The organism is Marinomonas sp. TW1 (genome assembly GCF_001625355.1).
Classification (GTDB): domain Bacteria; phylum Pseudomonadota; class Gammaproteobacteria; order Pseudomonadales; family Marinomonadaceae; genus Marinomonas.
Window position 1 is genome coordinate 1 of the sequence record NZ_JSEE01000015.1, and the last position, 57671, is coordinate 57671.

Consider the following 57671-nt stretch of genomic DNA (forward strand, 5'->3'; position numbering starts at 1 on the left):
GTAGCTGAGAACTTTTTCGGCATCCTAAAAACAGAAATGTACCATAACAAAAAGTTTAACAATGCTGATGAGCTGATTGAAGCAATCAAGGAATACATCGAGTATTACAACAACGATCGAATTAAGCTGAAACTAAAAGGCCTGAGTCCGATAGCGTATCGGAATCAGGCCTTGAAAGCCGCTTAGAACAGAGTCCAACTTTATGGGGTCAGTTCAGATTGCCGCTTTGACTCAGACTCAATTCTTAGTCATTGAACGGGATGGTAGTTTTTTGCTAGGTGGCCCGAAAAAAGCCAACCCAAAGGCTCAAAAGCAGGTATATCGTATCGATTTAAGTTCAGCAACCCCGTTATCCAGCGTGGCTTTGTCAAATTCGGTTACGCGAGATGAGAGCCATGGTCTGTTGATCGATGGCTTGACCTTAGAGCAATATGCACAGCAACGAGGTTGGGCGGCGCTAGCGGCAAAAGGCATCAAGCCTGTGAGTAAAATGCTGGTAGTAGATATGGTGAAAGAAGTGGCGTATCCACATGATAAAATGGAAGGCTTATGGGTCATTGATCATCATCATTTAGGTGTGCTTAATGACGATGATTTTGCCACCTGGTCAACGAAAGGTAAGCTCGAACAAAAATACTTGAATGGCAAAACGGTTGATTCGAATCAACTGTATATTATCAACGCTGAGTTACTGCCTGAGTAAAACAGGTTTAAATCAGGCTATCAGTTAAAAGAGCGCGTTTGCGCTCTTTTTTTATGCCCTGTGCCATGGCTTAAGAATCGTTGTCTAGTGCTTAGATGCGTACTGTTTTGATCCTAATCATAAGTATAAGCACTTAATGTTAACAATGAGAGAGAAGCTGTAGAGGATTGTTTTATATTGTTTAGATTATGTACTCTGGTCTTTTTTCGATGTTATGGTTATAACATTAACTCAAACTGCTTCAAGAACAGCATTTACCCTCAAAATATTTGAGAAAGGCCTTAATGAATTCACGCTACACCCTTGGTGATAAACAAGTTAGTGAGATTAGTCTAAAGGATTTAGCGCGACGCTCCCGATATGGTGGTTTATTTTATTTGTTGGCATTTTGGGCCGCGGTCTTTAGTTCCTCAACAGCTCGTGAGCATTTGGTCGTAATAAGCGTTTTTTCAATCTGTTTTGTGCTGTTGCAGTGCACTCGTTTTTATCTTTATCACAAAGTATTTTCCAGTGAGGCACTGCCTGTTTCGCAATACTTTACACGTTATTCATTCGTTTATAATGCTTCTGCGATTGTTTGGACCAGTGGTTCCGCTTGGTTGTTTTACGTTAACCCATTGATTGATATATCGATCACTGTGAATGTGATGTCAGCAGCTGGTATCAGTATTGGTGGTGTGACCATATTGGCCATATCTCATAAGATGCTGCGTAATTACTGCTTACTGATATGCTTGCCTTTTGCGTTTGCGGCGGCGGCATTTTTGCAAGGGCCTGGTAATTGGATTGTCATGGGGATAATTACTGGTTACGGTTTCTTTATTTACCTGACAGGGAAACAGCTTAATGTCACTTACTGGCAAGCCTTGAACGATAATTTAAAGTTATCGGAACAGGCCGAAGAGTTGGCGGCTGCGAAAGAAGCCGCAGAAGTAGCCGGCCAAGCCAAAGCTGATTTCTTAGCCGCTATGACTCATGAAATACGTACTCCTTTGAACGGCGTATTAGGGATGGCGCAACTGCTTTCTATGGGAGATTTGAGTGACCAGCAACGTCAGCAAGTGACTGTTATAAACAATGCTGGAAGCACCTTAATGCATATCATCAACAATATTTTGGACTATTCCAAAATCCACGCTCAACAGCTGACCTTGGAAAAAACACCTTTTAGTCCACAGGATGTGGTGAATGACGTGGTTCAACTGCTTTCGACACAGTCTGAAAAGAAAGGAATTAAGCTGTATTGCGATGTGCATAATGTTCCTGAATCTGTTTTAGGAGACCCTCATCGTCTTCACCAAATTCTTTATAATTTGGTCGGTAATGCCTTTAAATTTACCCATGAAGGAGAGGTGGCCATTCAAGTGTCTGGCGACAAATCAAGTGAGGACGCTAATGAGTACATGGTGTCTTTTGCGGTTAAAGACACTGGTATTGGTATTGCTCCAGAGGATCAACAACAAATTTTTGAACAGTTTTATCAGGTGAATCAATTTAATCCAGACATCCGAGGAACGGGCCTCGGTTTGAGTATCACTCAGCGCATAGTGGCACTATTGGGTGGCAAAATATCTTTGCAGAGTGAGCTTGGCGTTGGCACTGTGTTTACGGTTACTTTGCCTTTCGAAAAAGTAGAAAAAACCTCTATCGAGGAAGTGGAAGTTGCTCCTCAAAGCTCGGCAAGCGTAGCGGATCTTACTCAATCATTACGTGTTTTATTGGTTGAAGACAATAAAGTGAATCAAATTGTCTGTGAGCAATTTTTACTAAAGTTAGGATGTCGTGTTGATGTGGCGGAAAATGGTTTGATTGCCAAAGAGCGGTTTCAGCAAACGCAGGTTTATGATGTGATTTTCATGGATTGCAATATGCCCGAAATGGACGGTTTTTCGGCCACCCGAGCAATACGTCAGATTGAAATGGATCAGCAGTTATCAGAAACGCCGATCGTCGCCTTGACGGCGCACATTGAAGAAGACATAAAACGTAAATGTTTTCAGTCAGGAATGAACGCTTTTTTAAGTAAGCCGTTTTTATTCGAAGACCTTGAGCAGGTGATTAATAGTGTGCGGGTGGAACGAACAGATTGATCCAATTTGAGGTATTTTAACTGCCTCTGTAATGTTCTCTTGAGGGACTGGTTAGGCTTCTAATTCAACACAGTTACGTCCCTTTTCTTTACCTCGATACAGTGCTTTATCCGCCCGTTTAACGATCTTTAAGGCATTGTCCCTTTCCCCATGAAGTGTTGCTATGCCTAACGTAATGGTTAACGGTAATTGATAATGACTAAAGCGACCTATTGCGATTGTCTCTTTTAATTGTTCGGCGATTTTCTCTGCTTCGGATAAGTCGGTGTTAGGTAAGACGATGATGAATTCTTCGCCACCAAAACGGGCTAAATAATGATGTGCTTGAATGCCTTGATTGAGTCGATTTGCAATCTCAATAAGACAAGTGTCACCAACATCGTGTCCATATTGGTCATTGATTTTTTTGAAGTAATCAATGTCAATGAGCATTAGGCAAAATGGAGAATTCGTTACCTTTGCTTGCTTTAATTCCTTGGCGAAATGTAAGTTCAAACCTCGGCGATTGAGCAGTTCTGTGAGAGGGTCCTGTAAATTTTCAGTTTTGAGTTTCTTAGTTAATTCGTTGTATCGGTTGAGAAAAAATTGTCCAAAAACCGCGCTGAACATAATGGCGAGGATTAACCAAAACCCTCTTAGATAAGAGGTATTGTCGGCGTAATACTCTCCTGAAACATTGATAATGGAATGGCTGAAAATCGTCGCGAAAAGTACGGTGACAATTAAAAAAAGACTCGTTACAAGTGATTCAACTCGCCCCCCTATTAATGCGCCCATTACGGGATATAAAGGTAGGAATACCGCCACTTGACTGTTAACGCCACCGGAAATTGCTAGCATGGGCAAGATGATAATCAGTGCCACAATCAGGGACAGTGAAATATGCCATTCGGGTCGTGTATTAGACCGTACTAATAGATATAAACCGCTTGCGAGGAGAATATCAAAAATGCCAAGCCAAAAAAAATACGGGTGTAGCACTGCGATGATAGGGCGGGCGATTAGAGAAAATATCAAGGTGACCAAGGCCATTTCGATGATTCTCAAGGTAAGTTTGTGGTTAAACTGCGTTTGGCTTACGTCTGGCATAGGGGTCTTTAATTGTTAGTCGTTTCTATTTTTCCGCCATCATACCTGACTGAGCGGAAGTGTCTTTAGAAGTTTTGCTCGCACATTATCATTCGGTCATGGGATGACAGGTCTAATTAAAACAATAAGATGCATTATGTTGCATGAAATTAGGCTAAAAATCGAATTTTTACAGGCTTTATTGAAACAAACTGAGTCTGGTTACTAGATTGTGGTAGCGTTGTGAAAAATTAAGCGCTAAGGAATGAAAATGTGGAAGAATAAATGGTTAACTTACCTAAGTCTTACCTTGTCGACTTTTACGACGTTGTCGGCGTACGGCGAAACCTTAGAAGTGCCAAGGTGGTTTGAAATCATGTATGTGGATCAACAAGAGGCCAAACAGTTTGGTAACGATTTTGATGTGTCGTTAACACCAGGACAACATCAAATTGTGCTGCGTTTTAATAAAATTTTACGTACTGGTGGTGATTCGGAAGTGTTTCAATCAGAGCCTATTGTAATGGATGTCGAGGTCACTCAGGGGGCTTATTTACAGCTTAAAGCACCTTACATATCAACTTCTCGTCAGGCCGAAGAATATGCTGCGGCCCCAACATTTACATTGCATGATGAAGCCAGCGGTCGAGAGGTGAGTTTTCAAAAGAGAGTATTGAAAGAAAAATCGGGTTTGCAAAATTTGCGCGATTATCTGGTTGAAGTAAAGCAACTCAATGGTACTAGCGATGAATCCAATGGGCCTAGTGCGGCTCCTGTTCGTATGGAAACAAATCCAGCCTTAGGCATGCTGAAATTTTGGTATAACAGATCCGATTCAGCAACGCGTAAAGCCATGCGTATTTGGATTGCGGATTCCCAATATCAGGCTGATGTGTCAAATATACAGTTGGAAATGATGTTGCTTTGGTACAAAAAAGCGGATGATGGTGCTAGGAAAGCGTTTCAGGTTTGGTTGGTGAACGAATAGCAAAAGAAGCATTGAATAGTGCCAATACAAATGACGTTGTCATGTCGTATTGGCACTATTGTATTATCTAATTGACCTCGTTAACGAGATTGGCGCGAGTCGCAATTTTTTGATTAAACTTATCATTTACCCACAATGCCAATAGTATGATGCCACCACCGATGGTCAGTCGTATAATATCGGCATCACGATTCCAGAACACCACATTGACCAAGATGCCAGCTGGAATCAATAGGTTGTTGGCGACAGCCAGTGTTCCTATGTTGACTAACGTTGCTCCTTTATTCCAAGCAAAATACCCAAGCCCAGAAGCGACAACACCGAGATAGGTCAAAATGGCCCATTGTAGAGTGGTGGTTGGCAGCTTTTCTGGATTGCCCATCGCCAAATAACAAGGAATCACAACGGCCAGTGCACCGATGAAAAACCAGCCGAAAACGGTTCTTTGAGGTAAATCAGGGCGTTGCTTTTCAATCACACGTTTGTAACCGACTTGTCCCGCGGCAAAGCAAAGGTTAGCGCCTTGTACAATCATCAAACCTTTGATGAAGCCATCGTCGATTCCTTGATAACGAATAGCAACCGCTCCCAATATCGCTAATAAAGCACTCACCGCAAACCCCACATTAAGTCGACGATCGAGAATGTCATTTAACAGTGTGACATACAGAGGCGTCATAACCGTAAAGAGTAGAACTTCAGGCACAGACAAATAGAGGAACGATTGGTAGTAAAAACCGTACATGATGCCAAGTTGCAATGCCCCACATACCATAAGTAATAAGGCTATTTTGGCTTCAATCTGACGTAATTTCAAAAACGGCAAAAATACCAATGTGGCTAATGACACACGCATTAACACCGAAAACCAAGCGTCGACTTGTCCGGCAAGATAAACGCCAATCAAGCTAAAAGAAAAGGCCCATAAGAGGGTTACGGCGAGAAGTATAGGCATGACTGAGATTCCGTTAATGAATTTGTCGCTTAGTTTACTGGCTTCTACTTAGGAGGGAAAGCTGTTTACTTTTTCAATTATAAAAGTTTACTAATGTTTTTTTTGAACAATATCCATGCTGCCAATCAGTGTTTGTTTGGTTTATTGGAAATTACCTTACTGTGAATTCTTTGTGGTAACTGTGTTTTTTTTGACGTAAGGACTGATTGGTTACTATGGCGTCCCTTTGCTGGCTGGAACCTTGATCTAGATTAATTTTTTCTTTTGTTGGACGAGTAGTTTAGTAGCTAACACTTTGTTCTACCAAACACTATGTTCAATAAAAAGGAGTTGATTATGAAAGCGATCTATCCATTGGTTTTAGCCTCTGCTTTGTGTTCCTCGTTTGCTTTAGCACATGATGCTGGCGACTGGTTTGTACGTGGCGGTCTGGCGACTGTGATGCCAAATGAAAGCAGTGACGACGTGGCGGGTAAGGGTGAACTGGAATTGAATAATGATACCCAAGTGGGGGTGACGCTGACTTACATGTTGTCGGATACGTTCGGCTTGGAGGTGCTCGCCGCAACGCCATTTACTCATGATGTGTCGACCCGAGACCTTGGTAAAGTGGCAGAAGTCTCTCATTTGCCGCCTTCTTTCATGGCGCAATATTACTTTGGTGCAGCAAACAGTCAGGTTCGTCCATATGTTGGCGCTGGTTTGAACTACACCATCTTCTTTGATGAAGAAGGCAAAGGAGATTTAGCGGGGACGGATGTGAGCCTAGATAACTCTTTCGGCTTGGCGGCTCAAGTTGGTGTTGATGTGACGTTCGCTGAAAACTGGTTTGCTAATGCTTCACTCTGGTATATGGACATTAATACCGATGTGGAGACGACGGTTGGCACAATCGATGCTGACATTGATCCGATCACTTTTATGGCCAGTGTTGGTTATACTTTCTAGCGCTTAAAGGCTAGTTTCAACTTAAATGTTTAGATTGATTCTGACATTTTTGACTAAAAAAGCTCTTAGTGATGCCGTTAAGAGCTTTTATTTTTGCTTTGGACTAATCCATAATGTGCGCCAGTTTATGGTGTGAGTGATCAGTATGTTAGTGGAAACCTTGGTGTCGTTTGAGCAAAAAGTTAGGGCTTTTTTACTGATTCAGGAGAGCGCGGATGTTGCTCATGACCTTAACCACATTTGCCGAGTGGTAAAAGTCGCTAAGCAATTAGCCATTGAAGAGCGTGCAGAGTTTGATGTTGTGGTGCCAGCCGCTTGGTTGCACGATTGTGTGTCATTGCCTAAAAATCACCCCCAGCGTGCTTTCGCTTCAAGTATGGCGGCGGATAAAGCCGTGGCTTTTTTGCGTTCAATTGACTATCCAGAACGCTATTTGGAAGCGATTCATCACTGTATCTGTGCTCACAGTTTTAGTGCGCAAATCACCCCGAAGACCACCGAAGCTAAAATCGTTCAAGACGCAGACCGTTTAGATGCTCTGGGCGCGATAGGAGTGGCTCGTTGTATGCAGGTCAGTGGTGCACTTAACCGCGCGTTGTATGATACCGATGACCCTTTTGGTGAGTCTCGGCCTCTAGACGATGAACAAAATTCCATTGATCATTTCTATGTGAAACTCTTCAATATTGCCGATTCACTAAATACGGCCGCAGCCCGTCGTGAAGGGAAACGACGTGAGAACTTTATGCGGCAATTTTTGATTCAGCTAAAAGAGGAAATTTAGCCCTCTTTTTCGGCATTAAATTCATTAATATTATGAATCATTTTTTGACCTATGGTTAAAAACTGGTTCAACTCCTCATCCGTTAAACCCGTTTTTAAGGCATTTAACGCAGCATAATCTGCTTGCTGAAGTGTTTTGAAGACGGATTCACCTTGTTCTGTAAGAGTCAGTATTTGGCTGCGTTTATCTTTCGGGTTGGGGTGCTTTTCTACCAAATTTTGGTCAATAGGTTCTTTAAGTAACCGAGTAATCTGCCCTTTATCTTTGTAGGTAATCTCTGCAATTGAGTGAGCTGTGCATTCCGCTGTGTCATGGATTGTTTTCAGCATCAGGAAAGATAAGGGGGTTAGTGATAGTTGTTGACGTTTCATGGTTTGTTTCATGGACCTTTGTAGGCCGCTTATGGTTTGCATAAACATCTGTTGTAACTGAGATTCGAGATAGGACATGAAGGTTAAGGCTCTCAAAATGGTTGACATAGTCAACTCTTTAGATAATAATTGACATTATCAACTACTTTTTTAGAGTAAACAACTAAAATTCCCCCGAGAGAATACTCATGTCAAAAATGCTTAAAAAAATTGCCCTAATTGCCAGTTTAGTAACGGTTATAGGTGGCACACTGACTTTCGTCATGACCTGGCGTAGTCTAGGGTTTGGCGATGACTTTATGATGTCCTGGTTATCAACCTTTGCTTTGTGTGTGTTGTGTATTGCGCCAATTGGTGGTGTGTTTTCCTATTTAGTACATCATTTAGTGGATGGCGTTCTGCCTAACTTATCTGAGCTGAAACAAGATCTTGTCTTTGGTTTAATTATGGCGCTGATTATGGAATCCATCATGGCGGTTGTCACTACGATCAATTTACATGGGTGGTTGGCGCTAGAGGTCTTTATAAAGCAATGGGGAGCAACCTTCCTAGCGGCATTGCCTATGGGCATCGCTTTCTCTATTTTGATGTCCTTGGTGATTAAACGTCGCTTGACGGTGTTGTTAGCCAAAGCTTAGGTGGATTTAGCGACAGAGTGCGACGGATTTGATTTGAGCAATGACCGACATGCCGATAGACAGTCCTAATTGTTGGGCAGAAAAGCTGGTAATTCTAGACACAATAGGGGTGTCGTCAATTAACAGTCTCACTTGGGTCATGCTGGGATTGTTGGCTTCTTGTTTGAGGTCATCAATGACGGCAGACAGGCGGTTTAGAATACTGGATTGATCCGAATGGGTTAAGCTCAAACTGACGTCTCGTGCTTGAATCCTCAATCTAACCGTTTCTCCTAGCACCTCATTTCCTTGTGCAAACACAATCGACTGGTGGCCAAGACGAATCGTCGACAGCTGCCAGTCGGCATTTTGCTCGATGACCTTGCCAGCAATCAACACACTGGCATCTTGGTGATTGGCAAAAGAGGAGTCTAATTGGCTGAGTAGATCTGACGCTTTGCCTGCTTCCACCAATTTCCCTTGCTCTATCACTAAAATATGATTCGCCAATCGACTGACTTCATCTAGAGCATGGCTAACGTATAAAATTGGGATATCTGTCGCTAGGCAGACTTTTTCAAGGTAAGGCAAGATGTCTTGCTTTAGACGGTTGTCTAGCGCCGATAAGGGTTCATCCATCAATAACATACTGGGTTGTGACAACATGGCTCGAGCAATGGCGACGCGTTGCGCTTCCCCGCCGGATATTTGATGAGGATAACGCTGTAATAAAGGTTTGAGGTTCATTAGAGACAACACATCTTGATAGTCAAAGCGTTGTCTTTTTTGTTTCGCTCGCTTGATGGCAAAATTGAGATTTTGCTGTACCGTTAAATGAGGAAATAGGCTGGTATTTTGAAATACAAAACCAATCGGTCTTTGGTGCGTCGGTAGAAAGGTTTGCTCATCTTGCCAAGTTTGCCCAGCAAACTGCAAATGGCCCTGGATATTAGGTTGGAGGCCTGCAATACAACGTAATAATGTTGTTTTACCTGAGCCAGAAGGCCCAAACAACGCAGTCACACCTGAAGGTTCGAGCTGAACATTTAACTCTAATGCAAAGTCAGAAGGCGAGTGTTTTGTTTGATTGAAGTGTACCTTCAAGCCCGACTGAGTCATGACCAAATCCCCTTTTTATGTTGCTCATGTGTGCTTCTTTGAGCAAAGTAGAGCAAGCATAAGACGATAAACGCAAACGTCATCATTAATAAGGACAAGGTGTGTGCCTGCGGGTACTCTAGTGCTTCGACATGATCATAAATTTGCACGGAAATAACCTTAGTTTCCCCCGGAATATTACCGCCAATCATCAAGACAACCCCGAACTCTCCAACAGTGTGGGCAAACCCCAATACTGCGGCACTGATAAAACCGGATTTCGACAGTGGCATGACAATGGAGAAAAATCGATCCATGGGCGAAGCGCCAAGGGTCGCCGCGGCGTCTAAATGTTTCTCAGTAAGGCTGGCGAATGAATTTTGCAGGGGTTGCATAACAAAAGGTAGGGAATACAACATAGATGCAACCACAAGACCTGCAAAACTAAATGGCAGGGAAGCAACGCCCAAATCCGACAAGATTTTGCCCAGTGTACTGTTTGGGCTGAGTAAAACGAGTAAATAAAACCCCAATACGGTGGGGGGTAGTACTAATGGCATGGTGATCAAAGCGTTGATAGGGGCTTTGAAAATAGAGTGCGTTCGAGCCAACCACCAAGCGATAGGGGTGCAGAATATCAATAAGAGTAAGGTGACGACACTGGCCAACTTTAAGGTGAGCCAGATGGCTGTTAGGTCGGCTGGACTAAGGTTCATCATAACGCGTTAGTCAGCACTGTCATAGCCGAATGACTGCAGTTTTGCTTGTGTGTCTGGTCTCAGTAAAAATGCCATGAAATCCCGCGCTAAAGTAGGTTTGTCCGAATGGGATAGAATGACGCCAGCTTGAAGAATCGGTTCATGGAAGGTGGCCGGAATGGCTATTATGTGGCCTTCTGTACTGTCTTTCAAGGTTTGTGATAAGGCGACAAAACCGTATGCTACATTCCCCGAGCGGACAAATTGGTAAGTTTGTCCAATGTTCTCTCCGGTGATGAGTTTGTGTTTGACCAATGGCCAGATGCCTAAGTGCTGCAGACTTTGTTGCGCCGCTCTACCGTATGGCGCTAATTTAGGATTCGCAATGGCAATGTTTTTCGCCATTTTTAAGACCTCAGCCATGTCCTCTGTGATGAAAGAAGTGGGTGCCCATAACGCCAGTTTGCCTTTGGCATAAACGGCAAAACTGTCAGCTTGTGCTAATCCTTTATTGACTAGAGTGTGTGGCTTTTGCACATCGGCAGAAAGAAACACATCATAGGGGGCATGGTGTTGTATTTGTGCGAACAACTTCCCTGAAGACCCAAAAGATACACTCAAGTTGTGTCCTGTTTCTTGGTTGAAATCCTCAGCGATGCTCATAATTGGATTAATAAAATTTGAGGCCACGGCGAGTTTAAGAGTCTGAGCTTTAACCGTTGAAGGTAGATAGACAAGAGCGAACAAAGAAAACAGGATACAAATTTTGAACACATAGGGGCTAAGCTTGATGGTCACAATGGCGCGAGTTTTCATCTTGCTTAGGTATCCCTGTGGTGTGATTGGCTTAAGGAAATCCTTAAGCCAACAGTAAATAGCAATTTCCTTGTTCAATGCCAACTGTGGCTTTTTTCAAATGGCTTCCTTGACAAGGGCCGGTTATACAAGTGCCATCAAGGGGTGAAAAAAGAGCACCGTGATGATGACATTTTAAATAATCTTCATCGGCGACAACCTCTTGATCAGACCAGTGTAATGGCTTGTTTTGGTGTGGACAGCGATTTTCATAAGCCACAATTTCGCCTTTTTGGCGAGTGACTAAGAAATCGTAATCTTCAATTTTTAGTGTTAGCGCCTTTCCTTCAGGTAGGTCTTGCGCATTAGGTATTAGATGCTTCTGAAACACGTGATGACCGTACTATTTTTATAATGATTAGAATGACTAAAATAAACGGAAGCCAAGCTTCTATTTACCACCAACTGAAACAAAAATACGCAGTGAAATGCCAACTCGATCTATTTTCTGCGTAGGAAGACTCTAATTCGGTAAGTTAATTGAGTCAATATGCAAGAATTGAGTTAGTTTATTTTTCAGCGTTGCTTGACCAAGCTTTGCTCCCTATACTTGCGACCCATGGCCAAGAAAACTTCCAAAAAATCGACGCGTAAGTCCTCGACGAAACGTAAAAAAAACACTCAACCCTCAGTATTGAAGCGTGCTCTTCGCGCGATGTTTAAATGGGGATGTCTCATTGCCTTGATTGCCAGTGTGCCTTTTTCTATCTGGGTTTGGTGGCTTAATGGGCAAGTTGTTAGTCGCTTTGAAGGGCAGAAATGGCAAGTCCCATCAGAAGTCTATAGTGCACCCATTATCCTCAAAAGCGGTGCACCTTGGAAAAAAGCAGACCTAGAAAACCTTTTGCAAGAAACCGGCTATCGCTTTGGACGTAACAGTCAAAAGGTGGGCTGGGCGGCTCGAAGCCGTACCAAAGTCAGTGCGCACTTACGTTCCTATGTTGATCATCAAGGTTTTCATGATAGCCAACGACGAATTTTTTCCTTTGACCGTGGCTTATTGCAAATTAATGCGTTGAATGGTGATGCCATAGACGAAGCTCGTATTGAACCGCAACGAATTGGCTTTTTGTATGGTGGTAATACGGAGAGTCGCCAGATTTTAACGTATGAACAAATTCCTCAAACGCTATTGGATATTCTGGTGGCAGTCGAAGACCAAGATTTCTACCAGCATTGGGGGATATCGTTAACCGGTATTGCTCGAGCTTTGGTGGTCAATCTAACCCATGGTTCACGACGACAGGGTGGCTCCACGCTCACTCAGCAGCTCGTCAAAAACATGTACTTAAGCTCAGAGCGAACCTATACCCGTAAGCTCACAGAAGTCATAATGAGTTTATTGTTAGAGTTCCATTACTCTAAACAAGACATCATTACCGCTTACATGAACGAGGTGTACCTCGCACAAATTGGTAATCGCGCTTTACATGGTTTTGCTGCGGCCAGTCAGCACTTTTTTGGTCGACCACTCAACGAATTAAACATTGATGAATTTGCCTTGCTGGTAGGCATGGTGAAAGGGCCTTCTTTGTACAACCCTCAACGCTCGCCCGAGCGCGCCAAAACGCGACGTAATGTGGTGTTGGCGGTATTGAACCGCCAAGGAAGACTGTCGCAAGCGGATTATCAGAGTCTAATTAAGCAGCCAATTCGGTTGGCCGATAAAAAGCGTGAACGTTCTGTATACGGTGATTATTTAGATCTGGTCGCCATGCAATTGTCTCGAGATTTTGATGAAAATACCTTGGCGACGGAAAACTTAAAAATTTACACAGGGGTAGACATTCGAGCACAACGCGCGGCTAGCCAAGCGATGCAGCGACAAGTTGCCCATCTTGAACAAGGTGATCGTCGGTTGTTAGGGTTACAAGGAGCGATGGTTGTCACCGATCGCATTTCTGGACAGGTGCGAGCGATTGTCGGTTCAAGTGATCAATATTACACCGGCTTTAATCGTGCGCTTGGTGCTGTTCGACCCATTGGTTCTCTAGTGAAACCGCCGTTGTATTTATCCGCTTTGGCCACTGGGCGTTATACCTGGTGGACAAAAATTGAAGATGAGCGTTTACGCTTCAAGGTTGGTGGCGATATATGGGCGCCCGAAAACTATGACCGACGAGTTCATGGAGAGGTGCATTTGTATGAAGCCATGGCCAAGTCTTATAACTTGGCAACGATCTCTTTAGCGAACCAAATTGGCTTTGACCGAGTGGGCGACACTTTACGACAGTTAGGGGTGAAACGTCCCTTTACGATGCATCCCGCTATGGCGTTAGGCGCACTTGAGTTGTCGCCGTTTGAAGTGTCTCGCCTATACCAACCGATTGCGTCGCAAGGGCAAAGCAGTGAGCTGGGGGTTGTTTTAGCGGTGATGGATCAAAATAACCGCTTAATTAAGCGGTTTAATCGACAAACCGACGTGCCCTTTACTGACGCCATATTGGCTGTCACCTTAGATGGGATGACCAAAACGCCCGAAATTGGCACCGCTCGAGCGGCGAAAGCGGCGTTGCCGAATTTAACGTTTGCTGCGAAAACCGGTACCACAAACCAACAAAAGGACAGTTGGTACATCGGTATTACAGGAGATTACTCAACCACCGTTTGGCTGGGCGATGATGATAATGTCCCTCTTAGTATTACCGGCAGTAGTGGTGCACAAAAAGTCTGGATTGATTTTACGCGCCACGTAAATTCAATCTCACTCCCTAGTCGTTTGCCTTCTGGCGCTGGGCGTTTTCAGGTATTGAATGACTCGTTTGAAAAAGCCGCAGACCGCTGTGACAAGAAAGTGTCATTGGCGTTTGTGCTTGGTACCGAACCGAAGAAATCGACTTCCTGTTTTTGGCCTTTTTGATAAATGCATCTATACCTATCCCATTACCCTTGTTTTTTATTCGGCATAATCATAGAGTAAGCTATTGTTGTGTATGTGTTTTTATTATTTTTAGGGAGTGAACTTGCTAAAAGATCCCGATAAGGCTGGTCTCAAATGACGCTACGCGCCGTTTCATCTTATTTATTTAGCTTTGTGCTGATGGCGTTGTCGCAATTGAGTTTGGCGGCAGGGGCAGGCTTGGCTTCCTGTCATGAACTCAGCGCAACAGGTAATTCAGAATACCCCCCTTTTTTGTGGCGCGACAAACAGAATTCAATGGCATTACAGGGCGTCAATCGGATTATCATGGATGAACTGAGCCGTCGTATTGAGGTGCCGATTCGATTGCAGCATGTGGGGCCTTGGTCTAGAGCACAAAGTGAGGTCAAAGCTGGCCATATCGATCTGATGGCTGGCGCATTTTATACCAGTAATCGAGCCGACTATATGGATTATTTTACGCCGGTTTTCTTGTATACCCAGAGCGTGGTTTGGCAGCGTAAGGCGTCGCAGTTTCCTTTTCAGAGCAAAGAAGATTTACAAGGTCATTGGGGCGTCACCGTAATTAATAATAGCTTGGGTGAGCAATTTGATCGTTACGCAAAAGATAATTTGAATATATTGACGGTAGCCAGTTTAGCGCAAGCGTTAAAAATGTTGGCTGCGAATCGCGTTGATTATGTACTTTATGAAAAAAGCCCTGCTCAAGCTTACGCAGGATTACTGGGATTATCGGAAGAACTAGAGGCTGTTGAACCCCATATCAGCAGTGAAGGGCTTTATCTCACCTTATCAAAAGCGTCTGCTTGTAACACTCCCGGCCTTCGTCACCGTATAGCGGTTGCCTTAAGAGACATGAGTCAAGAAGGCTTCATGGAGCAAGCTCTACTTGATGGGGTGGCGCTTTGGTCGCTTACCAATCGTCAGGCGTTATTGAATTAAAGACGAATACAGTTCAATCCATTGGTCAGTCACCTTGTCCCAACTGTAGTCATACTGCATGGCGTTAATTTGTTTTTGATGCCAAATAGCAGGTTGATGATACGTTTCTAAACAGCGTTGTAAGCAGGCTTTTAAGGCATCGCAGGTTGTGTCTTGAAAATGGAAGCCGTTCGCTTTTTCTCCCTCTTCAAAAACGGTGTCAGCCAGCCCGCCTGTTTGTCGGACCAAAGGTAATGTACCGTATTTGAGGGCATATAGCTGGGTAAGACCACAAGGCTCAAATCGAGAGGGAATTAAAAGTACGTCCAATCCAGCTTGTAGGCGGTGAGAATACGCTTCGTCATAACCAATGCGAATGGCCACTTGTTCAGGGAATTGCTGTTGTAGCGCGATGAAACCCTGCTCTAAGGTTTTATCTCCGGATCCTAATAAAACAAAACGAGCGCCTTGTGAGAGTATCTCAGGTAGCGTTTCGAGTATCAGATCAAGCCCTTTCTGCTCTGTCAGTCGGCTCACGACACCGAATAGCGGCTTCGATAGATCGGTTGATAAATTATTTTCGGTCAATAGCGCCTGTTTGTTAATGGTTTTCTGTTCCAGTGATGTCACGCCGTAGTTCTGGCTAATCAATGGATCAATTTCTGGGTTCCAAGCATGGTAATCAACACCATTCAGAATGCCTGTAAGTTTATCCGATAGAACATTGAGGATGCCGTCTAGACCGTCACCGTATTCTGGCGTGAGAATTTCTTGAGCGTAAGAAGGGCTAACGGTGGTAATGGCATCGGCATAGACTAAGCCTGCTTTAAGGCCTGAAAATCGACCGTAGAATTCCATACCTTGCATGGTGAGTAATTCTGCTGAGAGTTGCGTGCTGGCAAATTTATGCAGGTCGAAACTGCCGTTGTAGCGTAAGTTGTGAACGGTTGTTACCACCGCAACAGATTTGTTTTGCCAGCTTTTTAAATAGGCTGCCGCAAACCCTGTTTGCCAGTCATTAAGGTGCAAAATGTCGGCTGGCCAACCAGTTAGTTCACTATGACTGACTAGATAGGCAGCGGCCCAAGAAAAGGCGCAAAAGCGTAGGTGGTTATCGTCAAAGTCTTGGCCGTTGTTATCCACATAGGGGCCGTCCTCTCTTTCATAAAGCGCCTGACATTGAACCAACCAGATCGGCGTATCATTTTCTGGTATGTGAGTTTCAAGAATACGTAAATCCCCGACACCAAATGGGTTACCTAAGTTGATAGTCTTCTGAATAGGCGCTACCTTTTCTAATATGCCTTGATAAGCTGGCATGATGAGCTTGACGTCATGACCCTTTGCTCGCAGAGCAAGAGGTAACGATCCTGCTACATCCGCCAATCCTCCAGTTTTGATCAATGGGTAAATTTCCGAGGCTGCGAAAAGTATTTTCATGGTTAGGTGTCTTTATTTTGTGTAGTAGGTTGTTGAAGTATACCTAACTGACGTTTGGATGAGAGTAATTTATCACTTTAAAGGGCTTCACATGGATTTAAATACAGCGTGCATGAAAACCATCTCCATCATCTTAGCAGGTGGACGCGGTTCTAGATTAAAACAGTTAACGGATCAACGCTCTAAGCCAGCCGTGCCAATTGCTGGTAAGTATAAAATCATCGATTTCCCTCTGTCCAATTGCATCAATTCTGGTATGCGACGAATCGCGGTGTTGACTCAGTATCGATCGCACACATTGAATCAGCATGTTCAACGAGGCTGGAATTTCCTACGCTCGGACTTCAATGAATTTATTGAGTTGTGGCCCGCTCAACAACAAACGGGAGGTGATTGGTATCGTGGTACGGCTGATGCGGTCTATCAAAATTTGGCCATGATTCGAGATTTAAAAAGTGAATACATATTGGTGTTGGCGGGAGATCATGTTTACAAGCAGGATTACAGCTTGATGTTAAAAGAACACCTTGAAAGTGGTGCCGACGTGACGGTTTCTTGCATCGAAGTTCCGGTTGAGGAAGCGCATCAGTTTGGCATTATGCACGTTGATGAAAACGATAATATCATCGCGTTTGAAGAAAAACCCTCTCATCCTCCGACCATGGCAGGTAAGCCAGAAGTGTCCTTGGCGAGCATGGGGATTTATATTTTTAACACCAAGTTCCTGTCCGAAATTTTATGCTCTGATGCGCAAGATAAGGAATCTAGCCACGATTTTGGCAAAGATTTAATTCCCTATTTTGTTGGCCGAAGTCATATCAAAGCGCACCATTTTTCCAACAGTGTGGTGATGAACGAAAATTATCCACAAGATGCTTATTGGCGTGATGTGGGGACGTTAACGGCCTATTGGGAAGCCAATATGGACCTCACTAAGCTCGTGCCTGAGTTAGATTTATACGATGAAAATTGGCCAATTCGAACGGCTCATTATCAACGTCCTGCTGCTAAGTTTAATTACAATTACGAAGAGCGCATTGGCACGGCTCTCAACTCCGTGGTGTCAGCGGGTTGTATTGTCTCTGGGTCGACCGTGGAGCAATCGATTCTATTCAATAACGTGCGAGTGAATTCCTATTCTCATGTCAATGAATGCGTCATTTTACCGAGATGTGACATAGGTCGTCATTGTCGCCTGAGCAAGGTGGTGGTGGATTCTGATTGTCAGATCCCTGAAGGTACTGTGATTGGCGAAGACCCACAACAAGATAGCGTGCGTTTTTACCGAAACGAAGATGGCATTACCTTGGTGACGCAAGCCATGATAGAAGCATTAACCTGAAGAAAGCGCAATTAGTTGCCTTGGCTTGCTTGAAAAGTGGAAATTAGGGCGCATTAGTAGGGTTTAGCTTGCGTGTTTCGGTTATCCCCGTAACCTGTGGATAACCCTATTGGTGACTTAATGATAACTCATTGGAGGCCAGTATAAATCGTGCTTTGCGAAGGGGTGTTCAATTCTTCTTCAGTGCCGAAATTAAGTATGAATCTTGCGCAGTGTTGTTTCTTTTTTATGCTGACCAGAAGTAGGGGAGCTTATGTTTACAGGTATTATTCAAGGCAAGGCAAGTGTTCAATCGGTTACTCAAGATGGTCGCAATAAACGTTTAGAAATCTTGTTCCCTGAAGGCGTGATGTTAAGTCAGCAGTTGGGGGCCAGTGTGGCCATTAATGGTGTCTGCCTAACGGTGGCGGAAATAGCGCATGATGTACTGACATTTGATGTCATTGATACGACACTTGCCTTGACCAATATTGGCTTATTGCAAGTCGGTGATACGGTGAATTTTGAACGTGCTGCTAGAATGGGCGATGAAATTGGTGGTCACGTTATGTCGGGCCATATCATGACGTCAGTGACGGTTTCTCGTATAGAGAAAATAGAGGAAAGTGTGCACATTCGTTTCGTCACGGATCGTCAGCAAGAAGTGGATGCGCGACGCTATTTGTTTGATAAGGGTTATGTGGGATTGAATGGCGCTAGCTTGACCATTAGTGACATAGGTGATGATTGGCTAGAAGTGTCTTTAATTCCAGAAACGTTGCGCTTAACGACGTTTTCGATCTTGTCCGTTGGTGACAAGGTGAATTTGGAGATTGATGCCCATACTCAAGCAACCGTGGATACGGTAGAGCGGGTATTAAAAGAGAAAGGCATTGTCCTGCCTTAAGGAAGGCGTGAAATCAATGGAGTCCTAAGCGGAATTTCGGTAGAATGCTCGGCAAATTCTAACCAGATAATAGGTTGATAACTCGGCTTGATACGCTTAGCAAGAAAGTATCTTGTGGAAAACTGGCTATCTTGTGACGCCTTATCAACCTGTGATCATTTTAATATCGCTTTTATAGTGTGAGAAAATAGTGTCTTCAAACAACCTTAAGCACATACGAAATTTCAGCATCATCGCCCACATTGACCATGGTAAATCCACTTTGGCGGATCGTTTTATTCAAGCCTGCGAAGGTTTGAGTGAACGTGAAATGTCTGCTCAAGTACTTGATTCAATGGACATCGAACGTGAGCGTGGCATTACCATCAAGGCACAAAGTGTGACTTTGGACTACCAAGCAAAAGACGGTGAAACCTATCAGTTAAATTTCATTGATACCCCAGGACACGTAGACTTCTCGTATGAAGTGTCTCGTTCACTGGCGGCTTGTGAAGGGGCTTTGCTGGTGGTCGATGCGGCACAAGGTGTAGAAGCACAGTCTGTTGCCAATTGTTATACCGCGATTGAACAAGGCCTTGAGGTCATGCCGGTTTTAAACAAAATTGACTTGCCTCAAGCTGAACCCGAGCGAGTCAGTGCTGAGATTGAAGAAATTATCGGCATTGATGCGATGGACGCGGTGACCTGCTCGGCGAAGACTGGGATGGGGGTTGAAGACGTGTTAGAGCGTTTGGTGGCCACGGTACCCGCGCCAGAAGGTGATACGGCAGCACCATTGCAAGCTCTCATCATTGACTCATGGTTTGATAACTACCTAGGCGTTGTGTCTCTGGTTCGAATCAAACAGGGGACTTTGCGTAAGAAAGACAAGATTTTCATTAAATCCACCAAACAAGCACACCCAGTGGACATGGCGGGTATTTTCACACCAAAACGTAAAGAAACCGGTGTCTTGAAAGCCGGTGAAGTAGGTTATGTTGTGGCGGGTATTAAAGACATTCATGGTGCGCCAGTGGGTGACACCATCACTCATGCCACTACCCCAGATGTAGAGCAGTTGTCAGGTTTCCAAAAAGTGAAACCTCAGGTCTACGCTGGTCTGTTCCCTGTCAGCTCAGATGATTATGAAGACTTTCGCGTTGCCTTAGGCAAGTTGACATTGAATGATGCGTCCTTGTTCTACGAGCCAGAAAGCTCCGATGCATTGGGCTTTGGTTTCCGTTGTGGCTTCCTAGGCATGCTGCACATGGAAATCATCCAAGAGCGTTTGGAACGAGAATACGACCTAGACTTGATTACTACCGCGCCAACAGTTGTGTACGAAATTGAGTTGAACAATGACGAAGTGGTGTATGTTGATAGCCCTTCTAAAATGCCAGACCCAGGTACGGTCAAAGAAATGCGCGAACCCATTGTGGAAGCGAATATACTGGTACCGCAAGAGTTTCTAGGCAACGTCATTACGCTTTGTGTGGAAAAGCGTGGCGTACAAAAAGACATGCAATATGTTGGTCGTCAGGTGCAATTACGTTATGAGTTGCCGATGAACGAAGTGGTAATGGATTTCTTTGATAAATTGAAATCTTGCAGCCGTGGTTTTGCTTCCTTGGATTACAGTTTCTCGCATTTCAGTGCTGCGTCTTTGTGCCGCTTAGACATCCTCATCAATGGTGAGCGTGTTGATGCTTTGGCTTTGATTATGCATAAGGATAACGTTCAATTTAAAGGACGTGCTTTGTGTGAAAAAATGAAAGATCTCATTCCTCGTCAAATGTTTGATGTGGCGATTCAAGGGGCGGTTGGGGCAAAAGTGATTTCACGTACGACCGTTAAAGCCCTACGTAAAAATGTAACAGCCAAATGTTACGGTGGTGACGTGAGTCGTAAGAAGAAATTGTTACAGAAGCAGAAAGAAGGTAAGAAGCGCATGAAGCAGGTTGGTAATGTGGAAGTGCCACAATCTGCTTTCCTTGCGGTTTTGCAGCTGGACAGCTAATAAAAAACCAAATCGATGCGTGAGCATCTCGGTGGAGTAATGTTGTATGGGTTTTGATTTTGAGTTGATACTGGCCGTTGCCTTTTTGGTTACTGGTGCTTTCTGGGTATATGATCGAATTGTGTTTGCGCCAAAGCGTAAACAGATTTTGTCTGGTATGGATCAAGCGGCGCAAAAGGCCATAAGTAAAGAAGCCAAAGAACGTTTGGCTGATACGCCTAAGCTGGTATCTGAGGTCAAATCTTACTTTGTGATTATCGCGGTGATATTTGGCTTGCGCTCGTTTGTGGTTGAACCGTTTCAAATCCCATCAGGATCTATGTTACCGACGTTGCAGATCGGCGATTTCATTTTGGTGAACAAGTTTGATTATGGCTTGCGCTTGCCTGTCACCAATACCACGTTAATCCCAACGTCTGAACCGAAGCGTGGCGATGTGGTGGTGTTTAAATATCCTTTGGATCCTAGTCTAAACTACATTAAGCGTTTGGTTGGTTTGCCTGGTGACAAGATCCGCTATCACGATAAGGTGTTAACGGTGAATGGTCAGCAGGTCAGTAAAGAGTTTTTGGCCGCTTTGCCTATTTCACTCAATCCGAATAGAGAGCCAGTCACTCTCTTTAAAGAAAATTTAGGTGGTGTAGAGCACGACATCTATAATAGTAATCGTAACACGCCACATGAAGGTAATTGGGTTGTGCCGGAAGGTCATTATTTTGTGATGGGTGATAACCGCGATAACAGCGCAGATAGTCGCTTCTGGGGCTTTGTACCAGAAGAAAATATGAAGGGGCGTGCATTTTATGTGTGGCTTCATTGGGATGACTTTTTCAGTATCCCAAGTTTTAAAAATAACGGTTTGATTGAATAAATAATTGGAGACATTTTGAGTTCACTGTATCAGAAGTTGTGTCGGCGCATAGGCTATTTTTTTGCCGACCTTGGATTGCTTGAACTGGCGCTGACGCACCGCAGTTATGGCGGGAAAAACAATGAGCGTCTTGAGTTCTTGGGTGATTCGATTCTCAATTATGTGATAGCGGAAGACTTGTTTCATCGTTTTCCAAAAGCCAAGGAAGGAGAATTAAGTCGCTTACGTGCATCATTGGTTAAAGGGGATACGTTGGCTGAGTTAGCGCGTGAATTCCAGCTGGGCGATTTTTTAAAGCTGGGCGCTGGCGAATTGAAAAGCGGTGGTTTTCGTCGCGATTCGATTTTAGCTGACAGCGTTGAAGGTATTATCGGCGCTATGTACTTAGATGCTGGCATGGACGTTTGTCGTCAACATATTTTAGCTTGGTACAAAGATCGTTTAGACGCGACTTCCCTGAAAGTGGTGACGAAAGACGCCAAAACGCGTTTGCAAGAATACCTACAAGCCAGAAAACATGCTTTGCCTCAGTATGAAGTGGTCGATATTGTTGGCGAACCTCATGATCAAACGTTTCATGTGCATTGCCACATAGAACTGTGTAATGACTCTATTGAGGGGCGCGGCAATAGTCGCCGTATTGCTGAACAAAATGCAGCGGCAAAAGCTTTAGAAAAATTGGAAGAAGTGAATGTCTGATGTTGAAGTAACCCATTGTGGTTATATTGCCATAGTTGGCCGCCCGAATGTGGGCAAATCGACCCTGCTTAACCATATTCTAGGGCAAAAGCTTTCGATTACCTCTCGTAAGCCACAGACCACGCGGGATCAGATTCTTGGGGTGAAAACTGAGGGTCATATTCAGGCTATTTATGTAGACACTCCAGGATTGCATTTGGGGGAAACTAAGGCCATTAACCGCATTATGAATCGCACCGCAACGGCGGCATTGAAAGATGTGGATTTGGTGTTGTTTGTGGTTGATGCGGATCGTTGGACGGAAGAAGATGAGTCTGTTTTACAAAAGGTGAAGTTTGCTTCTTGTCCTGTGGTCTTGGTCGTAAATAAGGTAGATCAACTGGATCAGAAAGAGGAACTGTTGCCTCGTTTGGCGAATTTGTCCGAACGCATGGACTTCGCACAAATTGTACCGATCTCGGCTCTGCGAAATAAGAATTTAGATCGTCTTGAGCGTTTGGTGGAAAGCTATATTCCAGAGGGAATGCAGTATTACCCAGAAGACCAAATCACCAACCGCAGCTCGCGTTTCTTGGCGGCTGAAATTGTACGTGAAAAAATTACCCGTCAATTAGGTCAGGAAGTACCTTATGAAGTGGCGGTGCAAATTGAAGAGTTTGTTTATGAAGAAACCGCGATTCATATTAGTGCTTTGATCTTGGTTGAGCGCAATGGTCAAAAACGCATCATCATTGGTGATCGTGGCGAAAAAATTAAGCTTATTGGTAAGGAAGCTCGTATTGACATGGAAGACTTATTTCAACATAAAGTGATGTTGAATTTGTGGATTAAGGTGCGTTCAGGTTGGTCTGATGATGAGCGTGCTTTGGCAAGTCTGGGCTATCAGGAAGAGTAAGTCGGATGCGCGCTAATGGGTATGTCATTCATACTCGTCCGTTTCAGGACAATAAGGTGCTGGTTGACCTATTGACCGAAGAACAAGGTTTGATGCGCGGTGTTTGGCGATTACCAAAAAAAGAGGCTCGGGTCTTACCTGGGCCTTTTTTGCGTTATGAGCTGGATTATGTGGGACGTAGTGACCTAAAGACGATCAAAAGTTTGGAGTCTCTGTCTGCTCCGAGTTCATTGGATGGACTCAGTTTGTACGCGGCCTTGTATGTTCATGAATTGTTGGAGAAACTGTTACCAACCAATTTACCTCTGCCCGATGTCTACGCCTTGTATCAATGGCTGATTGAAAGTTTGCATGCCGGTGCGCCCATTGCACCACTGTTAAGGCGTTTTGAGGTGGGGTTGTTTGCTGACTTGGGGTCAAGCATTAGTATGGGTGTAACGGGGCGTGGTGAGCCGTTGGACGCGAAGCAGATGTATCAGTTTCATGGTCAATTTGGTTTACGTCCTTATCATGGAGAGATATTGAAACAAGCGCCGATTCTCTTTGTCGAAGGGCAAGTGGCGTTGCAATATCACGCTGGTGCATGGCGTGATAAACAGGTTTTAAGCTTAGCAAAAGTGTTGCATCGGCATTGGTTAGATGGTTTGTTAAATGGTAAACCAGTGGTGTCTCGTGAGCTGCTGCCAGCCACCTCATTCAATGGCGAGTTACATTTAGGTGTGCCAGTCTTTCGAGCCCAGTAAGGGCGTTTTAACGATAAGGGTAGCGTTGTGATTTTAGGGGTTGGAACAGATTTGGTTGAAATTGAACGTATTGCTGATTCTGTGGCGCGTTTGGGTGAGCGATTTGTCGATCGCATTCTAACCGCACAAGAGAAGCAACGTTGGCAGGCTATTTCTCATCCTGATCAAGCCAATGCTTATGTGGCGAAACGCTTTGCCGCGAAAGAGGCCGCTGTGAAGGCTTTGGGAACAGGCATTGGTTCTGGGGTCAGCTTTCAGCACTTTACTGTTATTAACCTGCCTTCTGGTCAGCCTTATTTAGAGGTAGACAAGAACATCTCTGAACGTTTTGAGCACCCTGTGGTGTGGCATTTAAGCTTAACGGATGAGCGAGCTTATGCGCAGGCCTTTGTTATTCTTGAGGCCAAGTAATCAGATCTCGATGATTTAGTAAGTCATCAATGGCGTGAATGAAATCTTCCGCGACACCTTCTACGTCTTCCATGCCCAGTTCTTTTAAATGTGTTTCTAAAAAACCAGCATGACGTGCAACATTAAAGGTGCCTGTGTATTTAGACGCTCCGTGAATTCGGTGAACCACTTCAATGAGTTTTTCTGTGTCTTGGTGTTCTAAATGGTGTTGAATCAGCTTTTTCTCATTGTCTAGTGAGTCTGCCAACATGGTAAACATTTCTTGAGCGATGTCGGCTTTTCCATTGACGATGTCTAAGGCTTTTTGCATATCGAAAATATTGACTAATGTGGCATCAACTTGTTGCTGGAAGGTTTTGGTATTAGAGCACCATTCATCGATGGTGCGAAACAATACTTCTTCATCAATGGGTTTGGTTAAGTAAGCATTCATGCCACTGGCGAGAATTTGTTGTTGCTCTGAGCCTAGAGCGTGCGCCGTTAAGGCAATGATTGGGGTGTTTTGATAGGACTTTAATTGTCGTAACTGTTGAGTGGTTTCCATGCCATCCATTTCGGGCATTTGGATGTCCATAAAAATGAGATCAAATGTTTGCTCAGACGCCAATGATAAGGCTTGCTGGCCGCTGTAGGCCAGAGTGACGTTGATGCCGTGCGGTTGGAGCCAATGACTTAGCAGTTGTAAGTTGATTGGTGCATCATCAACCGCCAAGATTTTAAGGCCTTTACGTGTTTGATTTGATTCAACAGGAGGGCTAATCTCATCGACTTGAATTTCCCTATGGTTGATTTGTTGTAGTGCTTTATAGAGACGATCATGGCTGACCGGTTTGAGCAGTATTTCGCTAGCAAGTGCTTTAAGTTCTGGGTTTTGAGTAAGGCTTCTGGGGGGTTGGATCATCACAATGCAGGGGATGGAAAAGTGTTGATTGGCGTAACTAATCAATTCTTTGGTTTCTTCTACACTGCTTTCATCAGGCCCTAAGCTCAGTACAATTCCGTCAATGGTGTCAGCTTTTTCCTGCAAAGCAGAAACCAATTGTTCGATGTCGCTGCAACGGGTGGTTTTAACACCAATGCTATGCAAATAGCTTGTCAAATGAGCACGATAGGTGCTGCTTGGCTCCAGTAAAATGATGTGTCTGTCCAATGAGTCTTTTTGATTCATTGGGTTTCCAGAAGCTTGTAGACAAAGAGAAAAACGAAACGTTGAGCCGATGCTTGGATCACTGCTGACTTCGATTTTTCCTTGCATTTGTTCTACCAGTTTTTTACTGATAACCAGCCCTAAGCCTGTGCCACCAAATTGTCTTGTTGTGCTGGTGTCTACTTGTGAAAACGGTTTGAAGAGGCGATCAATCTTATGTTCTGGGATGCCAATGCCTGTGTCGACGATTTGGAATAGTAACGTTAGCTTGTTGTCTGACTGAGCCTGACAAGATACTTTGGTTTTGACTGAACCTTGGTGAGTAAACTTAATGGCATTACCAATTAGGTTGGTGAGGATCTGACGAATGCGAGTGCTGTCTCCAATGATCCATTCTGGCAGTTGTACATCGTATTCTGTCACCAGATCAATCTGCTTTTCCTTGGTTAGCAGGTTGATGCTTAGGGTTTGATAAACATCATCGATTAAAGCTCGAAGGTTAAAGTGATTGCTTTCTAAGCTTAATTTCCCCGCTTCTATTTTGGAAAAGTCTAAGATATCGCCAATGATGGCGAGCAAACTGTTTGTCGATTGTTCAATGGTATCTATATACAGTTTATGTTGTGGATCCTTGATGCCTTTTTGCAGGGTTTTGGTATAGCCCAAGATGGCATTTAGAGGGGTTCTGACTTCATGGCTGATATTGGCAAGGAACTGAGATTTTAGGCGATTGGATTCCATTGCTTCCCGGTTGGCGATGTGTAACTGGGCGCTTTTCTCTTCCATACTGTCCATGCTTCGACGGAGATCTTCTGTCGCTTGCTCTATTCCTGCGGTCATTTCATGTCTGTTGTGTTCAAGTCGTTCCGTTAGGAATAACAAATCTTTTTGCAGAGATTGATATTCTACCGGAAGGCGCAACAGTTTTGCTGCAGAAAACTGCTCTTTTGCGAGTTTGTTTAAGGTGTTTTCGACATTTTTGACGGGCAGCATCAATTGTTTGGTGATGCGTAAAAAAATCAGTCCACTGCCTAAATTGAACGCAAAGAAAACCAATAGGACTAAGCTGGCATATTGGTATTTTTGGATTTGAACTATGGCGGTATCGGCTTGAATTTTGACCCAACCAATAAGGTTTTGTTGCCTTATGGGGCCAAATAAGTCGGCTTGTGGGTTGAAGGCACCGTCCAAGGCATTGTTATTGTAATGAACCGCACTAATGGAAACTAAATGATCGGGAAGTTTTTGTATCTCATTGGTGGTGGGGAAGCCGGTCGTTGTGACAACAAATTCTGTGCCCAACTCAGCGATGATTTTTTGTTCACTGTTAAACAGTTGGACACTGCTGATGTATTGATTGCTGAGTGCGTTTTGTAAGATTCGATACATCATGTTTTGATCAGAAAAGACAATCGCATATTCGCTGGTAGTAGCGACTTGTTCTGTGATGTGTTGCGTGCGTTGATAAAGAGTATCGTCAAGATCATTGAAGCGGCTGAGAATTAAGAATGCGCACGTGATAATGGAAATACCAAAAACAGGTGAAAATAAAGACCAAAACAATTTATTGTCATGGTTCAGCTGAAGTTTTGGCAAACGAATATTAATCATGAGGTCCTAATTTGTTATTGACTAATAACAGGCAAAATTGTCCGTGTCTTGGCGTTTTTTACATTCTTCTTGATACTGCTGACAGGCTTTTGTGTCGCCTTTTGTCGCGGAATCATAAAGGCACTGACGCCATTGGGTTCTCAGCTCTAAATTGCTTAAATCGGTGGTGATGCTTGCTTTTTTTTCACAGGCGCTGAGTAACATCACAAGAGTGAAAACCGCAAAAATATGTTTGTAGCCCATGTGCTTACCTTATTATTGCGTGGTTGAAACTAAGTTTATAACGCTTTCTTATTGTACTCTTGGTAGCAAGTGGTCTTAAATAGGCTCAATAATGCGTTAAGTGTCATTCTGTCCGTAATTAATGTCAATGAAGTTTTTATATGATCGAGTATCCAACTATCGAGTCTTTGATTGGGCAAACCCCTTTGGTGCGCCTACAAAGAATCAACCCAAATCCTAACAATACCATATTGTTAAAACTGGAAGGGCAAAACCCTGCTGGTTCAGTAAAAGATCGTCCTGCTTTAAATATGATTTTGCAGGCTGAGCGTCGCGGTGAGATTAAACCGGGAGACAGTTTAATCGAAGCGACCAGTGGTAATACCGGCATTGCATTGGCGATGGCCGCGGCCATTAAAGGTTATAAAATGCACTTGATCATGCCTGATAACATGAGCCAAGAGCGTAAGTCTGCAATGGCCGCTTATGGGGCGGTTTTGCACTTGGTCAGTAAACAAGAAGGCATGGAAAGAGCAAGAGATTTGGCTCAAGAGATGCAGGACCAAGGCATTGGTAAAGTGCTCAATCAGTTTGCCAATCAAGATAATCCTAACGCCCATTATCTTTCAACTGGACCTGAGATCTGGCGGCAAACACAAGGTACGGTCACGCACTTTGTCAGTTCGATGGGCACCACAGGGACGATCATGGGCGTCTCGCAGTATTTGAAAGAACAGAATGAGCAGATTCAGATCATAGGATTGCAGCCACAAGATGGTGCTAGTATTCCGGGGATACGACGCTGGCCAAAAGAGTATCTACCGTCTATTTTTGATGATACGCGAGTCGATACTGTGATGGATGTGTCTCAGCAGGATGCGGAACAAACCATGCGTCGCCTTGCGAAAGAGGAAGGTATTTTTTGTGGCGTGTCATCGGGCGGTTCCGTCGCCATGGCCATGGCATTATCTGAGCAGTTAAATGATGCTGTGATTGTGGCCATCGTGTGTGATCGTGGTGACCGATATTTGTCGACCGGCGTGTTTGATTAAAAAAGTTGTCATGTTGATCTCTGCTCAGATGCGTTAGAATGCGGGCCAAATATTCATTTTATTGCCAATCGAGAACGTATCTTGAGAAGAAGAACTTCAGCCCGTCGCCCGATAAAAAAAGCCTCATTAGGGCCAATGCAAACTTATCAAATTGATGGTTTGACCCATGAGGCGAAAGGGGTTGCCCGCCTTAACGGTAAAGTCACCTTTATTGAAGGGGCGTTACCTGGGGAGACGGTCACCGCTCAGGTAACGAAACCTGGTCGTCGTTTTGATGAAGCTATTTTGAATGCTGTTATTAAAACCAGTGTTGATCGTGTGTCGCCAGCTTGTCAGCACTTTGGTGATTGTGGTGGCTGCAGTTTCCAGCATTTAGAAGCGTCTTCACAACGCCTTGCTAAAGCGGACTGGTTAGCCGGGCAGTTAAGAAACTTATTACCGAAAGAGCAAATTGAGTGTTTATTTGATGCGAGTTCAGGCTATCGCCGTCGAGCTCGTTTGGCGATTGATCATAAAAAAAATTCTTTGGTCCTTGGTTTTCGCAGTAAAGCCTCTAATCGAGTCGTCGATATTGAGCAATGTCATGTCTTAACACCGTCATTACAAGTCTTGTTCGTTTCCCTTAAAGATTGTTTAAAGCAGAATCCTATTCTATCGTCACTAGGTCACGTTGAGCTGTTAGAAGACAGCAAAGGTATGTCGGTATTGTTGCGTTTAGTGTCTGACATTTCCCTCATTCAACAACAGGCATATCTTGATTGGGCTCAATCAGAGGGAGTCAATTTATATTGGCAGGCACCAAAAGCGAGCAGAGCCGATCTGATAGAAGAACAAATGCGCTATTATGATTTGGGGAATTTGCGCTTGAAATATCACCCTCAAGACTTTATTCAAGTAAATGAGGCAATGAATCAAAAAATGGTAGCGCAAGCCATGGCATGGTTGGCACCTCAGAAAGAGGATGCCGTGTTGGATTTGTTCTGTGGGGTTGGGAATTTTTCTTTGCCATTAGCGCAACTTGCTGGCAGTGTAATTGGCGTCGAGTTACAGGAATCAATGGTTCAAGCTGGCCGGCATAATGCCAGTTTAAACGGTTTGGATAATGTCACCTTTGTGGCGGCGGATTTAACGCAGCCTGTTGCAGGGGCGTTTTTAACCGAAAAAATTAATAAGATATTGCTTGATCCACCGCGAGCCGGAGCGTTTGAGTTTTTAGATACCATTATTCATATCGCGCCACAGCAAATCTTGTATGTTTCTTGCAATGCTTCTACTTTGGCAAGAGACGCTGAGTATTTAGTGTCAAATGGCTACAAGGTTGTGCGGGCGGGGTTAATGGATATGTTTCCGCAAACGTCACATGTGGAAACCATGATGCTATTGCAAAAGCAAAAGTGAATTGAAGGACGGATAAATGGTAACAGTAAGAAAAGATCATCCAGTATTAGAAGATGGCAGTGTTGATATTGATGCTTGGATGTCGAATTTCTCCGATCTAATTGATGACGGTGCACGAGTGCCTCTAAGGATGGCCTGTGAGTTGGCTCGACAAGCTGAGTTGCAATGTGCCCGACCTTCCTATTGGGGCTCGCAAGCCAGTACCTTCCGTGCCGGTTTGGAAATGGTTGAGATTTTATCCGGTTTCCGAGCTGATCAAGATTCTCTTGTTGCTGCGGCCTTGTATCGAGCCGTTCGAGAAGATCAGTTGCCGATTAGCCGCGTAGTAGACATGTTTGGTCGTAAAGTTGCCTCTCTGGTTGAAGGGGTGATTCGCATGGGAGAGGTGTCAAAGAATTTAACCGCAGACACCGCAGCCGAAGTATTAGGTAGCAACGAAAACCAGCTGGAATCATTACGTAAAATGCTGGTTTCGATCATTGATGATGTGCGAGTTGTGTTGATCAAATTGGCCGAGAGAGCTTGTGCGATCAAAGAAGCGAAATATCAGGATGAAGATCGTCGAGTCGCGGTTGCTTTGGAAGTGCAAAGTGTTTATGCACCCTTAGCTCACCGTTTAGGAATTGGTCACATCAAATGGGAACTTGAAGACCTTTCGTTCCGATACCTTTACCCTACCGAATACAAACGCATTGCTAAATGGCTGGATGAAAAACGTCTTGATCGTCAGCAGTACATAGAAGATGTGATCGGTCTGCTTGATCAGCGCTTGAAAGGCATTAATATTCATGCGGATCTGATGGGGCGGGCGAAACATATTTACAGTATTTGGCGCAAAATGAAGCGCAAAAACATTGGCTTTGATGAAGTTTATGATGTGCGTGCTGTACGTATCTTAGTGGATGAGCCAATGGAATGTTATGGCGTTCTTGGTATTGTCCATAATTTATGGCGACCCATTCCACAAGAATTTGACGATTACATCAGTAACCCTAAATCGAATGGTTATCAATCGCTCCATACGGCCGTTGTTGGGCCTCAAGGTCGTGCTTTAGAAATACAAATTCGTACTCATAAAATGCATGAGGATGCGGAACTTGGGGTGTGTGCTCATTGGAAATACAAAGGCACAGATCTTAGTTCGAACAGCAGCAGTTACGAAGAAAAATTGCAGTGGCTGAGAACCATCTTGGACTTTCATGAAGTTCAAGGGGATTTAGAGTCCTTATCCGAACAAGTACGCAGTGATATTGAGCAAGACCGTATTTATGTGTTTACCCCAGATGGTCACGTGGTGGATTTACCCGTCAATGCGACGCCAGTAGATTTTGCTTATCGAGTGCATACAGAAATTGGTCACCGGTGTCGTGGTGCAAAGGTAAATGGCAAGATCATTTCTTTGGTAACGCACCTTAAAACAGGTGACAAGGTTGAAATTCTTACCACAAAAGAAGGTGGACCAAGTCGAGACTGGTTACATCCAACTTTAGGTTATGTGCAAACTAACCGTGCCCGCGCCAAAATTCAAAACTGGTTCCGCAAGGAAGATCGAGATAAAAACCTTGAAGCGGGTAAGGCCTTATTGGATAAGCAGCTCAAGCGTTTGGGCGTGGACGACAGTCGAGTTGACTTACAAACGGTCGCCGCACGATTTAATTTCTCCAATGCGGATGAAGTTTATGTGGCATTAGGGGCAGGGGACATTCAACTGGCTCGCGTGTTGAGAGTGGTTGATGAATTCTTCAGTTTGAACGGTGAAGCACCGAGCACAACTCGCCCAATTCGTTTGAAGAAAAGTCGTCATAAATCCTCTGATAATGACATTCATATTCTCGGTGTCGGTAAGCTCTTAACGCAAATGGCCAAGTGTTGTACGCCGATTCCTGGTGATGATGTTGCTGGTTACATTACCCATGGTCGAGGGGTTTCGGTACATCGTCAGGATTGTATTAACATAGTGCAATTGGGGATGGATGAGCCAGAACGTATTATTGACGTGAGCTGGGGGGAGCGTTTAGACAATCAATACCCAGTGAACATTCAAGTGGAAGCTTACGACAGAACGGGGTTGCTTAATGATATTACCGGGTTGCTTGCCAATGAAAAAGTGAATCTATTGTCGATGAACACCTTATCAGCAAAAGAGAACCACACGGCCAGTATCCGTTTTACCATCGAGGTAGGGGAATTGAGTGTGTTGAGTAAGTTATTACATCGGATCAATCAATTACCCAATGTATTAAACGTGTTTAGAGAGAGAGACTTTTGAGTGAAGCAATCCAGCGCCTACAATATTTAATGACGTGTTTGCGTGATAAAGACTATGGTTGTGCTTGGGACAAGAAACAAACCTATCAGACCATTGCGCCTTATACCTTGGAAGAAGCTTATGAAGTCATTGATGCCATTGAGAGAGCGGACTTTGATGATTTAAAGGATGAACTTGGAGACTTGCTGTTCCAAGTGATTTTTTACTCTCAAATAGCACTTGAAGATGAAAAATTTAATTTTGACGATGTGGTGAATGGCATAGTGGCTAAAATGCTGCGTCGTCATCCGCACATTTTTCCACAAGGCGAGCTTAGTCGCTTTGGTGAGCCAAACAACGTGTCTGAAGCAGACGTTTCCGCCCAATGGCAAACGATTAAAGCGCAAGAAAAAGCCTCAAAGCCTAAGCAAGGAGTGTTGGATGATGTGCCAAGCTCTATGCCGAGCATGATGCAAGCCGTTAAACTGCAACAAAAAGCCGCTAAGTTTGGATTTGATTGGCCGGATATTACGCCAGTGTTTGCCAAAATTCGCGAAGAGTTGGATGAGTTGGAAGAGGCCATACAGCTTGGCGAGCAGGGACATATCGCTGAAGAAATGGGCGATGTGTTATTTGCTATGACCAATTTGGCACGTCATCTTAAGGTGTCACCAGATATAGCATTAAACAAAACCAATACTAAGTTTCGACGTCGTTTTGCTAGAATCGAGACATTGTTAGTAGCACAGAATAGAACATTAACGGATTGTTCTTTGGAAGAATTAGACCGTTACTGGGAGCAAGCTAAAAGCGAAGGTTTATAGCCTTGTAATAGAAAGAATAATAACGCGACTCAATAAGTGTTTGTGGTACTTTTTTAGGAGGTTGAGGTGAGTGATCGTCAAGCGTCGTTACGTGAAAATGTTAGGTTGCTGGGAGATTGTCTCGGCGAGAGCATGAGTAATCACTTGGGAGAGGGCTTTCTTGAAAAAGTTGAAAACATCCGCCTGCTCTCTAAAGATGGTCGACAATCAGGGGATTCAGCCGCACTCATTGATGCGCTAGAAGCGTTAGATGATAAAGAAATTGTCCCTGTTGCTCGAGCGTTTAATCAGTTCCTGAACCTATCCAACATTGCGGAACAATATCATCGCGTTCACCGTCGTCGTACCAACGAAAGTTTGAGGGTGTACCACAACCCCGTGGGGGATTTGCTTGAGCGCCTAGTAAAGCAAAATTACACCTCAGAACAAATGATCGAAGCATTACAAGGGCAATCTATTGAGCTTGTTTTAACGGCTCACCCTACCGAAGTGGTCCGACGCTCGTTAATTCGTAAATACGATAATATTTCCAGCGAATTGGAAGCCCTGGATAAAGACAACATCCTGCCCCTAGAAGAAACCAAGCACATTCGCCGTCTCAAAGAGATTATTACTCAAGCTTGGCACACGGATGAGATCCGTGAAGAGCGTCCAACACCCGTGGATGAGGCTAAATGGGGGTTTGCTGTCATTGAGCAGTCTTTGTGGCAAGCGGTGCCACGCTTTTTTCGTCAACTGGATGAGCAGTTTAGTGAGCATTCTCAACAAGAGCACTTGCCATTGGACTTAGCCCCCATTCGTTTCGCAACTTGGATGGGCGGTGACCGTGATGGCAACCCGAATGTGACGCATAAGGTTACCAAAGAAGTGGCGTTATTGGCTCGTTGGATGGCGGCTGATCTTTATATTAAAGACTTAAATATTCTGCGTTCTGAGTTTTCCATGACGCAATGTAATGATGCGTTACGAGCTCGAGTCGGTGACAGTGCTCAGCCTTATCGTGACGTGTTTCGCCATCTTGAAACGAAAATGCATAAAACCAAAAACTGGGCTAAAGCGTGTTTGGACGGTGAGTCCGTCTCCGACGAGGGCGTGTTTCTCAACAGTGAAGAGTTAATTCGTGATTTGGTGTTGTGTTATCAGTCTCTTCTCGACAGTGGGATGAAGGTGATTGCCAACGGTTCGTTGCTGGACTTGATCCGCTGTGCCGCGACGTTTGGCATGACCTTGGTGCGTTTGGATGTACGTCAAGATTCAGCGCGACATATTGATGCCTTATCGGCCATTACTCGATTCTATGGTTTGGGTGATTATGCCGAATGGGATGAAGCGTCTCGTCAGGCTTTTTTATTGGCAGAATTGAATTCTAAACGCCCATTGTTGCCACTGGATTGGTCTCCTACAGATGAAGTAAAAGAAGTGCTGGATACGTTTGCCATGATCGCGCAGGGGGAACAAAGCTCATTTGGTTCTTATGTGATTTCAATGGCCAGTGCTCCTTCTGATGTGTTGGCGGTTGCTTTGATGTTGAAAGAGTCTGGGGTGAGTTTCCCCATGCGAATTGTGCCTTTATTTGAAACTTTGGCCGATTTGGATAATGCGGAACCCATTATCGAGCAATTGTTTTCCATGCCTTGGTATAAGTCCTACATAAACGGCCGCCAAGAAGTCATGATTGGCTATTCTGATTCGGCTAAAGATGCGGGTCAAATTGCGGCGACTTGGGGGCAGTACCGTGCGCAAGAAGCCTTAACTCGATTGTGTCAGAAACACGGTATTCACTTAACCTTGTTCCACGGACGCGGTGGTACCGTCGGACGTGGTGGCGGCCCCGCTCATGTGGCGATCTTGTCGCAACCTCCTGGCTCGGTGAATGGTGCGATCCGAGTCACAGAACAAGGCGAAATGATTCGTTTTAAATTTGGTATCCCTGACATCGCAGTACGCTCATTAGAGCTTTATTGCTCTGCCGTCATGGAAGCAACCTTGATACCCGCTGAACCACCGAAAGAAGAGTGGCGTGCCATCATGGATGAAATGGCTGAAGTCGGTATGAATCAGTATCGGTCTATTGTTCGGGGTCATGAAGACTTTGTTCCTTATTTCCGTGCAACCACGCCAGAGCAAGAGTTGGCCAAGTTGCCTCTTGGTTCAAGACCGGCTCGACGTCGTTTAGATGGCGGCGTAGAAAGCTTGCGGGCCATTCCATGGATTTTTGCCTGGATGCAAATTCGCTTAATGTTGCCGGCTTGGCTGGGAGCCGAAAGTGCAATTGAGCAAGCCATTGAGTCGGGGAATTTGGATAAGCTTCGCGAGATGCATGACAAGTGGCCTTTCTTTGGTGCCTATCTGGATATGTTAGACATGGTCTTGGCCAAGGCAGAACCAGAGATTGCCGAGTACTATGAAAAGCGTCTGGTGCCAGAAGAGCTTCAAGGCTTGGGAAGACTGTTGCGAGCTAAGCTAAGTCAAGTCAGTGATTTGGTGAAGACATTGAAGCAGCAGGAGCGTCTAATTGAGGACAATAAAACCATACGTCAGTCGATTGATGTGCGTAATCCTTATATTGATCCCTTGCATTACTTACAGGCAGAGCTTTTGTTCCGTAGTCGTCGTGATGAGGAAAATGCAGAAGTGAATAAAGCCTTGATGATTACCATGGCGGGCATTGCCAGTGGTATGCAAAATACAGGCTAATTTATTAAAAAGATTAAAAAATACTCACTATGGGTAAGAAAATGACAAAAAAAGGCAGGTAAATTTGCAAAATGAAGGGCGGCTTGGGTATGCTTGGCGGCCATTCAATTTTTTAATATGCAAATAGTTTGTCTGTACACTTTTTATTGCGACCAAATGGGTGCGTTTTAGTCTTATTGTGTCAGCCAATCTTGCAATTCAGTTAACGCTGTCTTTTGGAGACTTTATTATGCGAGTAATTTTATTAGGTGCGCCAGGTGCAGGTAAAGGAACTCAGGCTCAGTTTATTACCGAAGAGTTTGGTATTCCGCAAATCTCGACTGGTGATATGTTACGTGCCGCTGTAAAAGCAGGAAGCGAACTTGGTTTAAAAGCAAAAGCCGTTATGGATGCGGGTCAGCTTGTTTCTGATGACATTATCATTGGCTTAGTAAAAGAACGTCTAACACAAGATGATTGTGCTAATGGTGCTTTGTTTGATGGCTTTCCACGCACCATTCCACAAGCGGATGCGTTGAAAGATGCCGGTGTGAAAATTGATTACGTTGTAGAGATTGATGTGGCTGATGAAGAAATTGTTCAGCGCATGAGTGGCCGTCGAGTGCATGAAGCATCCGGTCGCAGTTATCATCTTGTTTACAATCCACCAAAAGTAGCTGGTAAAGACGACGTGACTGGCGAAGAGCTTATCCAGCGTGCTGACGACACTGAAGAAACAGTTCGTAAGCGTTTAGGCGTGTACCATGAGCAAACCGCACCACTTATTGGATACTACCAGGAGTGGTTAAATGCGGACGCTGTTAATGCCCCTAAATTCGTTAAAGTGAACGGTGTTGGTGATCTGAATGAGATTAAACAAAACCTATTAACTGCGTTACAGGCTTAATGTTTCAATGACCACCATTTTAGCATTAGATACGTCAACGCCAGCATGTTCTGTGGCGTTGAATATTGATGGTGTTGTGTTGGAAGATTTTCGCATGGCACCGCGTCTGCATAATGATTTGATCTTACCTATGGTCGATCAACTTCTTCAACAAGCCCAACTGACTTTATCTGATTTAGATGCCATCGCGTTTGGACGTGGTCCAGGTTCGTTTACTGGGCTCCGTATTAGTGCGGGGGTTGTTCAGGGGCTTGCTTTTGGTGCGGATTTGCCGGTTGTGCCAGTGTCGACATTGGCAGCATTGGCGCTAGAAGGTTTCCAAAAAACCAGTCAATCTCATTGGCTGGCGGCACTGGATGCTCGCATGGGAGAAGTGTACATGGCGGGGTATCGAGTTGATAAAAATGCTCAAGGTTATCACCTTGAGTGCCTGGTACCAGAAGCCGTATCAAAGCCGGATCAATTGCCTAAGTTCACACAAGCTTTTAATGGTGTTGGCTCAGGTTGGTGTTACAAAGACACGTTAGCGTCTTTATTGCCGGAAATGCCATCGCATGTGTTGGATGATTTAGCGCCACGAGCGGCTTGTATCGCTGAATTGGCGGCCATCAAATTGGCGAAAGGGGAAGTGGTTTCTGCGTATGACGCGATTCCAACTTATTTAAGGGATGAAATCACCTGGGAAAAACAGGCGCCTCGTATAGGAAAGCGTTAAAATGTTGTGGTACCACATTGTATTTCTGGCCTTGATTCAAGGCCTTACGGAATTTCTGCCCATTTCCAGTTCGGCTCATCTTATTCTTCCCGCTCAATTATTGGATTGGCCTGATCAAGGATTAGCCTTTGACGTGGCGGTGCACGTTGGTACTTTAGCGGCCATCGTTTGGTATTTTCGCGCCGATTTATGGAAGATTATTTGTGCTTGGGTGAGGGCGGTTTCTGGCAAAGGTGGTTGCAGCGATAGTAAGCTGGCTTGGTGGATTGTCTTGGCGACGATTCCGGCTTGTGTTGCGGGTCTAGTGTTTGATGATTTTATCAGTACACATTTGCGATCTATTGAAGTCATTGCCTATACCACAATTGGTTTTGGTGTCTTGCTCTGGCTCGCCGACCGGTTTGGACATTCACATAAAACTCAGCAAGATCTTGCTTTAAACAATGTACTGGCGATAGGTTTGGCTCAGGCTTTGGCTTTGATTCCAGGCACGTCTCGATCCGGTATTACTATGACGGCAGCCCGCAGTCTGGGCTTTACTCGTGAAACCTCCGCACGTTTTTCATTTTTACTTTCCATTCCTCTGATTACGGCGGCTGGCAGTTTAAAACTGATTGAGCTAATGTCTTCGGCGATTGTAGTGGATTGGTCTAGTCTTATTATGGGCGTGATTTTATCCGCCATCAGTGCGTATTTATGTATTTATCTGTTTTTAAAATGGTTAAATACCATAGGTTTCTTCCCATTCTTTATTTACCGCCTTGTATTGGGTGTGATTCTTTTATTTATGGTTTATGCCTAACTTTGTTAAGTTGGTGTTTCATTAGGGTGGGGTTATGCCAAGTTCTATTGCCGTTGCGACAAATGAATCCTCATTCGCTAATGAGGTAAAAGCCTTATCGCAACAGCTGCAATTGCCATATGTTTTCCTGAAAAAAGAGCTTAAATTCGCTACCGAGTATGATTATCTTTTATTGAAAAATACTCAGGGTGTGGCGATGGCTAAAACCGGCAAAGGGGCGCCTAAACCTGTTTTGGTTGATTTTACCTCTGGAGCGGCCGATCACAGACGACGTTTTGGTGGTGGTAAAGGTCAGGATATTGCTAAGGCAGTGGGTTTAAACAAACGCAATCATTTATCGGTTTTAGATGCGACAGCAGGCTTAGGGCGTGATGCTTTTGTACTCGCTTGTTTAGGCTGTGAGGTTAGCTTGTGTGAGCGTGTAGGCTTTGTGCGTCAAATGTTAGAAGATGGTTTGTATCGCGCATCGATGCACGCTGAGGTGGCTGACATTGCCGCCAAGATGAGGTTACAGGTTGGAGATATTGCTGAAATGGATGAAGAGGCCACATTCGATGTGGTTTATCTTGATCCTATGTATCCGCATACGGAGAAATCCTCTGCGGCGGCTAAGAAAGAGATGGCATTTTTTCGCGATTTGATAGGCAAAGACGATGATGCAGATCGATTACTGGCCGAGGCGAAACAGCGAGCTGAATATCGTGTGGTTGTAAAACGACCAAAAGGCGCACCTTACCTTAATGGTGAGGAACCGACTTATCAATTAGATGGTAAATCTGGCCGCTTCGATGTGTATGTTTTGAAATCACTCGATCTTCCTTAACACGAGAAATTGTCATTAATAATGCGGTGGTGTTTCATTGTCATTAATGGATTGCTGCTGGCGATAGCTTTCCAATTGTTTTGCAAACAAGCCCAATTGCTCTTTCAATATTAGCATGTCTTTTTGTTGTCGAATCAGTGCCTGATTTAAGCTGTCAATCGTGTCTTCTTGAAACTGTGCTTTCATCTCTAATTCATCGATACGTAGATTGAGTTGTGAGGTATTCATAGAGGCCTTCTGTGTGTTAATCTTATTAAGCTAAGCTCATATTTTTACAGTCATTCTCTAAAAAATTACATGACTTATGTCGCGGTCATTTATAAAGTAAGAATGGCGTGAAAATTGCCTATTGATAGGGTGCAGGTATTTTACTCTCATCTTTATTGGCTTCACATGGCATTTAAGAAAGAGTTTGGTAAAAATATCTATTTATTCACTTTTACTAACACGAAGCTGGCTTTATTTGGCCAATTTCGCTTCACAATACTATTTAATAAGATAAGAGATATATTGTTATGAATGATCATCAAGATAATTTTTCGAGTCAAGGTACGTCAGGTGCCGGTTTTTTTTCATTGCGCGCTTTTATTGTTAGCTTAGTTATCGCACTTATTGTGCCATTGCTAATTGCAGGGGGTTTAAAAGAAGACATTGCCACAAACTACCTAGTTTACTTTGGTTTTGTTCTAGTATCGGTTTACCTTGGTACTATGGTAAGTCAAATTCGTGTGTCTGGATCGGCTGGTCATGAAGATGACGATGATGACCGCGAGCAAGGCACTGTGAAGTGGTTTAACTCTTCAAAGGGCTTTGGTTTTCTAACGATGGAAAACGGTGACGATGTATTTGTTCATTACCGTGCGATTCGTGGCCGTGGCCGTCGATTCCTAGTTGAAGGTCAACTTGTTCGCTTTTATGTCACTGAAGGTGAAAAAGGTAAGCAAGCTGAAAACGTATCCATTGTTCGCGGCTAATTATCGCGATTGAATTTTAAGAGGCAAATATGGCTCAGGTAACATTGAAAGGCAATCCATTTGAAACAGTAGGTACGTTACCTGCTGTTGGAACACAAGCTCCTGATTTTGAATTGGTTAAAACAGATTTGTCTGTGACGACATTGGCCGATTATCAGGGCGCTAAATTGGTATTGAATATCTTTCCATCTATAGATACGCCGACTTGCGCAACCTCTGTTCGCAAGTTCAATGAATCAGCGGCAGCCCTAAAAGGGGTTAATGTGATTTGTGTGTCTGCGGATCTGCCTTTTGCTGCCGCTCGTTTTTGCGGTGCCGAAGGCATTGATAATGTGGATACAGGTTCTAGCTTCCGTTCTACTTTTGGAGCGGACTATGGTTTGGCTTTTGCCAATGGTCCATTGACGGGGTTGTTGTCTCGTTCCGTTATTGTATTAGACGAGTCTGGCAAGGTGCTTTATTCAGAGCAAGTTGCAGAGACGGCAGATGAGCCTAACTATGAAGCCGCATTAGCGTCTTTGTAATTGTCATGTTCAATAAAAAATCCCAGCCTTTCGGTTGGGATTTTTTTTATCTACAGACTCACCTTTAACAAGGTCGATTTAATCTTTTTGCATTGGAATGGTGTTCGTTGATCGCTCAACACTGTTGTCTTTATTGAGATAAACCAGCTTAGGTTTAAATTGATCAGCTTCTGCTTCATCAAGTTGGCCGTAAGCGGCGATGATGACACGGTCACCGACTTGCACACGACGAGCAGCTGCGCCATTCATAGAGATGGTGCCTGAACCAGCTTCAGCTAAAATGACGTAAGTATGGAAGCGTTCGCCATTATCGACATTGTAAATATCAATTTTTTCAAATTCACGAAAACCCGCTAATTCGACTAGGTCTTTATCGATTGCACATGAACCGTCGTACCAAAGCTCAGCTTGGGTAACGCTGGCCATATGAAGTTTGCCTTTCAAAAGTGTTACTTGCATTACAGTCTCTCTACTCTTATTTTCTTAGTGCGCTTTTACCTTGTGGGTGCCAGCGATATTACGTCCAAATGAATGGCCCTTCGCCCTGTTGGTTGATTCGCCACCATTGGTCAGGGTCTTGTTCGCCAGCTTCTTCCCATCCTTGATAATTGCAGCGGACTTCACAATTTAGGGTGGAGAAGGCTTGTCTAGCGCAAGCCATATCGTCTTCCCAAGGGGTTTTGTCAGAGTCAAACCATACCGACGTAAAGCGCTTTCCTGCAGCTTGTTCTAAGATGGTGACCTTGATGTCTGTCTGCTGATACTCGAAGGTGAGTTTGGTGCAGACTGCGGTAGGCTGCTTCTTCTCAATGACGTTGAACTCGCCTTCTAGCCAACGGATGATGTTATCAGTTGGGCAGGATAGTAGGTAAATTTCGATGTCAGTTTGCATCGTCTTCATCCCTTTTTTGTAGCATATGATAAATCCTTAAGACGCTCATTGACAGATAGCCTGCCATTGTCCAAATAACACCACAGCTCGCTAAGATTAAGCCAAACAGGGCTATGATTTCTTGTGTTAATGATTCGCTTAATACCCGGTCAGACACCATTAGAACCAAAACGCCAAACACAAAAAGCAAGCCGCCTTGAATCATCTTGATCAAGGCGAGTTTTGGGCTGTTGCCTAGCTTCATGGCTAATCGGTGGATTTTATCTCTCATTGTTGAATCGTTATTTTGTTTTCACAAATAGGTTTTCTAGAATGTCAGAATACACATTGGACAGCTGTTCTAGACTGTTGGCATCTACACATTCGTTGATCTGATGGATGGTGGCGTTTATTGGACCAAGCTCGACAACCTGAGTGCCCATTTTAGCGATAAAGCGGCCATCAGATGTGCCGCCAGACGTGGATAGTTCAGGTGTGATGCCAACGTTCGTTTCAATTGCTTTGACCATGGCATCAACCAGTTCCCCAGGCTTAGTTAAGAAAGGAAGGCCGTTGTAAGTCCAGTCAATGTGGTATTCCAATTGATGTTGATCAAGAATGCTTAGTACGCGTTCTTTTAAGGCGTCAAAATCCAGTTCGGATGAAAAACGGAAATTGAATTGTGCCTTTAATGTGCCAGGGACAACATTGGTTGCGCCAGTGCCGGCTTGGATATTAGAGACTTGAAAGCTGGTCGGCGGGAAGAAGTCATTGCCATTATCCCAATGTGTGTTAGCCATTTCCGCTAGAGCAGGTGCGGCTAGGTGAATCGGATTTACGGCCAGATGAGGATAGGCAACGTGGCCTTGTTTACCATAGACAGTGAGGTCACCGCTAAACGAGCCGCGACGACCGTTTTTGATGATGTCGCCAAGCTGTTTGGTACTGGATGGTTCGCCAACAATACACCAATCGACTTTCTCATTGCGTTCCATCAAGGCATCGACGACTCGAGTTGTACCGTCAACAAACGGACCTTCTTCGTCACTGGTAATGAGGAAGGAAATTTGTCCTGGATGATTCGGGTGGGCTTGAACAAAGTGTTCCACCGCTGTGATCATCGCGGCTAAGCTGCCTTTCATATCGGCTGCACCACGTCCATAAAGCATGCCATCAATGATTTCTGGCTGGAAAGGCGGGACTTTCCATTCACTTTCAGGGCCTGTTGGTACGACGTCTGTGTGGCCTGCGAAACAAAGGTTTGGTCCCGAGTCTCCGCGTTTTGCATAGAAATTTTTCACCTCACCAAAAGGCATTTTTTCGATCTTAAAACCAAGCTTTTCGAGGCGTTGGATCATCACATCCTGGCAGCCTGCATCTTCTGGTGTAACGGAAGGGCGGGAGATAAGATCTATGGCAAGTTTTAGGGTAGGAGACAAGTCAGACATTCTTTACCTTTGTGTTGGTTTTAGCTACTTTATAAAAGATTCTGTTACTATAACAGGAGATTTGTATAAAGGTGGGATTATGAAGCTAGGTGTTGTCATTTTATTGAGTTCTGTTGTCGCTGGTTGCAGCTTTTTTGGACCACAACCCGTCATTCAGGAATCTTTTTTCGTTCCCGTAATTCGTTCAGATGTATCGACATCAGGATACACTCCAACCGTTACGCCTATGACTCAAAGAAAGGAAGCTCCTCGCATTTACACCCCAGTTCTACGTTAAAGTAAGGTTTGAGTGTATTGCTCAGCATTAAATCCTAAATACACGTCATCGTTTTTCACAATAAGTGGTCGTTTAATCACTGAAGGCTGTTCAAGCATAAGCGCAACGGCATTGCTTTCATTCATATTTTCTTTAACGTCATCGGTTAACTTGCGCCAAGTTGTGCCACGTTTATTGATGACGGCTTCCCAGCCTAGCTTCGCGACCCATGTGGCAGCAAGTTCGGCATTCACGCCTTCTTTTTTGTAATCATGGAATTGATATTCCACTTGGTGCTCATCAAGCCAACGAAAAGCTTTTTTCATCGTGTCGCAATTTTTAATGCCATAAATATTTAACATAGCGGACTCCCGTCGTATTCAGGATAAAGACGATTGAGGGTAAAAAGATGGCGCTTTAACGTTACATTAAAGCGCCATGATTTGACTCATTAAAAACTAGTTATGTGCGTGCAATGCTTCGTTTAAAGCAATGGCTGTCTTATTGGTTTTGCATTCAATTGCGCCCGTTTCAGAATTACGACGGAACAATAGATCGGATTGGCCAGACAAGTCGCGGGCTTTTACGGTAGAGACAACTTGGTTGTCCTCATCCAGTACGGTTACTTTAGAGCCCGCTGTGATGTACAAACCAGACTCAATAGTGCAGCGATCGCCTAGACCGATGCCAATACCAGCGTTAGCGCCAATCAAACATTGCTCACCAACACCAATGACAATGTTGCCGCCACCAGACAGGGTGCCCATGGTTGAACAGCCGCCGCCTAGGTCAGAACCATTGCCAACCACAACGCCTGCCGAAATACGGCCTTCTACCATGCTGGTACCAAGTGTGCCGGCGTTGAAGTTAACGAAACCTTCGTGCATTACTGTGGTGCCTTCACCTAAGTGAGCGCCAAGACGGATGCGTGCTGCATCGCCAACACGAATACCGGTTGGCACAACAAAGTTAAGCATTTTAGGGAATTTATCCACGCTGAAAACTTCAATGGTACGACCTTCCATGCGAGCGCTTAGTTGGCGGTCAGCAAGTTCACGGACGTCGATTGGGCCTTCGCTGGTCCAGGCTGTGTTAATCAGTAAGCCGAACATACCATCCAACACGGTGCTGTGTGGTTTAACTAGGCGATGAGAGATCAATTGCAGCTTCAAGTAAACTTCAGCTGGATTGCTTGGTGCTTCATCTGTCGCCAAGACACATAGAATAACCGGCTGAGTAGAGGCTTTCAGGCGGGACGCTAATTCAGCTTGTTCAATGTTACCGGCTTTTAATAGGTTCATGTGAAGGCGGTTTAGGTCGCTTTCCTCTAGAACTAGCGTACTGTTGCCGCCTTCATAATTTGTGCTTTCTACTAATGCATCAAGCGTGGTCTTTTCAGCCCCTAAACAAGGCGCTGAATAAAAGACTTCAAGCCAGTCGCCTTCTTTGTTTTGAGTGCCGATACCAAGACCGAATGCAAAAATTGAGTTACTCATGTATTTATCTCCAACTGAGTTTTATAGCTAAGGGGTTATCTGCGACTGAGGAAGGCTTTTATTCTGTGTGCCGCCTCAGTGCATTCTGATTCTTCGGCAACCAATGCCATACGAGCATGCTGGCTACCAGGATTGTGTCCGTTTACGTCACGACCAAGGTAGCTGCCAGGTAATACCAACACGGCTTCTTCTTGGTATAACGCTGTACAGAACGCTTCGTCAGATATGGTCAGCTGTGGCCATAAGTAGAATCCTGCTTCGGGCTTGCTGACCTGCATGACGGGTTCGAGTATGTCTAACACCGCGTCGAATTTACGGGTATAAATTTGACGGTTTTCGATCACGTGCTGTTCATCATTCCACGCTGCAATAGAGGCCATCTGATGATGGATTGGCATAGCACAGCCTTGATAGGTGCGATACAGCAAGAAAGGTTTAAGTATGTTGGCATCGCCTGCTACAAATCCTGATCTGAGACCGGGTAGATTCGAGCGTTTGGAAAGTGATTGGAAAATCAAACAATGCTTATAATCTAAGTGGCCTAATTGCTGGCAAGCTTCTAATAGTCCTAGTGGTGCGTCTTCACCGAAGTAAATCTCTGAGTAACATTCGTCCGCAACGATGGTGAAGTTAAACTGTTTGGCTTTTTCAATAAGAAAAGCGTATTCCTCTAAGGTCGTAATGGTGCCACTAGGGTTGTTCGGCGAGCAAACAAATAAGATTTCGCAACGAGTCCAAACCTCATCGGTTACGGCTCGGTAATCGATTTTATATTGGTTGTTGGCATCGCATGGCAGGAAATGGCGATCGGCGCCTGCCAGAATCGCGGCACCTTCATATATTTGGTAAAAAGGGTTAGGACTAATCACGAGTGGAGAGGTTTTTTCTCCGACCAATGTTTGGGTAATAGCGAACAGGGCTTCACGTGTGCCAGTGACAGGCAACACTTGAGTGTCAGGGTTTAGATCGTCCAATTGGAAGCGTGTTTTGGTCCAGTCACTGATGGCTTGGCGTAATGCGGCTTCCCCTTTGGTACTCGGATATTTGCTCACACCATTAAGGTTATTGGCCAGAGCTTCCATTGCCACTTGAGGTGCCTGATGTTGTGGCTCTCCAATGGTCAGTTTGATCAGCGTTTTATCTGGGTTAGGCTGTATGCCTTCTAAGAGCTCAGCTAACTTCTGAAATGGATAAGGATGTAAGGAATCAATAAATGGGTTCATGTTTTCTTTAATCCGTCGCTTGCGAAAAGCGGTCAATTTTTTCTTTTAATAGGTTACAAATGGAGTCCATACGCTGCGGATCACTGATCAGCTCACCTTGGTCATCGGTGATGTAAAATGTGTCTTCTACGCGTTCGCCCAGGGTCGCAATCTTAGCTTTGTGCAGCATGATGTTATGGTTCATAAAGAATTGGCCGATTAGGGCTAATAACCCAGGACGATCAGGGGCTGTCACCTCTAGAGCGGACCATACTTCTTCTGCTTGACTGACAAAATGCGCGGTTGATGGTGAATTGAAAATCTTCAAGATTCTTGGTGTGTGACGTTGTACCACACTGCCATAAGAAGAAGGGTTTTCCAGTTGCTCCATCAAGGTGTCTTTTATCAAATCAATGCGCTGTTTATCAAGGTATAGATTCTTGTCCGCTTCATTGCTGTCCATGACCACAAAGCTGTCTAAAGTGTAATTGTCGCTGGTATGGCTAATTTTTGCGTCTAGAATGGTCAGCCCCAATTGCTCAAAAATGGCGGCCGTGACGGCAAATAAATGTTCGCTGATGGGGGTGTAGATAAAAATTTTGCTGGCCCCTGAAAAGTTTCTGCCTCCTAGGGGGGTAATCGCAATCAGGGGTTTATCACTCGGCCTGTGGCGTATAATGGCTTCGGTATTCCACGCGATTTCATCCCCATTTGAGCGAATGAAGTATTCCTCTTCAATGGTGTCCCAAATGGCTTCGGCTTCGGCAATATCGACATTGCGTTCAATAATAATTTCCAGCGCTCTTTGTTTGTGTTCATCACTGATGGTTTCGGCATCAATGGGGGAGTCGAGACCGCGGCGCAGGGCGCGCTTCGTTTCCAAATAGAGTTGACGCATCAATGAGGCTCGCCAACTATTCCACATGGTTGGATTGGTCGCGTTAATGTCGGCAACCGTTAAGATGAAGAGGTAATCTAGGTGTTCTTGATCTTTGACATAGCTGGCAAATTCCCAAATAACCTCTGGATCGGATATGTCTTTACGTTGTGCGGTGACCGACATAAACAAGTGATTGCGAACCAACCAGATGACGAGTTCCGTATCGCGTTTCGATAATCCGTGTCGCTCACAAAAGAGTTGTGCATCAACACAGCCCAGTTCAGAGTGATCGCCGCCACGCCCTTTGGCTATGTCGTGATATAAGCCAGCAATATAGAGCAGTTCAACTTTTGGAACGTGGCGAATCGCTTGCGCAGAAATCGGGAATTTGTGTTTAAACTCAGCTAGCCATAAGCGGCGCAAATTTTCGATCAGTTGTAGGGTGTGCGCATCGACTGTATAAATGTGGAACAAGTCATGTTGCATCTGACCAATGATGGCGCCAAATTCTGGTAAGTAGCGCCCCAAAAGTCCAAGGTGTTTCATTGAACGTAGGATGCTGGTAAGTCGATAGCGGCTGGCAATAATGTCTAAAAATAAGTCAGTGTTGACCTTGTTGTTGCGGAAGTCATCGTCAATCAAATCCAAGCTGTCGCGTAATTGGCGCATGGTATTGGCGCGAATGCCGCGAATGTTTTCATACTCACCGAACAGAACATAGAGTTCCAGCATGCAGGATGGATTGTCTTGGAATAAGTGGCTAGAACGAGCTTCTAGCTGACCATTGGCAATTTGAAAGCGATCATTAATGACTTCAATGTTGTCTTTCTCATCGCTGCTTAGAAAAGATTCTTCAAAATGCTGCAGTAGGAGATCGTTTAATTGTTGAATGGCCGCGACACTTTGATAATAGCCCTGCATAAAGCGTTCAACGTTGCGTTTTAAATCATCATCATCGAAACCGAAGAGTTTTGCTAAGGTGCGTTGATGATCAAATAGCAGGCGATCTTCTTTGCGCCCGGCGATCGTGTGCAGTGCCCAGCGAATGCGCCACAAGTGACTGACTGCGCCTTTGATTTGAATGTATTCGTCTTCTGAAAGGAATTCTTTGTCAATTAATGCGCTGAGTCTATGGGTATGAAGGTGACGTTTAGCAACCCAGTCAATGACTTGCATGTCACGTAAACCGCCCGGACATTCTTTTAGATTTGGCTCTAGGTTGTAGGCCGTATTTTGATATTTGCCATGACGCTGTTTCTGCTCTTGTAGCTTGGCTTCATAAAACGAGCGACCATCCCACATTTTGTCGGTATCGATGTTTACTTGCAGTTTGCTCAATAAGCTTTCTGGTCCGCTCAGAGTGCGAGATTCGATCAAGTTGGTAATGATGGTGATGTCTTGCTTGGCGATATCAGTGCATTCATCCAGACTGCGTACACTGTGGCCGATGTCTAAATTGATGTCCCACAAGAAGGTGATGAAAGCCTCAAGCTTGTCTTTCGGTGCAGAGGTTTCGTTCTCAATCAGAATCAACAGGTCAATGTCCGATTTCGGGTGCAGCTCACTGCGTCCATATCCACCCACGGCGACTAAGCTAACGTGCTTTTCGACATCCAGTCCTTTGGCTTTCCAAGCAGCTTGTAATACCTCATCAAAAAAAGCAGAGAGACCTTTAACCAGTTTCTCAATCGGGTAGAGAGTGTGAAATAGGTCGTTATAGGCGTTGGTTTTTTCTTCAATAATGGCTTTGTAGCGAGGAATCGAGCATTCAGCTTGGGAAAGCTCGTGTTTTTCTTCATTTGAAAGAAGTGGCGGAGCGTCTGGAAAAGCAGGGAAGTCCATACAAAAGCCTCGAAGAATGGATACGGTTGATCTGAGGGTTAGTGAATTGAAACCGCGCTTCTATGCGAAGCGCGTTTCCTCTGGGCGGCGAGTTAGAACTTCTACTCCGTTCGCCGTGACAAGCAGTGTGTGCTCATATTGAGCAGACAAACGGCCGTCTTTAGTTTTCGCAATCCAGTTGTCAGGACCAGAGTGTTTAACCTGTTTTTTACCGGCGTTAATCATTGGCTCTATGGTCAAAGTCATGCCTTCTTCCAATGCAACCCCAGTGCCCGCTTTACCGTAGTGAGCGACTTGTGGTTCACCATGGAAGGTTGTGCCGACGCCATGACCACAATATTCTTCTACCACGGAATAGTGGTTTTTGTGGGCATGAGCGGCAATGGCGGCTCCGATGTCACCCAGTTGTACACCCGGTTTTACCATGTCGATGGCTAAGTAAAGGCACTCTTGAGTCACTTTAGCAAGGCGCTCGGCGTGTGGTGCCACTGGGCCAACAAAGAACATTTTGCTGGTATCACCATAATAACCATCTTTGATAATGGTGATGTCGATGTTGACGACATCGCCTTTTTTCAAGGCTTTATCGTTTGGGATGCCATGACAAATTACGTCGTTTACCGATGTGCAGCAGGATTTTGGAAAGCCGTGATAATTCAGCGGGGCTGGAATCGCGCCTTGCTGCTCAACAATGTAGTTGTGGGCGATGATATCAAGCTGTTCGGTGCTCACGCCTGGCACAACAAATTCTTCTAGCATCACTAGAACGTCTGCAGCCAGTTTGCCAGCGGTTCGCATGCCTTCGATGTCGCTGATGTCAGTGAAGCGTGTCGCCGCAGGACGAGGTGTTGCTTGGGGAACGTCAAGACGGCCATTTTGTGTGAGTTGTTCAACTTTTAGTAGAATTTCGTTGCTCATAGTCTATCGATCTTAAAGAGTTTTCATTTAGTTGTGGGGTATTCTACATGAGTTGAGCGGCAGAATCGCCTCTCTAAATGAAAAAACATTGCTTGGTTTAATGGCTAAAATGCGCTTTTTGTCTTTTGATTTACTCTTGTTTGTGGTATAAAACGCCGGCTTAACGGGCTTATGTCCACAAGTTAAGTAATTACTTAAAACTAACGATCTTGCCGCAATAAATGAAAGTGTCTGGGGTGTCTTAGGTTGCCTTAAACCTTGTTTGACTGATGCTTTTAGCTGGTAAGCACAATTTAACCCAAATAAAGGATAGTAAAATGCCTACAGTTTCTATGCGCGACCTTCTACAGGTTGGTTCACACTTTGGTCACCAAACTCGTTACTGGAACCCAAAAATGAAGCCATTCATTTTCGGTGCTCGTAACAAGATTCATATCATCAACCTTGAGCACACAGTTCCTGCTATTAACGAAGCTCTAGAGCTCGTTAAAAAAATGGCTGAGAACAAAAACAAGGTTTTGTTTGTTGGTACAAAGCGTGCAGCATCTAAAACAATCAAAGAGCAAGCAGCTCGTGCAAGCATGCCATACGTTAACCACCGTTGGTTAGGTGGTATGTTGACGAACTACAAAACCATCCGTGCTTCTATCAAGCGCCTTCGTGAGCTTGAGTCTCAGATGACTGATGGTACGTTCGAAAAATTGACTAAGAAAGAAGCTTTGATGCGTACTCGTGAGCTTGAGAAACTTGAGCTTTCAATGGGTGGTATTAAAGACATGGGTGGTCTACCAGACGTATTGTTTGTTATCGACGTTGATCACGAGCGTATCGCGATCAAAGAAGCAAACAAGCTAGGTATCCCTGTTATCGGTATCGTTGATACTAACAGTAACCCAGATGGCGTTGACTACATCATTCCAGCTAACGACGATGCGATTCGTGCGGTTCAGCTTTATGTTTCAGCCTTTGCTGATGCGGTACTTGAAGGCCGTTCTGCAACTGCTGGCAGTGCTGACGAATTCGTTGAAGTAAACGAAGCTACTGAAGCGTAAGCAAACTTTCGAGTTTGTTCTGGTTTCTAAAGGGAGGACGAGTGACTCGCCTCCTTTTTTAAATTTGAATTGGTAAAAGAGGATTTAACATGGCCGCAGTATCTGCAGCATTGGTAAAAGAGCTACGTGAACGTACTGGCCTTGGCATGATGGAGTGTAAAAAAGCACTTGTCGCTGCTAACGGTGATATCGAAGTGGCTATCGAAGAGCTTCGCAAATCTAGTGGTATGAAAGCCGCTAAGAAAGCAGGCCGTACTGCAGCGGAAGGAACTATCGTTATGCGTGTTGCTGACGATGCTTCTTACGGTGTATTGGTTGAAGTAAACTCTGAAACTGACTTCGCTTCACGTGATGAAGGTTTTGTTGCGTTTGCAAACAAAGTTGCTGACATCGTTTTCACAACGAAAGAAACCAACATGGAAACGTTGTTGGCTGGCGAAATTGGCCAGGCTCGTGAAGCTTTGGTTCAAAAAATTGGTGAAAACATTTCGCCTCGTCGTGCGGTTCTCGTTGAAGGCGGTCTAATTGGTGGTTACCTACACGGTAACGGTCAAATTGCTGTATTGACTCAACTAGAGAACGGTTCTGCCGAGTTAGCGAAAGACGTTTCTATGCACGTTGCGGCCGTTGCGCCTCGCGTTGTTAAAGGCGATGACATGCCTGCTGACGTTCTAGCCAAAGAAGAAGAAATCATTCGTGCGCAGCCAGACATGGCTGGTAAGCCAGCTGAAATCGTTGATAAGATGATTGTTGGTCGTATGAAGAAGTTCTTGGCTGAAAACAGCCTTGTTGAACAGCCTTTCGTTAAGAACCCAGAAATTAAAGTGGGTCAACTTGTGAAAGATGCTGGCGCTTCTGTGACTTCTTTCGTTCGCCTTGAAGTAGGTGAAGGCATTGAAGTAGAAGAAGTTGACTTCGCTGCAGAGGTTGCTGCACAGCTTAAAGGTTAATTCCAAGTTGTGTAATGTGTTTTTAAAAGGGGCAGCTTGACTGCCCCTTTTTATGAAAGCTGGATGCAAAAGAGTCGTGTTATTAGATTCAATTGCTCTAAAGATGAAATCCCTTGCCGGAGGTGGGTATGCCAAAAGAAAAGAATCCAAATTACAAACGTATTTTGCTTAAGTTGAGTGGCGAAGCCTTGATGGGTGATGAGTCTTTCGGTATTGATCCTAAAGTATTGAACCGTATTGCGCTGGAAATTGGTCAATTACGCGGTATTGGGGTTGAGGTCGGGATTGTTATTGGTGGTGGCAACCTATTTCGTGGTCAAGCCTTAAGCCAGGCCGGTATGGACCGTGTGACAGGTGATCACATGGGGATGTTGGCAACGGTAATGAATGCCTTAGCAATGCGTGATGCGCTAGAAAGAGCGAACATTGCGACTCGTGTTATGTCGGCCATTACTATGACAGGTATTGTTGAGCCGTATGACCGACGCCGTGCGATGCGTTTGATGAAAGAAGGTGATGTGTTGATCTTCTCTGCTGGCACGGGTAATCCTTTCTTTACAACGGACTCTGCTGCTTGTTTGCGCGGTATTGAGATTGACGCCGATGTTGTATTGAAAGCGACAAAAGTAGATGGCGTTTACTCGGCGGATCCGATGAAAGATCCTGATGCCGTTAAATATGATAAATTGGGTTACGATGAAGTATTAGAGAAACAATTGGGCGTGATGGATTTAACCGCTATTTGTTTAACTCGTGACCATTCTATGCCATTAAGAGTATTTAATATGAACAAGCCTGGCGCCCTGATCAACATCATGGTTGGTGGTAATGAAGGCACACTGATTGAGTGAGGAAGTTATGATTAACGAAATTTTAAAAGACGCAGAAGAGCGTATGAGTAAAGCAGTATCCTCTGTTGAATCCGCGTTTAAAAAAATCCGTACAGGGCGTGCGCACCCAAGCTTGTTAGATTCGATCAAAGTGAACTACTACGGTTCTGATACCCCTTTAAGTCAGATTGCCAATATCACGGTCGAAGACGCGCGTACTTTAGGTGTATCTCCTTGGGAAAGTAACCTTGTGCCGGAAATTGAAAAAGCCATTATGAAATCAGATCTTGGTTTGAATCCGGCAACCAACGGAAGCCTTATTCGCATTCCAATGCCGGCTTTGACGGAAGAGACTCGTAAAAACTATTTCAAGCAAGCAAAATCGGAAGCGGAAAATGGTCGTATTGCCATTCGTAATATCCGTCGTGATGCAAATGCAAATTTGAAAGACTTGGTGAAAGAGAAAGAAATCTCTGAAGACGAAGATCGTCGTGGCCAAGATCAAGTGCAAAAGCTAACGGATAAGTTTGTCGCTCAGGTAGAAGAGCGCCTTGCCGCGAAAGAAAAAGACTTGATGGAAATTTAATGAGAGAAGCGAGCTTAGCTCGCTTTTTTTATTGGCTAGGATATATGTATGTCTGAATTGGTTGACAGCAGCGCTGAATCTGCAGTCAGCCCGGCTCATATTGCCATTATCATGGATGGTAATAATCGCTGGGCGAAGAAAAAACATCTCCCGAGTATTGCGGGTCATACAGCGGGTGCGGCAGCGGTGCGTCGTACCGTTGAGGCGGCCGCTCGATCTGGGGTAAAGGTGTTGACCTTGTTCGCATTTTCCAGTGAAAACTGGAAGCGCCCACAGGTGGAAGTGGATGGTTTGATGGGGCTCTTTATGCGCTCCCTGAAAAAAGAACTAAAACGTCTCAAGGCTCATAAAATTCGACTGCGAGTAATGGGGGATGTGTCAGGTTTTAGTGACAGTTTACAGGCGCAAATTCGCGCGACTGAAGACGCTACTAAAGATCATGATCAGATGACGCTAGTCATCGCAGCGAACTATGGTGGTCGTTGGGACATTGCTCAAGCGGCCAAATTATTAGCCGAAGAAGTGGCGTCAGGTCAGTTATCTCCTGAAGACATTACAGCGGAAAAATTGGCGTCACGAATTCAGTTGGCGGATTTACCTGAACCGGATTTGTTAATCCGAACGTCTGGCGAAGAGCGTATTAGTAACTTTATGTTGTGGCAATCAGCGTACTCAGAGTTTGTCTTTTTGCCGGTTTTGTGGCCGGACTTTGATCAATCTGATTTTGATGAAGCCATTGGCATTTATCAGAATCGTCAGCGTCGCTATGGTGGGCGATAATCATGCTACTTCCTCGTATTCTCAGTGCCATCGTAATGGCTTTTTTGTTTATCTATGCGGTCTTCTTTTTAGACACGTTCGCTTTTTCCGTTTCTATGGCGGGTGTTGTGGTGCTGGCGGCTTGGGAATGGGCGCGTTTATCTGGCGCTAAAGGGCAAGTGGGTCGTATTGGTTTTGCGGCTTTTGTCGCCATGCTTTGTTATGTGTCTTCTGTCTATCAGTTACTCACCCTTAGTTTGTATATTAGCCCTATTTTGTGGTGTTTAGCTTTGTATTGGGTGATTCGTTACCCAACGCCTTTAGTCTGGCAGCATACTTATGCTCGACTTGTGTTCGGGGTGTTGGTCATGGTGTCGACTTGGGCTGCTTTGGTTGTGTTAAAACAATCCGCTGATTTTGTTATCTGGGTACTGTTGCTGATGGGGCTTATTTGGGGGGCTGACTCAGGGGCTTATTTTGCCGGTCGTGCCTTTGGTAAACGCAAATTGGCCAGATTCGTTAGTCCAGGTAAATCGTGGGAAGGGGTGATTGGCGGCATTATCCTCACGCAAGTGGGCGTTGCTTTTTTCTGCCAATGGCAAGCTTTTAGCGTACTTGAATGGTTTTTATTGGCTTTGGTTGCGTTGTTGACGACGGCTGTCTCAGTGTTAGGCGATTTAACGGAAAGTTTGTTTAAGCGCCATGAGTCGTTAAAAGACTCTAGTCATTTGATTCCTGGTCACGGTGGTGTGATGGATCGTGTCGACAGTTTGACGGCCGCTGCACCAGTATATGTTTTGTTTTTATTGTTAAGTGGATGGCTTTAGATGCAAGGTATTTGTCTATTAGGCGCAACGGGCTCGATTGGGCAAAGTACGCTGGACATTATCGCTCAGCATCCAGATAAGTTTTCTCTTGTCAGTGCCTCCGCCAATACCAGTGTGGCTAGAATGGTGGACATTTGTCGCCAGTTCCAGCCACAACGTGTGGTGATGGGGACTCAAGCCGCTCGAGACGAGTTGGCCGTGTTGTGTGCGGATCTTGATATTTCCTTTGAATGGGGCGAGTCGTCTTTAGAGAGTATTGCGGCAGATCGTGCTGTTGATCAAGTGATGGCTGCGATCATGGGGTTTGCTGGATTGAAGCCGACCCTGTCTGGGATTCGTGCGGGTAAACGTATTCTATTGGCGAATAAAGAATCCTTGGTGACAGCTGGCAAGTTGTTTATGGATGAAGTAGCCAGTCACAATGTGTGTTTGTTACCGATTGACAGTGAACACAATGCGATCTATCAAAGCTTGCCTCAGCGTTCAACTGGAGCGCACAAACAAGACGTGGATAAAATCATTTTAACCGCATCTGGCGGCCCATTTCGTACTTGGTCATTAGATGAGATGGCTAACGTCACACCTGCACAAGCTTGTAAGCACCCCAATTGGTCGATGGGTCAAAAAATCTCCATTGATTCTGCGTCCTTGATGAACAAAGGCTTAGAGCTAATCGAAGCCTGTTGGCTATTTGATGTCACCCCTGACGATGTTGATGTGGTGGTTCACCCTGAAAGTATTATTCATTCTATGGTGTCGTATCGCGACGGGTCGGTCATTTCTCAAATGGGCAACCCTGACATGAAAATCCCCATTGCTTATGGCATGACTTGGCCCAATCGAATTGAAACCAATGTCCCTGTATTGAATCTTACCGAAATTGCTCGGTTAAATTTTGAGTCTCCAGACTTACAGCGCTTCCCCAATTTACAATTGGCGGCGGATGCTTGGTATCTGGGTGGGACGGCGATGGCGACTTTAAATGCGGTGAATGAGGTAGCGGTAGCGGCCTTTTTACAGGGGCGAATTGGTTTCTTAGACATAGCGCGTGTCAATTATAGTGTGTTGCATCAAGCAGAAGTGATCCCTGTGAATGATCTTGAAGTGGTCTTTGCCGCGGATGCTGGTGCCCGCAAACTGGCCGAAGCCTGTATTGCTCAGGAGGCATTTTAATGCTGCAAAATATTCTTTCGATTGTTGTCGCTTTAGGGGTACTGATTACCTTTCATGAGTTTGGTCATTATTATGTGGCGCGTCGTTGTGGTGTGAAAGTGCTGCGCTTTTCAGTCGGTTTTGGTAAACCCATTTACCGTTATGTGAGCAAGAAAACCGGCACAGAATTTACTTTGGCGATGATTCCTCTTGGTGGTTATGTGCGCATGCTGGATGAGCGTGAAGGCAATGTACCAGAGGCTCTTAAGCATCAAGCTTTTACTCAGAAAAATGTGTGGCAGCGTATTGCTATTGTGGCGGCAGGGCCTTTGGCAAATTTCATTTTGGCGGTGGCGATTTATGGTCTCGTTGCTTTGCTTGGCATTCAGAGTTTAGCGCCAAAAGTTGGTCATATTGCTGAGGGGAGTTTGGCTTCTCAGACACAGATGCAAGAGGGCGATGAGCTGGTTGAAGTGGCTGGTGAGGCGGTTTCTTCTTGGGAAGAGGTGAATTTAACGCTTGCGGGCTTGATTGGTCAAACAAGAACTATTATCGTTCGCTATCGCGTTGACGGTTTGAGTAGTATTCAGCAGGACACCGTGAATTTGAATCGATGGCTAGTTGGTGAGGAACCGAATAATCTCATTCAATCTTTTGGTTTGTTACCATGGCAACCGACCGTCGTGCCTGTTATTGCTCAGGTGGTTGAAGGTGGTGCGGCACAGGCTGGTGGCTTTGAAGCGGGCGATACCATCGAATCAATCGATGATGAGGCCATGTCGAGCTGGCAGCAGGTTGTAAAGAAAGTGCAAACCAGCCCAAGTAAACGTCTGACAGTAGTAGTATTAAGGCAAGGACAAAGTAAAACCCTTTCTTTAACGCCTGCGGCTGCAGAACGTAATGGTAAGGTGATGGGTTATGCTGGTTTGGCCGTTGTACCACCCAAATGGGATGATAGCTTAATTCGAGAACGTCATTACGGTATGTTTGAAGCCATTGGTTATGGCTTTCAGCAAACCGAAAAGATGGTTTCTTTGACGGTTTCTTCCATTGGAAAGATGTTGCAAGGGTTAATTTCACTGGATAACTTATCCGGACCGATCACCATTGCTAAGGTGGCCAGCGCTTCTGCGGACTCTGGTTTGCAGTCATTTTTGAAGTTTATGGCTTACTTAAGTGTGAGTCTTGGTGTGTTGAATTTGTTACCCATCCCAATGTTGGATGGTGGGCATTTGTTGTTTTTTAGTATCGAGGCCATTCGTCGTAAACCTGTATCTGAAAAGGTGCAGGGGGTGGCGTATCGAGTTGGGGCTTCTTTGTTGTTTGCTCTAATGGCCGTTGCCATTTTTAATGATATTGCCCGCTTGTAGAGAGGTATATGTGAGAGTCGTTCTAGCTGTATTGTTGACTTTAATCAGTGTGCAAAGTATTGCAAAAGCGGTTGAGGATGTCCGAATTGATGGTTTAGTACAAATGCCATCAGCCAGAGCATTTGATTTAATCGGTTTTAATGAAAATCAGTCTTATGACTCAGGGAAGGTTTATCAGGCTATTAGTGCGTTATTTGATACCGGATTCTTCAGTGATATTGATGTCTATGAAGAAAACGACGTACTCGTTTTTAAGCTTGTTGAACGTCCTTCCATTGGCAACCTCACGATCGAAGGCAATGAACTGGTTAAAACAGAAGATTTAGAACGAGGCCTTAAGTTATCAGGCTTAGAGATTGGTGAAATATACAAACCAGAAACTCTGAACCAAATAGCGCAAGAATTACAGCGCCAATATTATGCTTTGGGCCGTTACAGTGCCAAGGTTGATATTTCTGTTGAGGAAATGCCGCGTAACCGTACAGGTATTAAAATTAATATCGATGAAGGTGACACGGCGAAAATTGTTCACATCAATATCGTTGGTAATAACCATTTTGACGAAGAGACGTTAACAAAAGACTTTGAGTCTCGTGAAACCGGTTATTGGAACCCCTTCAGCTCCGCCGATGAATACGCCAAAGCTAAGATTCAAGGTGACATTAATACTTTAAAAAGCTTCTATCTTGATAATGGCTACTTAGACTTCCAAGTCGTGTCGAGTCAAGTCAGTTTGTCGTCTGATAAACGCGATGTTTACATCGTGATCAACCTTGATGAAGGTCAGCCTTATTATCTGAATGATGTGACCTTAAGTGGTAGCTTGCCAATTTCAGAAGACAGAGTGTGGAAGCAAATAACGCAGAAGAAAGGCGATCTCTTTTCTCGTAGCCAAGTGACGAAAATCATCGAAGGCATTTCAACTGAGTTGGGTGATGACGGATACTTGTTTACCAATGTGAATGTGATTCCGGAAAAATTGGATGATCATACGGTCAATTTGAGCTACCAAATTACCCCTGGGCCACAAGTGTATGTTCGACGTATTA

Annotated in this window: 57 protein-coding genes (1 of these 57 running past the window's edge); 37 read left to right on the forward strand and 20 right to left on the reverse strand. The window is 44.6% G+C overall.

The features are described from left to right. From OA79_RS13995 to OA79_RS14005, 3 genes are all read left to right on the forward strand, one after another. Positions 1–186, forward strand: a 186-nt coding sequence (locus OA79_RS13995) for an IS3 family transposase (RefSeq protein WP_082825478.1), incomplete at its 5' end; no start/stop codon positions are given. 16 nt (positions 187–202) lie between these two features. Beyond that, on the forward strand, positions 203–703 hold the full coding sequence (locus tag OA79_RS14000) for an esterase-like activity of phytase family protein (protein ID WP_231908880.1): 501 nt from the start codon (positions 203–205) through the stop codon (positions 701–703). A 284-nt stretch (positions 704–987) separates the two neighbouring features. Then, positions 988–2793 carry an ATP-binding protein gene (locus OA79_RS14005; protein WP_063333860.1) on the forward strand — a complete coding sequence of 602 codons (1806 nt, stop codon included), beginning with the start codon at positions 988–990 and terminating at the stop codon, positions 2791–2793. 51 nt (positions 2794–2844) lie between these two features. Here the strand turns inward: OA79_RS14005 and OA79_RS14010 are convergent, their stop codons facing one another. Further along, on the reverse strand, positions 2845–3882 hold the full coding sequence (locus tag OA79_RS14010; protein ID WP_063333861.1) for a GGDEF domain-containing protein: 1038 nt from the start codon (positions 3880–3882) through the stop codon (positions 2845–2847). Between the two features lie 250 nt (positions 3883–4132). Between OA79_RS14010 and OA79_RS14015 the strand changes: the two genes are divergently transcribed. Next, on the forward strand, positions 4133–4849 hold the full coding sequence (locus OA79_RS14015) for a YccT family protein (RefSeq protein WP_063333862.1): 717 nt from the start codon (positions 4133–4135) through the stop codon (positions 4847–4849). A gap of 67 nt (positions 4850–4916) precedes the next feature. On the opposite strand, the gene OA79_RS14020 is transcribed toward OA79_RS14015, so the two are convergent. After that, positions 4917–5804 (reverse strand): carboxylate/amino acid/amine transporter, encoded by an 888-nt coding sequence (locus OA79_RS14020; RefSeq protein WP_063333863.1) that lies wholly within the window; start codon positions 5802–5804, stop codon positions 4917–4919. A 336-nt stretch (positions 5805–6140) separates the two neighbouring features. Here OA79_RS14020 and OA79_RS14025 point away from each other — a divergent pair, with 336 nt between their 5' ends. Further along, positions 6141–6752, forward strand: coding sequence for an OmpW family outer membrane protein (locus OA79_RS14025; RefSeq protein WP_063333864.1), 612 nt, complete (start codon positions 6141–6143; stop codon positions 6750–6752). A 145-nt stretch (positions 6753–6897) separates the two neighbouring features. Continuing rightward, positions 6898–7536 (forward strand): HD domain-containing protein, encoded by a 639-nt coding sequence (locus OA79_RS14030; protein WP_063333865.1) that lies wholly within the window; start codon positions 6898–6900, stop codon positions 7534–7536. Here the strand turns inward: OA79_RS14030 and OA79_RS14035 are convergent. Beyond that, positions 7533–8015: a MarR family winged helix-turn-helix transcriptional regulator gene (locus OA79_RS14035; protein ID WP_063333866.1), complete on the reverse strand. Its 483-nt coding sequence runs from the start codon at positions 8013–8015 to the stop codon at positions 7533–7535. The two genes, OA79_RS14030 and OA79_RS14035, sit on opposite strands and share 4 nt — an antisense overlap. Before the next feature lie 80 nt (positions 8016–8095). Between OA79_RS14035 and OA79_RS14040 the strand changes: the two genes are divergently transcribed. Beyond that, complete coding sequence (locus OA79_RS14040) at positions 8096–8545, forward strand: DUF2798 domain-containing protein (protein WP_063333867.1); 450 nt, start codon at positions 8096–8098, stop codon at positions 8543–8545. Positions 8546–8551: 6 nt separating this feature from the next. Here the strand turns inward: OA79_RS14040 and modC are convergent, their stop codons facing one another. From modC to OA79_RS14060, 4 genes are read right to left on the reverse strand one after another with little or no spacing between them, the layout of a single operon-like run. Beyond that, a complete protein-coding gene (modC, locus tag OA79_RS14045) occupies positions 8552–9643 on the reverse strand; it encodes a molybdenum ABC transporter ATP-binding protein (protein WP_063333868.1) in 1092 nt (363 codons plus the stop codon). Further along, positions 9640–10341, reverse strand: a complete 702-nt coding sequence (modB, locus tag OA79_RS14050; RefSeq protein ID WP_156486277.1) for a molybdate ABC transporter permease subunit — start codon at positions 10339–10341, stop codon at positions 9640–9642. Before modB ends, modC begins: the two co-directional genes overlap by 4 nt. Positions 10342–10347: 6 nt before the next feature. Beyond that, positions 10348–11136 carry a molybdate ABC transporter substrate-binding protein gene (modA, locus tag OA79_RS14055; RefSeq protein WP_082825479.1) on the reverse strand — a complete coding sequence of 263 codons (789 nt, stop codon included), beginning with the start codon at positions 11134–11136 and terminating at the stop codon, positions 10348–10350. Between the two features lie 43 nt (positions 11137–11179). Further along, complete coding sequence (locus tag OA79_RS14060; protein ID WP_063333870.1) at positions 11180–11506, reverse strand: Rieske (2Fe-2S) protein; 327 nt, start codon at positions 11504–11506, stop codon at positions 11180–11182. A gap of 228 nt (positions 11507–11734) precedes the next feature. Here OA79_RS14060 and OA79_RS14065 point away from each other — a divergent pair, with 228 nt between their 5' ends. Together OA79_RS14065 and OA79_RS14070 are read left to right on the forward strand one after the other, a co-directional pair. Further along, complete coding sequence (locus OA79_RS14065) at positions 11735–14035, forward strand: transglycosylase domain-containing protein (protein WP_063333871.1); 2301 nt, start codon at positions 11735–11737, stop codon at positions 14033–14035. Positions 14036–14170: 135 nt separating this feature from the next. Continuing rightward, positions 14171–14998 carry a substrate-binding periplasmic protein gene (locus OA79_RS14070; RefSeq protein WP_063333872.1) on the forward strand — a complete coding sequence of 276 codons (828 nt, stop codon included), beginning with the start codon at positions 14171–14173 and terminating at the stop codon, positions 14996–14998. Here OA79_RS14070 and glgA read toward each other — a convergent pair. Further along, on the reverse strand, positions 14987–16417 hold the full coding sequence (glgA, locus tag OA79_RS14075) for a glycogen synthase GlgA (protein ID WP_063333873.1): 1431 nt from the start codon (positions 16415–16417) through the stop codon (positions 14987–14989). The two genes, OA79_RS14070 and glgA, sit on opposite strands and share 12 nt — an antisense overlap. 91 nt (positions 16418–16508) lie before the next feature. Here glgA and glgC point away from each other — a divergent pair, with 91 nt between their 5' ends. From glgC to acpS, 8 genes are all read left to right on the forward strand, one after another. Beyond that, entirely contained in the window at positions 16509–17759 is a 1251-nt protein-coding gene (glgC, locus tag OA79_RS14080) for a glucose-1-phosphate adenylyltransferase (RefSeq protein WP_063333874.1), read from the forward strand. Positions 17760–18012: 253 nt separating this feature from the next. After that, positions 18013–18645 (forward strand): riboflavin synthase, encoded by a 633-nt coding sequence (locus OA79_RS14085; RefSeq protein WP_063333875.1) that lies wholly within the window; start codon positions 18013–18015, stop codon positions 18643–18645. Between the two features lie 190 nt (positions 18646–18835). Continuing rightward, a complete protein-coding gene (gene lepA / locus OA79_RS14090; protein WP_063333876.1) occupies positions 18836–20641 on the forward strand; it encodes a translation elongation factor 4 in 1806 nt (601 codons plus the stop codon). A gap of 46 nt (positions 20642–20687) precedes the next feature. Then, positions 20688–21512, forward strand: coding sequence for a signal peptidase I (gene lepB / locus OA79_RS14095; protein ID WP_063333877.1), 825 nt, complete (start codon positions 20688–20690; stop codon positions 21510–21512). A 15-nt stretch (positions 21513–21527) separates the two neighbouring features. Next, the gene (gene rnc / locus OA79_RS14100; RefSeq protein WP_063333878.1) at positions 21528–22211 is read left to right on the forward strand and encodes a ribonuclease III; all 684 of its coding nucleotides are present in this window, start codon (positions 21528–21530) and stop codon (positions 22209–22211) included. Then, positions 22204–23106, forward strand: a complete 903-nt coding sequence (era, locus tag OA79_RS14105) for a GTPase Era (protein WP_063333879.1) — start codon at positions 22204–22206, stop codon at positions 23104–23106. The genes rnc and era overlap by 8 nt, the downstream gene beginning before the upstream one ends. Before the next feature lie 5 nt (positions 23107–23111). Beyond that, complete coding sequence (gene recO, locus OA79_RS14110; RefSeq protein WP_063333880.1) at positions 23112–23849, forward strand: DNA repair protein RecO; 738 nt, start codon at positions 23112–23114, stop codon at positions 23847–23849. Positions 23850–23876: 27 nt separating this feature from the next. Then, positions 23877–24260 (forward strand): holo-ACP synthase, encoded by a 384-nt coding sequence (gene acpS, locus OA79_RS14115; protein ID WP_063333881.1) that lies wholly within the window; start codon positions 23877–23879, stop codon positions 24258–24260. Here the strand turns inward: acpS and OA79_RS14120 are convergent. Both OA79_RS14120 and OA79_RS14125 read right to left on the reverse strand, forming a co-directional pair. Then, on the reverse strand, positions 24241–27018 hold the full coding sequence (locus OA79_RS14120; protein ID WP_063333882.1) for a response regulator: 2778 nt from the start codon (positions 27016–27018) through the stop codon (positions 24241–24243). The two genes, acpS and OA79_RS14120, sit on opposite strands and share 20 nt — an antisense overlap. 21 nt (positions 27019–27039) lie before the next feature. Next, positions 27040–27261, reverse strand: a complete 222-nt coding sequence (locus OA79_RS14125) for a hypothetical protein (protein ID WP_063333883.1) — start codon at positions 27259–27261, stop codon at positions 27040–27042. Between the two features lie 140 nt (positions 27262–27401). On the opposite strand from OA79_RS14125, the gene cysM reads away from it, so the two are divergent. The 9 genes from cysM (at position 27402) to OA79_RS14170 (ending at position 38685) form a co-directional block, all read left to right on the forward strand. Next, positions 27402–28292 carry a cysteine synthase CysM gene (gene cysM / locus OA79_RS14130; RefSeq protein WP_063333884.1) on the forward strand — a complete coding sequence of 297 codons (891 nt, stop codon included), beginning with the start codon at positions 27402–27404 and terminating at the stop codon, positions 28290–28292. A gap of 135 nt (positions 28293–28427) precedes the next feature. After that, entirely contained in the window at positions 28428–29690 is a 1263-nt protein-coding gene (gene rlmD / locus OA79_RS14135; protein WP_063333885.1) for a 23S rRNA (uracil(1939)-C(5))-methyltransferase RlmD, read from the forward strand. A gap of 16 nt (positions 29691–29706) precedes the next feature. Beyond that, complete coding sequence (gene relA / locus OA79_RS14140; RefSeq protein WP_063333886.1) at positions 29707–31959, forward strand: GTP diphosphokinase; 2253 nt, start codon at positions 29707–29709, stop codon at positions 31957–31959. Then, positions 31956–32762, forward strand: a complete 807-nt coding sequence (gene mazG / locus OA79_RS14145) for a nucleoside triphosphate pyrophosphohydrolase (protein WP_082825481.1) — start codon at positions 31956–31958, stop codon at positions 32760–32762. The genes relA and mazG overlap by 4 nt, the downstream gene beginning before the upstream one ends. 66 nt (positions 32763–32828) lie before the next feature. After that, complete coding sequence (gene ppc / locus OA79_RS14150) at positions 32829–35459, forward strand: phosphoenolpyruvate carboxylase (RefSeq protein WP_063333887.1); 2631 nt, start codon at positions 32829–32831, stop codon at positions 35457–35459. 229 nt (positions 35460–35688) lie between these two features. Further along, positions 35689–36345: an adenylate kinase gene (gene adk / locus OA79_RS14155; RefSeq protein WP_063333888.1), complete on the forward strand. Its 657-nt coding sequence runs from the start codon at positions 35689–35691 to the stop codon at positions 36343–36345. Between the two features lie 7 nt (positions 36346–36352). Then, positions 36353–37060, forward strand: coding sequence for a tRNA (adenosine(37)-N6)-threonylcarbamoyltransferase complex dimerization subunit type 1 TsaB (gene tsaB / locus OA79_RS14160; protein ID WP_063333889.1), 708 nt, complete (start codon positions 36353–36355; stop codon positions 37058–37060). 1 nt (position 37061) lies between these two features. After that, entirely contained in the window at positions 37062–37862 is an 801-nt protein-coding gene (locus OA79_RS14165; protein WP_063333890.1) for an undecaprenyl-diphosphate phosphatase, read from the forward strand. A gap of 34 nt (positions 37863–37896) precedes the next feature. Then, entirely contained in the window at positions 37897–38685 is a 789-nt protein-coding gene (locus OA79_RS14170) for a class I SAM-dependent methyltransferase (RefSeq protein ID WP_063333891.1), read from the forward strand. Positions 38686–38700: 15 nt separating this feature from the next. On the opposite strand, the gene OA79_RS14175 is transcribed toward OA79_RS14170, so the two are convergent. Beyond that, on the reverse strand, positions 38701–38913 hold the full coding sequence (locus OA79_RS14175; RefSeq protein ID WP_063333892.1) for a SlyX family protein: 213 nt from the start codon (positions 38911–38913) through the stop codon (positions 38701–38703). 287 nt (positions 38914–39200) lie between these two features. Between OA79_RS14175 and OA79_RS18560 the strand changes: the two genes are divergently transcribed. Both OA79_RS18560 and tpx read left to right on the forward strand, forming a co-directional pair. Continuing rightward, positions 39201–39659 (forward strand): cold-shock protein, encoded by a 459-nt coding sequence (locus tag OA79_RS18560; RefSeq protein WP_063333893.1) that lies wholly within the window; start codon positions 39201–39203, stop codon positions 39657–39659. Positions 39660–39688: 29 nt separating this feature from the next. Continuing rightward, positions 39689–40183, forward strand: coding sequence for a thiol peroxidase (gene tpx / locus OA79_RS14185; protein ID WP_063333894.1), 495 nt, complete (start codon positions 39689–39691; stop codon positions 40181–40183). Between the two features lie 78 nt (positions 40184–40261). Here the strand turns inward: tpx and panD are convergent, their stop codons facing one another. From panD to map, 9 genes are all read right to left on the reverse strand, one after another. Continuing rightward, positions 40262–40642: an aspartate 1-decarboxylase gene (panD, locus tag OA79_RS14190; RefSeq protein WP_063333895.1), complete on the reverse strand. Its 381-nt coding sequence runs from the start codon at positions 40640–40642 to the stop codon at positions 40262–40264. A gap of 58 nt (positions 40643–40700) precedes the next feature. Then, on the reverse strand, positions 40701–41075 hold the full coding sequence (locus OA79_RS14195) for a hypothetical protein (protein ID WP_063333896.1): 375 nt from the start codon (positions 41073–41075) through the stop codon (positions 40701–40703). Beyond that, positions 41065–41346, reverse strand: coding sequence for a hypothetical protein (locus tag OA79_RS14200; protein ID WP_063333897.1), 282 nt, complete (start codon positions 41344–41346; stop codon positions 41065–41067). The genes OA79_RS14195 and OA79_RS14200 overlap by 11 nt, the downstream gene beginning before the upstream one ends. Positions 41347–41356: 10 nt before the next feature. Beyond that, a complete protein-coding gene (dapE, locus tag OA79_RS14205) occupies positions 41357–42502 on the reverse strand; it encodes a succinyl-diaminopimelate desuccinylase (RefSeq protein ID WP_063333898.1) in 1146 nt (381 codons plus the stop codon). Between the two features lie 273 nt (positions 42503–42775). After that, the gene (locus OA79_RS14215; protein WP_063333900.1) at positions 42776–43120 is read right to left on the reverse strand and encodes an ArsC family reductase; all 345 of its coding nucleotides are present in this window, start codon (positions 43118–43120) and stop codon (positions 42776–42778) included. A gap of 96 nt (positions 43121–43216) precedes the next feature. Then, complete coding sequence (gene dapD / locus OA79_RS14220; protein WP_063333901.1) at positions 43217–44254, reverse strand: 2,3,4,5-tetrahydropyridine-2,6-dicarboxylate N-succinyltransferase; 1038 nt, start codon at positions 44252–44254, stop codon at positions 43217–43219. Between the two features lie 35 nt (positions 44255–44289). Beyond that, positions 44290–45477, reverse strand: coding sequence for a succinyldiaminopimelate transaminase (gene dapC / locus OA79_RS14225; protein WP_063333902.1), 1188 nt, complete (start codon positions 45475–45477; stop codon positions 44290–44292). 7 nt (positions 45478–45484) lie between these two features. Further along, positions 45485–48178 carry a [protein-PII] uridylyltransferase gene (gene glnD, locus OA79_RS14230; protein WP_063333903.1) on the reverse strand — a complete coding sequence of 898 codons (2694 nt, stop codon included), beginning with the start codon at positions 48176–48178 and terminating at the stop codon, positions 45485–45487. 60 nt (positions 48179–48238) lie between these two features. Continuing rightward, positions 48239–49096 carry a type I methionyl aminopeptidase gene (gene map / locus OA79_RS14235; protein WP_197465401.1) on the reverse strand — a complete coding sequence of 286 codons (858 nt, stop codon included), beginning with the start codon at positions 49094–49096 and terminating at the stop codon, positions 48239–48241. Positions 49097–49413: 317 nt separating this feature from the next. On the opposite strand from map, the gene rpsB reads away from it, so the two are divergent. From rpsB to bamA, 9 genes are all read left to right on the forward strand, one after another. Next, positions 49414–50148, forward strand: coding sequence for a 30S ribosomal protein S2 (gene rpsB / locus OA79_RS14240; protein ID WP_063333904.1), 735 nt, complete (start codon positions 49414–49416; stop codon positions 50146–50148). Between the two features lie 89 nt (positions 50149–50237). Continuing rightward, positions 50238–51098: a translation elongation factor Ts gene (gene tsf, locus OA79_RS14245; protein WP_063333905.1), complete on the forward strand. Its 861-nt coding sequence runs from the start codon at positions 50238–50240 to the stop codon at positions 51096–51098. A gap of 128 nt (positions 51099–51226) precedes the next feature. Beyond that, a complete protein-coding gene (pyrH, locus tag OA79_RS14250) occupies positions 51227–51949 on the forward strand; it encodes a UMP kinase (protein ID WP_013797131.1) in 723 nt (240 codons plus the stop codon). 7 nt (positions 51950–51956) lie between these two features. After that, positions 51957–52514 (forward strand): ribosome recycling factor, encoded by a 558-nt coding sequence (frr, locus tag OA79_RS14255; RefSeq protein WP_063333959.1) that lies wholly within the window; start codon positions 51957–51959, stop codon positions 52512–52514. Between the two features lie 48 nt (positions 52515–52562). Continuing rightward, positions 52563–53294: a polyprenyl diphosphate synthase gene (gene uppS / locus OA79_RS14260; RefSeq protein WP_063333906.1), complete on the forward strand. Its 732-nt coding sequence runs from the start codon at positions 52563–52565 to the stop codon at positions 53292–53294. Positions 53295–53296: 2 nt separating this feature from the next. Continuing rightward, on the forward strand, positions 53297–54100 hold the full coding sequence (locus OA79_RS14265; protein ID WP_063333907.1) for a phosphatidate cytidylyltransferase: 804 nt from the start codon (positions 53297–53299) through the stop codon (positions 54098–54100). Beyond that, on the forward strand, positions 54101–55273 hold the full coding sequence (gene dxr, locus OA79_RS14270) for a 1-deoxy-D-xylulose-5-phosphate reductoisomerase (RefSeq protein ID WP_063333908.1): 1173 nt from the start codon (positions 54101–54103) through the stop codon (positions 55271–55273). Beyond that, positions 55273–56622 carry an RIP metalloprotease RseP gene (gene rseP / locus OA79_RS14275; protein WP_063333909.1) on the forward strand — a complete coding sequence of 450 codons (1350 nt, stop codon included), beginning with the start codon at positions 55273–55275 and terminating at the stop codon, positions 56620–56622. The genes dxr and rseP overlap by 1 nt, the downstream gene beginning before the upstream one ends. Beyond that, positions 56603–57671, forward strand: the start of a protein-coding gene (gene bamA, locus OA79_RS14280; RefSeq protein ID WP_063333910.1) for an outer membrane protein assembly factor BamA. The gene runs 1274 nt beyond the window's last position; the window shows 1069 of its 2343 coding nt (coding positions 1–1069); it begins with the start codon at positions 56603–56605; the stop codon falls past the right edge of the window. Before rseP ends, bamA begins: the two co-directional genes overlap by 20 nt.

What these genes read in the sequence shown, in the direction of transcription:
- tsf (WP_063333905.1), top strand. Translation starts at nt 50,238, where the DNA reads ATGGCCGCAGTATCTGCAGCATTGGTAAAAGAGCTACGTGAACGTACT.
- frr (WP_063333959.1), top strand. Translation starts at nt 51,957, where the DNA reads ATGATTAACGAAATTTTAAAAGACGCAGAAGAGCGTATGAGTAAAGCA.
- OA79_RS14120 (WP_063333882.1), bottom strand. Translation starts at nt 27,018, where the DNA reads ATGATTAATATTCGTTTGCCAAAACTTCAGCTGAACCATGACAATAAA.
- OA79_RS14085 (WP_063333875.1), top strand. Translation starts at nt 18,013, where the DNA reads ATGTTTACAGGTATTATTCAAGGCAAGGCAAGTGTTCAATCGGTTACT.
- panD (WP_063333895.1), bottom strand. Translation starts at nt 40,642, where the DNA reads ATGCAAGTAACACTTTTGAAAGGCAAACTTCATATGGCCAGCGTTACC.
- uppS (WP_063333906.1), top strand. Translation starts at nt 52,563, where the DNA reads ATGTCTGAATTGGTTGACAGCAGCGCTGAATCTGCAGTCAGCCCGGCT.
- map (WP_197465401.1), bottom strand. Translation starts at nt 49,096, where the DNA reads ATGAGCAACGAAATTCTACTAAAAGTTGAACAACTCACACAAAATGGC.
- modA (WP_082825479.1), bottom strand. Translation starts at nt 11,136, where the DNA reads ATGAAAACTCGCGCCATTGTGACCATCAAGCTTAGCCCCTATGTGTTC.
- pyrH (WP_013797131.1), top strand. Translation starts at nt 51,227, where the DNA reads ATGCCAAAAGAAAAGAATCCAAATTACAAACGTATTTTGCTTAAGTTG.
- OA79_RS14125 (WP_063333883.1), bottom strand. Translation starts at nt 27,261, where the DNA reads ATGGGCTACAAACATATTTTTGCGGTTTTCACTCTTGTGATGTTACTC.
- tpx (WP_063333894.1), top strand. Translation starts at nt 39,689, where the DNA reads ATGGCTCAGGTAACATTGAAAGGCAATCCATTTGAAACAGTAGGTACG.
- OA79_RS14065 (WP_063333871.1), top strand. Translation starts at nt 11,735, where the DNA reads ATGGCCAAGAAAACTTCCAAAAAATCGACGCGTAAGTCCTCGACGAAA.
- OA79_RS14040 (WP_063333867.1), top strand. Translation starts at nt 8,096, where the DNA reads ATGTCAAAAATGCTTAAAAAAATTGCCCTAATTGCCAGTTTAGTAACG.
- OA79_RS14215 (WP_063333900.1), bottom strand. Translation starts at nt 43,120, where the DNA reads ATGTTAAATATTTATGGCATTAAAAATTGCGACACGATGAAAAAAGCT.
- OA79_RS14010 (WP_063333861.1), bottom strand. Translation starts at nt 3,882, where the DNA reads ATGCCAGACGTAAGCCAAACGCAGTTTAACCACAAACTTACCTTGAGA.
- OA79_RS14195 (WP_063333896.1), bottom strand. Translation starts at nt 41,075, where the DNA reads ATGCAAACTGACATCGAAATTTACCTACTATCCTGCCCAACTGATAAC.
- recO (WP_063333880.1), top strand. Translation starts at nt 23,112, where the DNA reads ATGCGCGCTAATGGGTATGTCATTCATACTCGTCCGTTTCAGGACAAT.
- cysM (WP_063333884.1), top strand. Translation starts at nt 27,402, where the DNA reads ATGATCGAGTATCCAACTATCGAGTCTTTGATTGGGCAAACCCCTTTG.
- lepB (WP_063333877.1), top strand. Translation starts at nt 20,688, where the DNA reads ATGGGTTTTGATTTTGAGTTGATACTGGCCGTTGCCTTTTTGGTTACT.
- OA79_RS14015 (WP_063333862.1), top strand. Translation starts at nt 4,133, where the DNA reads ATGTGGAAGAATAAATGGTTAACTTACCTAAGTCTTACCTTGTCGACT.
- OA79_RS14020 (WP_063333863.1), bottom strand. Translation starts at nt 5,804, where the DNA reads ATGCCTATACTTCTCGCCGTAACCCTCTTATGGGCCTTTTCTTTTAGC.
- glgA (WP_063333873.1), bottom strand. Translation starts at nt 16,417, where the DNA reads ATGAAAATACTTTTCGCAGCCTCGGAAATTTACCCATTGATCAAAACT.
- adk (WP_063333888.1), top strand. Translation starts at nt 35,689, where the DNA reads ATGCGAGTAATTTTATTAGGTGCGCCAGGTGCAGGTAAAGGAACTCAG.
- dapE (WP_063333898.1), bottom strand. Translation starts at nt 42,502, where the DNA reads ATGTCTGACTTGTCTCCTACCCTAAAACTTGCCATAGATCTTATCTCC.
- relA (WP_063333886.1), top strand. Translation starts at nt 29,707, where the DNA reads ATGGTAACAGTAAGAAAAGATCATCCAGTATTAGAAGATGGCAGTGTT.
- glgC (WP_063333874.1), top strand. Translation starts at nt 16,509, where the DNA reads ATGGATTTAAATACAGCGTGCATGAAAACCATCTCCATCATCTTAGCA.
- modB (WP_156486277.1), bottom strand. Translation starts at nt 10,341, where the DNA reads ATGATGAACCTTAGTCCAGCCGACCTAACAGCCATCTGGCTCACCTTA.
- dxr (WP_063333908.1), top strand. Translation starts at nt 54,101, where the DNA reads ATGCAAGGTATTTGTCTATTAGGCGCAACGGGCTCGATTGGGCAAAGT.
- rlmD (WP_063333885.1), top strand. Translation starts at nt 28,428, where the DNA reads ATGCAAACTTATCAAATTGATGGTTTGACCCATGAGGCGAAAGGGGTT.
- glnD (WP_063333903.1), bottom strand. Translation starts at nt 48,178, where the DNA reads ATGGACTTCCCTGCTTTTCCAGACGCTCCGCCACTTCTTTCAAATGAA.
- OA79_RS14165 (WP_063333890.1), top strand. Translation starts at nt 37,062, where the DNA reads ATGTTGTGGTACCACATTGTATTTCTGGCCTTGATTCAAGGCCTTACG.
- OA79_RS18560 (WP_063333893.1), top strand. Translation starts at nt 39,201, where the DNA reads ATGAATGATCATCAAGATAATTTTTCGAGTCAAGGTACGTCAGGTGCC.
- OA79_RS14265 (WP_063333907.1), top strand. Translation starts at nt 53,297, where the DNA reads ATGCTACTTCCTCGTATTCTCAGTGCCATCGTAATGGCTTTTTTGTTT.
- OA79_RS14070 (WP_063333872.1), top strand. Translation starts at nt 14,171, where the DNA reads ATGACGCTACGCGCCGTTTCATCTTATTTATTTAGCTTTGTGCTGATG.
- dapD (WP_063333901.1), bottom strand. Translation starts at nt 44,254, where the DNA reads ATGAGTAACTCAATTTTTGCATTCGGTCTTGGTATCGGCACTCAAAAC.
- rpsB (WP_063333904.1), top strand. Translation starts at nt 49,414, where the DNA reads ATGCCTACAGTTTCTATGCGCGACCTTCTACAGGTTGGTTCACACTTT.
- OA79_RS14025 (WP_063333864.1), top strand. Translation starts at nt 6,141, where the DNA reads ATGAAAGCGATCTATCCATTGGTTTTAGCCTCTGCTTTGTGTTCCTCG.
- rseP (WP_063333909.1), top strand. Translation starts at nt 55,273, where the DNA reads ATGCTGCAAAATATTCTTTCGATTGTTGTCGCTTTAGGGGTACTGATT.
- OA79_RS14035 (WP_063333866.1), bottom strand. Translation starts at nt 8,015, where the DNA reads ATGTCAACCATTTTGAGAGCCTTAACCTTCATGTCCTATCTCGAATCT.
- era (WP_063333879.1), top strand. Translation starts at nt 22,204, where the DNA reads ATGTCTGATGTTGAAGTAACCCATTGTGGTTATATTGCCATAGTTGGC.
- OA79_RS14170 (WP_063333891.1), top strand. Translation starts at nt 37,897, where the DNA reads ATGCCAAGTTCTATTGCCGTTGCGACAAATGAATCCTCATTCGCTAAT.
- OA79_RS14200 (WP_063333897.1), bottom strand. Translation starts at nt 41,346, where the DNA reads ATGAGAGATAAAATCCACCGATTAGCCATGAAGCTAGGCAACAGCCCA.
- OA79_RS14000 (WP_231908880.1), top strand. Translation starts at nt 203, where the DNA reads ATGGGGTCAGTTCAGATTGCCGCTTTGACTCAGACTCAATTCTTAGTC.
- tsaB (WP_063333889.1), top strand. Translation starts at nt 36,353, where the DNA reads ATGACCACCATTTTAGCATTAGATACGTCAACGCCAGCATGTTCTGTG.
- OA79_RS14030 (WP_063333865.1), top strand. Translation starts at nt 6,898, where the DNA reads ATGTTAGTGGAAACCTTGGTGTCGTTTGAGCAAAAAGTTAGGGCTTTT.
- OA79_RS14005 (WP_063333860.1), top strand. Translation starts at nt 988, where the DNA reads ATGAATTCACGCTACACCCTTGGTGATAAACAAGTTAGTGAGATTAGT.
- dapC (WP_063333902.1), bottom strand. Translation starts at nt 45,477, where the DNA reads ATGAACCCATTTATTGATTCCTTACATCCTTATCCATTTCAGAAGTTA.
- OA79_RS14175 (WP_063333892.1), bottom strand. Translation starts at nt 38,913, where the DNA reads ATGAATACCTCACAACTCAATCTACGTATCGATGAATTAGAGATGAAA.
- modC (WP_063333868.1), bottom strand. Translation starts at nt 9,643, where the DNA reads ATGACTCAGTCGGGCTTGAAGGTACACTTCAATCAAACAAAACACTCG.